Annotated in this window: 44 protein-coding genes, 1 tRNA gene and 1 riboswitch (1 of these 46 running past the window's edge); of the genes, 9 read left to right on the top strand and 36 right to left on the bottom strand. The window is 41.9% G+C overall.

All coding sequences use genetic code 11. From position 1 onward, the window contains the following. The 3 genes from ACXAFK_RS00225 to ACXAFK_RS00215 form a co-directional block, all read left to right on the top strand. Positions 1–36 (top strand) — tRNA-Leu (locus ACXAFK_RS00225); it begins 45 nt to the left of the window's first position. Between the two features lie 762 nt (positions 37–798). After that, positions 799–1,308: a BfmA/BtgA family mobilization protein gene (locus ACXAFK_RS00220; protein ID WP_225621112.1), complete on the top strand. Its 510-nt coding sequence runs from the start codon at positions 799–801 to the stop codon at positions 1,306–1,308. Then, positions 1,308–1,988, top strand: coding sequence for a hypothetical protein (locus ACXAFK_RS00215; protein ID WP_474956413.1), 681 nt, complete (start codon positions 1,308–1,310; stop codon positions 1,986–1,988). Before ACXAFK_RS00220 ends, ACXAFK_RS00215 begins: the two co-directional genes overlap by 1 nt. 24 nt (positions 1,989–2,012) lie before the next feature. On the opposite strand, the gene ACXAFK_RS00210 is transcribed toward ACXAFK_RS00215, so the two are convergent. From ACXAFK_RS00210 to ACXAFK_RS00120, 19 genes are all read right to left on the bottom strand, one after another. After that, positions 2,013–3,722: an efflux RND transporter periplasmic adaptor subunit gene (locus tag ACXAFK_RS00210; RefSeq protein WP_474956412.1), complete on the bottom strand. Its 1,710-nt coding sequence runs from the start codon at positions 3,720–3,722 to the stop codon at positions 2,013–2,015. 6 nt (positions 3,723–3,728) lie between these two features. Next, positions 3,729–4,208: a DUF305 domain-containing protein gene (locus ACXAFK_RS00205; protein ID WP_192461031.1), complete on the bottom strand. Its 480-nt coding sequence runs from the start codon at positions 4,206–4,208 to the stop codon at positions 3,729–3,731. A gap of 19 nt (positions 4,209–4,227) precedes the next feature. After that, the gene (locus ACXAFK_RS00200) at positions 4,228–4,935 is read right to left on the bottom strand and encodes a PepSY domain-containing protein (RefSeq protein ID WP_192461032.1); all 708 of its coding nucleotides are present in this window, start codon (positions 4,933–4,935) and stop codon (positions 4,228–4,230) included. A gap of 5 nt (positions 4,936–4,940) precedes the next feature. Beyond that, the gene (locus tag ACXAFK_RS00195) at positions 4,941–7,445 is read right to left on the bottom strand and encodes a heavy metal translocating P-type ATPase (RefSeq protein WP_192461033.1); all 2,505 of its coding nucleotides are present in this window, start codon (positions 7,443–7,445) and stop codon (positions 4,941–4,943) included. Between the two features lie 18 nt (positions 7,446–7,463). After that, positions 7,464–7,940 (bottom strand): nuclear transport factor 2 family protein, encoded by a 477-nt coding sequence (locus ACXAFK_RS00190; RefSeq protein WP_133642517.1) that lies wholly within the window; start codon positions 7,938–7,940, stop codon positions 7,464–7,466. 134 nt (positions 7,941–8,074) lie between these two features. Further along, complete coding sequence (locus tag ACXAFK_RS00185) at positions 8,075–8,530, bottom strand: heme-binding domain-containing protein (RefSeq protein ID WP_133642516.1); 456 nt, start codon at positions 8,528–8,530, stop codon at positions 8,075–8,077. After that, complete coding sequence (locus ACXAFK_RS00180; RefSeq protein ID WP_133642515.1) at positions 8,531–9,121, bottom strand: DUF3347 domain-containing protein; 591 nt, start codon at positions 9,119–9,121, stop codon at positions 8,531–8,533. It abuts the gene before it with no gap. A gap of 30 nt (positions 9,122–9,151) precedes the next feature. Then, complete coding sequence (locus ACXAFK_RS00175) at positions 9,152–11,581, bottom strand: multicopper oxidase domain-containing protein (protein WP_192461034.1); 2,430 nt, start codon at positions 11,579–11,581, stop codon at positions 9,152–9,154. Between the two features lie 70 nt (positions 11,582–11,651). Further along, positions 11,652–12,218: a helix-turn-helix domain-containing protein gene (locus ACXAFK_RS00170; RefSeq protein ID WP_013188089.1), complete on the bottom strand. Its 567-nt coding sequence runs from the start codon at positions 12,216–12,218 to the stop codon at positions 11,652–11,654. Between the two features lie 2 nt (positions 12,219–12,220). Beyond that, positions 12,221–13,438 carry a TolC family protein gene (locus tag ACXAFK_RS00165; RefSeq protein WP_474956411.1) on the bottom strand — a complete coding sequence of 406 codons (1,218 nt, stop codon included), beginning with the start codon at positions 13,436–13,438 and terminating at the stop codon, positions 12,221–12,223. Further along, positions 13,435–17,187 carry an efflux RND transporter permease subunit gene (locus ACXAFK_RS00160; RefSeq protein ID WP_474956410.1) on the bottom strand — a complete coding sequence of 1,251 codons (3,753 nt, stop codon included), beginning with the start codon at positions 17,185–17,187 and terminating at the stop codon, positions 13,435–13,437. Before ACXAFK_RS00160 ends, ACXAFK_RS00165 begins: the two co-directional genes overlap by 4 nt. 117 nt (positions 17,188–17,304) lie before the next feature. Then, entirely contained in the window at positions 17,305–17,724 is a 420-nt protein-coding gene (locus tag ACXAFK_RS00155) for an HYC_CC_PP family protein (protein ID WP_192461037.1), read from the bottom strand. Between the two features lie 58 nt (positions 17,725–17,782). Further along, positions 17,783–19,750, bottom strand: a complete 1,968-nt coding sequence (locus ACXAFK_RS00150; RefSeq protein WP_474956409.1) for a heavy metal translocating P-type ATPase — start codon at positions 19,748–19,750, stop codon at positions 17,783–17,785. Beyond that, positions 19,750–20,121, bottom strand: coding sequence for a DUF3703 domain-containing protein (locus ACXAFK_RS00145; RefSeq protein WP_474956408.1), 372 nt, complete (start codon positions 20,119–20,121; stop codon positions 19,750–19,752). Before ACXAFK_RS00145 ends, ACXAFK_RS00150 begins: the two co-directional genes overlap by 1 nt. A gap of 60 nt (positions 20,122–20,181) precedes the next feature. Further along, the gene (locus tag ACXAFK_RS00140) at positions 20,182–20,598 is read right to left on the bottom strand and encodes a Fur family transcriptional regulator (protein ID WP_474956407.1); all 417 of its coding nucleotides are present in this window, start codon (positions 20,596–20,598) and stop codon (positions 20,182–20,184) included. A 14-nt stretch (positions 20,599–20,612) separates the two neighbouring features. Further along, on the bottom strand, positions 20,613–21,812 hold the full coding sequence (locus ACXAFK_RS00135; protein ID WP_474956406.1) for an efflux RND transporter periplasmic adaptor subunit: 1,200 nt from the start codon (positions 21,810–21,812) through the stop codon (positions 20,613–20,615). Position 21,813: 1 nt separating this feature from the next. Beyond that, on the bottom strand, positions 21,814–26,157 hold the full coding sequence (locus ACXAFK_RS00130) for a CusA/CzcA family heavy metal efflux RND transporter (RefSeq protein ID WP_474956405.1): 4,344 nt from the start codon (positions 26,155–26,157) through the stop codon (positions 21,814–21,816). Positions 26,158–26,280: 123 nt separating this feature from the next. Next, complete coding sequence (locus tag ACXAFK_RS00125; protein WP_474956404.1) at positions 26,281–26,580, bottom strand: DUF6660 family protein; 300 nt, start codon at positions 26,578–26,580, stop codon at positions 26,281–26,283. Positions 26,581–26,647: 67 nt separating this feature from the next. Next, positions 26,648–27,862, bottom strand: coding sequence for a phage integrase SAM-like domain-containing protein (locus tag ACXAFK_RS00120; RefSeq protein ID WP_474956403.1), 1,215 nt, complete (start codon positions 27,860–27,862; stop codon positions 26,648–26,650). 753 nt (positions 27,863–28,615) lie between these two features. On the opposite strand from ACXAFK_RS00120, the gene ACXAFK_RS00115 reads away from it, so the two are divergent. Next, positions 28,616–30,793 carry a TonB-dependent receptor gene (locus ACXAFK_RS00115; protein WP_474956402.1) on the top strand — a complete coding sequence of 726 codons (2,178 nt, stop codon included), beginning with the start codon at positions 28,616–28,618 and terminating at the stop codon, positions 30,791–30,793. Positions 30,794–30,956: 163 nt separating this feature from the next. Here the strand turns inward: ACXAFK_RS00115 and ACXAFK_RS00110 are convergent, their stop codons facing one another. From ACXAFK_RS00110 to ACXAFK_RS00085, 6 genes are all read right to left on the bottom strand, one after another. Next, entirely contained in the window at positions 30,957–31,937 is a 981-nt protein-coding gene (locus ACXAFK_RS00110; RefSeq protein ID WP_474956401.1) for a transporter, read from the bottom strand. A 4-nt stretch (positions 31,938–31,941) separates the two neighbouring features. Further along, positions 31,942–32,988 carry a cytochrome-c peroxidase gene (locus ACXAFK_RS00105; RefSeq protein ID WP_474956400.1) on the bottom strand — a complete coding sequence of 349 codons (1,047 nt, stop codon included), beginning with the start codon at positions 32,986–32,988 and terminating at the stop codon, positions 31,942–31,944. 11 nt (positions 32,989–32,999) lie between these two features. Next, complete coding sequence (locus ACXAFK_RS00100; protein WP_474956399.1) at positions 33,000–33,797, bottom strand: MbnP family protein; 798 nt, start codon at positions 33,795–33,797, stop codon at positions 33,000–33,002. Positions 33,798–33,954: 157 nt separating this feature from the next. After that, positions 33,955–34,326, bottom strand: a complete 372-nt coding sequence (locus tag ACXAFK_RS00095) for a hypothetical protein (RefSeq protein WP_420485394.1) — start codon at positions 34,324–34,326, stop codon at positions 33,955–33,957. 67 nt (positions 34,327–34,393) lie between these two features. After that, entirely contained in the window at positions 34,394–34,885 is a 492-nt protein-coding gene (locus ACXAFK_RS00090; RefSeq protein WP_474956398.1) for a PAS domain-containing protein, read from the bottom strand. A gap of 19 nt (positions 34,886–34,904) precedes the next feature. Beyond that, the gene (locus ACXAFK_RS00085) at positions 34,905–35,288 is read right to left on the bottom strand and encodes an acyl-CoA thioesterase (RefSeq protein WP_369885342.1); all 384 of its coding nucleotides are present in this window, start codon (positions 35,286–35,288) and stop codon (positions 34,905–34,907) included. 161 nt (positions 35,289–35,449) lie between these two features. Continuing rightward, positions 35,450–35,653: riboswitch (cobalamin riboswitch) on the bottom strand. Between the two features lie 426 nt (positions 35,654–36,079). Here ACXAFK_RS00085 and ACXAFK_RS00080 point away from each other — a divergent pair. Beyond that, complete coding sequence (locus ACXAFK_RS00080; protein ID WP_224835676.1) at positions 36,080–37,354, top strand: ribonucleotide-diphosphate reductase subunit beta; 1,275 nt, start codon at positions 36,080–36,082, stop codon at positions 37,352–37,354. 3 nt (positions 37,355–37,357) lie between these two features. Further along, entirely contained in the window at positions 37,358–39,148 is a 1,791-nt protein-coding gene (locus ACXAFK_RS00075) for a ribonucleoside-diphosphate reductase subunit alpha (protein ID WP_474956397.1), read from the top strand. 167 nt (positions 39,149–39,315) lie between these two features. Here ACXAFK_RS00075 and ACXAFK_RS00070 read toward each other — a convergent pair whose 3' ends face one another. From ACXAFK_RS00070 to ACXAFK_RS00055, 4 genes are all read right to left on the bottom strand, one after another. After that, positions 39,316–39,795, bottom strand: a complete 480-nt coding sequence (locus ACXAFK_RS00070; RefSeq protein WP_224835674.1) for a DUF4625 domain-containing protein — start codon at positions 39,793–39,795, stop codon at positions 39,316–39,318. A 50-nt stretch (positions 39,796–39,845) separates the two neighbouring features. Beyond that, entirely contained in the window at positions 39,846–40,631 is a 786-nt protein-coding gene (locus ACXAFK_RS00065; RefSeq protein ID WP_474956396.1) for a DUF4625 domain-containing protein, read from the bottom strand. Positions 40,632–40,670: 39 nt separating this feature from the next. Beyond that, positions 40,671–43,040: a TonB-dependent receptor gene (locus tag ACXAFK_RS00060; RefSeq protein WP_474956395.1), complete on the bottom strand. Its 2,370-nt coding sequence runs from the start codon at positions 43,038–43,040 to the stop codon at positions 40,671–40,673. A 221-nt stretch (positions 43,041–43,261) separates the two neighbouring features. Further along, positions 43,262–43,567 (bottom strand): hypothetical protein, encoded by a 306-nt coding sequence (locus tag ACXAFK_RS00055; RefSeq protein WP_474956394.1) that lies wholly within the window; start codon positions 43,565–43,567, stop codon positions 43,262–43,264. Positions 43,568–43,835: 268 nt separating this feature from the next. Here ACXAFK_RS00055 and ACXAFK_RS00050 point away from each other — a divergent pair, with 268 nt between their 5' ends. The 3 genes from ACXAFK_RS00050 (at position 43,836) to ACXAFK_RS00040 (ending at position 49,573) form a co-directional block, all read left to right on the top strand. Continuing rightward, positions 43,836–47,981 (top strand): T9SS type B sorting domain-containing protein, encoded by a 4,146-nt coding sequence (locus ACXAFK_RS00050; RefSeq protein WP_474956393.1) that lies wholly within the window; start codon positions 43,836–43,838, stop codon positions 47,979–47,981. A 2-nt stretch (positions 47,982–47,983) separates the two neighbouring features. Continuing rightward, complete coding sequence (locus tag ACXAFK_RS00045; RefSeq protein ID WP_474956392.1) at positions 47,984–48,925, top strand: PorP/SprF family type IX secretion system membrane protein; 942 nt, start codon at positions 47,984–47,986, stop codon at positions 48,923–48,925. Between the two features lie 66 nt (positions 48,926–48,991). Continuing rightward, positions 48,992–49,573, top strand: a complete 582-nt coding sequence (locus tag ACXAFK_RS00040) for a precorrin-2 dehydrogenase/sirohydrochlorin ferrochelatase family protein (RefSeq protein ID WP_474956391.1) — start codon at positions 48,992–48,994, stop codon at positions 49,571–49,573. A gap of 6 nt (positions 49,574–49,579) precedes the next feature. Here the strand turns inward: ACXAFK_RS00040 and ACXAFK_RS00035 are convergent, their stop codons facing one another. The 7 genes from ACXAFK_RS00035 to ACXAFK_RS00005 form a co-directional block, all read right to left on the bottom strand. Continuing rightward, positions 49,580–50,332 (bottom strand): LytR/AlgR family response regulator transcription factor, encoded by a 753-nt coding sequence (locus ACXAFK_RS00035; RefSeq protein WP_224835667.1) that lies wholly within the window; start codon positions 50,330–50,332, stop codon positions 49,580–49,582. A gap of 10 nt (positions 50,333–50,342) precedes the next feature. Continuing rightward, on the bottom strand, positions 50,343–52,274 hold the full coding sequence (locus ACXAFK_RS00030; protein WP_474956390.1) for a histidine kinase: 1,932 nt from the start codon (positions 52,272–52,274) through the stop codon (positions 50,343–50,345). A gap of 697 nt (positions 52,275–52,971) precedes the next feature. Then, the gene (locus tag ACXAFK_RS00025) at positions 52,972–53,637 is read right to left on the bottom strand and encodes a hypothetical protein (RefSeq protein WP_293297265.1); all 666 of its coding nucleotides are present in this window, start codon (positions 53,635–53,637) and stop codon (positions 52,972–52,974) included. Between the two features lie 275 nt (positions 53,638–53,912). Continuing rightward, complete coding sequence (locus tag ACXAFK_RS00020; RefSeq protein ID WP_293297263.1) at positions 53,913–54,284, bottom strand: hypothetical protein; 372 nt, start codon at positions 54,282–54,284, stop codon at positions 53,913–53,915. Between the two features lie 214 nt (positions 54,285–54,498). After that, on the bottom strand, positions 54,499–55,500 hold the full coding sequence (locus tag ACXAFK_RS00015; RefSeq protein WP_474956389.1) for a dienelactone hydrolase family protein: 1,002 nt from the start codon (positions 55,498–55,500) through the stop codon (positions 54,499–54,501). Positions 55,501–55,524: 24 nt separating this feature from the next. Then, on the bottom strand, positions 55,525–56,472 hold the full coding sequence (locus ACXAFK_RS00010) for a PorP/SprF family type IX secretion system membrane protein (RefSeq protein WP_474956388.1): 948 nt from the start codon (positions 56,470–56,472) through the stop codon (positions 55,525–55,527). Between the two features lie 13 nt (positions 56,473–56,485). Further along, positions 56,486–57,671: T9SS type B sorting domain-containing protein (locus ACXAFK_RS00005; RefSeq protein WP_474956387.1), on the bottom strand; the 1,186-nt coding region annotated here is incomplete at its 5' end.

Here is a 57,671-nt window from a genome sequence, read left to right as displayed (position 1 = left end):
TCCTTTGGAGTGTGGGTTCGATTCCCACCCAAGGTACAGTTGGAAAGCCGAGATTTATGTCTCGGCTTTTTTCATGCTCGGGTACAACATAGGTACAACATTTAGCTATTTTTTGAGTACAAATAGTATTTGATTGCAAATGATAGCAATCGGTGGTATTAAGCCGCTCTGCACATTACCACTTCATTTCATTCCGGGAAAAGAGCTTCACTCAAAAAGTCTTGTGCCCAATTTCAAAGCTCGTATCCAGGTCACAAATAAGATTTAGTCGGATAAGAAAATTTCTCTATATGTGCTAAGCTTTGAAATGCGCACGCTTTGCCAAAACATCACTTCTACCTTTTCTTCAAAAAGGTTTAAAATTTAGCTTGAGACGGAATGCATAACCGCTCGTGCCGTCGCTTTTATAAGTCCTTACTCATTCTAAATTTTAGGTCGGGTTACCGAAAAGGTAACAGCGATAGGCTCTATGGGAAGTAAATGGATAATCAGAAGTAACAAAGTGTTCTTTTTTTAGCATTGATGAGTGTGCAATTATTCAAATTCCTACCATTTAATATAGAATGAAAAGGAAAACGCTCAGGATATAATAAGTAAAGGGATAAGTGCCATTCTGGCAATCAATTGACTGCAAATCGGAACAAATTATATGGCTTCAATTTTGATTTAAAAGTAAAGGGCTTCTCGAAGAAAGTATGGAAGACCCGAAATGAAATGGAGGGATGGAATAGCAAGAGGGTAACACGCTGACGCGATGTTACAAATTTAAGTTTTCGCCCATCCCCTGTAAATAAAGGTTTGTCAGGATATCTAAATTCTTCGATACAAGTATTGATCCCAGAATTTTCAGAAAATATCTGCAAAGCCCAAGAGAATAGACTTAAAATTTCAGAAAAAATGGATGAAGGATATGAAAACGAGCGATTTGAGAAACTTGGAATCAAAACTTCCGTAGCCAAAAGATTTAGAGAGTTCTGCAAGAAGATGTCTAAATCCCAATCAATGACACTGCTTTTGATGCTGGACTTTTTTGAGGAAAACGGAATATCACCAGTCGAACCTATGGGGCCTAGAATGGAGACACTTGAAACAAGAATTTCCACCCTAATTAAAAAGAGGATGAACGGAATAATTGCAATAATGAAGGATATTGAAAAATCCCAGACCAAGCCAACCGCTGCAATGCTGTATTCACTTTTTGAGCAAACAGAAAAGCCAAAAAAGAAACTGATGCTGGAGAAGAATGAATCAAGGCAAGGTAGGGAGGTTCGGTATATCGAGAGGAAAAATCACAATAAACCTGACTAATGAGCAAGGTAAATTACATCATACAACTCAACTCAGTATTTGAACTATTCAATGAAGATGCGCGTATTAAGCAAGGACATATCACGCTATACCTAGCATTCTTTCAAAAGTGGAATCGAGAATTCTTCGCAAAGTACATAACTGTTAACAGGCGCCTAATAATGGAAAGGGCAAAGATTAAATCGAAAACAACATATCATAACAGTCTCAAGGACCTCAATAATTGGGGTTACCTCATCTACTTTCCCTCATATCACCCTAATAAGGGTTCTAAAATAGAGATGACCATATTTGGTACAAGTAGTGGTGCAAGCTCTGGCCAAAAATTGGACAGCATCCTTTCAAAACCTAGCCAAAAATTGATACCTTCTTTAAACTATAAAATCAATGAAAACATAAATAAACTGGCCAGACCAAAAAATGAACAAGCTGTTTTGATGTATTTTGAGGACAACAATTGGCCCAAAATTGAGGGGACAAAATTCTTTATTTATGGAGAGTCGAAAAAATGGCATTTAAACGCATTTTCAAAAGCTAGGAATTGGAAAAATGCAGCCCAAATATTTGCGGAAAATGATTTTATGCTCAAACCGAGCCAAACTAGTCCAATTTCTGGCCACCTATCAAATAATACTGCTATACATTTTCAAGTAAAAAATGATTTTCCGTCGCATTCCTGACCATTCGTTTTTGGTATAATTAAACTACTGTACAGAATCAATCACACTTCCGCACGTTAACATTGCATCACCATAATAGGGATTACGGATTTCTTCTTCCATACTTAGCCATACTGCACCCTCATTATCATTGGCCATTGGACATTTTTGAACGTAAAGGGTATCATCCAAACCTTCGAGGTTCATTACTATTGCGACCAAGTTTTCATTGAGTACAACGAAATGACTGCGTTGGTTTTCCAAATCGGAATTATTTGCTATGGTATCTAGTGTTTCAATACTTTTGGATAAATGGGACCTAAGCATTTTGTCTAGATTTGTTTGAGTTATTGCCTTCAATTTTTCGGAAGCTGACTTTGCGAAAGTGGAAACTTTTTCAGCATCACTGGCTACCAATGCGTCTTTGAGTTCAAGGTATGAGGGCAACGCCTTGACAAACTGTTCTTGAAAAGAAGCTGAAAGCGATAGTTCCATCGCCATCATTTCTTTCTCTTCTTCAGTACTTTGATTCATCATTGATTTCTTGCCCTGTAATTGCGCAGCGGCATCAACCGTGAATGTTCCATTGGTTACGATTTCGTCACCGTTCTCTAAACCGGATGTAACCGTAAACATATCGCCATTGCGATTGCCAAGCGTTACTTCCCGCATTTCAAAAACAGGCTCATTGGGATTGGTCTTAATGTACACCAAAGACCGTTCACCCGTCCACATTACTGCACTTGCGGGTATGGTCAGGTTTGATTCTGTGTTTGCCGTTGTTCCTTCAACTTTACCAGTGACGAACATTCCGGGTTTTAGCAAACCATCACTGTTTTTGAGATTGGCCCGAACGGTCACGGTGCGGGTTTGGGTATTCAGAACAGGGTCGATAAACGATACCGTGGCATCAAATTCCTTGTTCGGATAGGCAATGGTCGTTACCTTTATTTTTTGACCCTTTTTAAATTCTGAAATCTGGTTCTCGTAAGCATCAAATTCCGCCCATACCGAATTAAGGTTACTCACCTTTACAATAGGCTGCCCCTGTTTTACATAGTCGCCTTCGGCAGCCATCTTATCTGAAACCGTGCCCGATACAGTTGCGTAAATCGGAAAGTTCTCTTTGACTTTTCCTGATTCCTCAATACTATTAATTTGGGCTTCCGAAAGTTTCCAAAGTTTCAGTTTGTTGCGTACGGCATTGTATAGCGAGGGTTGCGATTCTTTGAGCGATGCCGCTGTAATCAATTCTTGCTGTGCCGCGATAAGACTGGGCGCGTAGATGGTAGCGAGCAATTGTCCTTTCCGCACTTCCTGACCTTCAAAATTGACATTGAGCCGTTCAATCCTACCATCAAAATAACTGGCCTGCACCGCATTTTCTTCTTCATTCATCTTAATTTTCCCAGAAAGGGATATCATATCCTCATCATTTGTGGAAGCATTTCCCACGATGGATGTTTGGATGTCCGCCAATGCCATTGCATTCTTGGTCATCTTAATCTCGTTCATTGCCAGTCCCTCGGCACCCGATTCCGCAGGAATTAAATCCATCCCGCAAATAGGGCAGTCGCCCGGTTCGGGCTGCATAATCTGAGGGTGCATCGAGCAGGTCCATATCTGACCTTCCGCTTCTGTGGAATGGTCGTGCTTATCTGTCATAGATTCTTCTGAAGAGCCCCCGAAAATGAGCCAACCACCAAGCAGTCCGACAACGATTGCAATAGCGATATAAATGATATTCTTATTCATAAGTTGTTATTTTTCGTTCTGTAATCGTTCAATCATTTCTTTCATTTCGGCAATTTCCCTGCGCTGTGCCTTAATGATTTCTTCCGCCAGTTTCTTCACTTCTGGATCTTTGATATCCGCACGTTCACTGGTCAAGATGGCAATGGAATGGTGTGGTATCATCGCTTTCATCCATAGTACGTCGCCGACGGTGGATTTTTGGTCTCGAACCAAAAACAATGCCCCTAAAAACAGGACCAAACTACCTAACAAGATGGCCGTATTCTTTTTCTTGTCGGTGTACATTTTCCGCATAAAGAACCACATTATCACTGCCATTGTAGCTATGCCCAAGCATACCATATAAAAACGTGTTAAGCTGAATAAGACGTGGTCAAATTCATAGGTGTTGAGATACATTGTGATGTACATTGCCACAAATGAGCAAGCCAGCATCGTGAAAAATGTTCTGTATTTTCCTTTGTTTGCGTGATTTGAATGTTCCATTGTTTTTGAATTTTTGGTGTTATTTGTTTCTTTTTTTAATTTTTCTGATTGTGGGTGAGCTTATGTACCATAACAGGAATCCGCTCAACACGGTTATCAATCCAAGTAGGGAAAAGGCACGCAGTACTGTCGTATTGAAATCGTCGCGACCCTCATAATCCATTGTATGGGTCATCCATAGAAAGTCGAACCAACGCCAATCCCGATGACGTAGTGTTTGGAACGCACCATCTTTTTCGGAAACATAAGCCTTAATGTTCTCAGGGGTTTTATAACTGATGACATACGCGGGAAGCGGTCTGCCACGATACTCGCTATGGCTTTCCACTTGCTCGATGCGTTCTATGCCTTTCACTTGAAGTTCAGGTAGCATATTCCGTTCAGCGATTTTAAGGGCTTCACTTTCTGAAATTACTTTCTTTTCTTTGCCTGTCTTGGCATCAAAGAGCTTTTTGTTATTAATCCAGTAGAACGATTTACCGCTAATTTCCCGAAGTTCTACGGAAACTATCGCTTCTTCAAGATTCACTTCGGATGGACTTATCAAATCTGTAAAAGCAGATGCCTCGATCGGGTCTTGCCGAAAATGGTCGCCGTGTATTTCGTCAATATCCGTCCAACTGAAATACATACCGCTTATCGTCCACATCAAGAACTGGATGCCCAAAAAGATGCCCAGATAACGGTGTGCCTTTCTAATTTTTATTGCCGTTTTCCTTTTTACCATATAACTTAATCAATATTTGAACCTTTAAGCCTTAGCGAATTAGCTATTACTGAAACTGAACTGAAGCTCATCGCCAAAGCAGCTATCATTGGGGAAAGTAAAATCCCAAAAAATGGATAGAGCAATCCCGCAGCAATGGGTATCCCCAAGGTGTTGTAAATCATTGCGAAAAATAGGTTCTGCTTAATGTTGCGCATTACCACATCACTCAAGTTTCTTGCTTTTACGATTCCGTGTAAATCACCTTTTACCAAGGTTATGGCGGCACTTTCAATTGCTACATCAGTTCCTGTGCCCATCGCGATACCCACATCGCTTTTTGCCAAAGCAGGTGCATCATTGATACCGTCACCTGCCATCGCCACTACTTTTCCGTTTTCCTGAAGTTTTTCCACTTCCTGCAATTTGTTTTCGGGAAGCATTCCCGCCTGAAAGTCCGCAAGATAAAGTTCGCTCGCCACGGCCTGTGCCGTATCGTGATTGTCGCCCGTGAGCATTATCACATCAATTCCCTTTTCCTGTAATTCTTTGATAGCCTTGGCACTTGTTTCCTTGATTTTATCGCCGATGACCACGTAACCTACGGTTTTGCCATCAATAGCGAGGTAGGAAACCGTTTTGCCTCGCTTTTGGAAGGATTGGGCTTTTTTTTCCATAGTTTCCAACAACTCGGCATTGGCGTGTTCCATCATCTTGGCATTGCCCAGCGCCACGTCCTTGCCGTTGACCTTGCCTTCAACACCTTTGCCGGTTACGGCATTGAACCCGTCGGTTTTTAGAAATTCGACTTTTTGTTCTTTGCCGTATTTTACTGTGGCTTCCGCCAAAGGATGTTCACTTTGGTTGTTCAGGGAAACAATGTATTGCAGTACTTCGCTATCGCTGAAACCGTTATCAAAAGACCCCACTTTTTCCACCGTGGGTTTTCCTTCGGTAATCGTTCCCGTTTTATCCACGATAAGGGTATCTACCTTATCCATTTTCTCAAGGGCTTCAGCATTCTTGATAAGCACCCCATTTTGTGCGCCTTTACCAACACCGACCATTACGGACATAGGTGTCGCAAGCCCCAAAGCACAGGGACAGGCGATAATTAATACGGCAATCGCATTGACCAAAGCATAAACATAGGCTGGCTCTGGGCCCCAAATTGCCCAAACGGCAAATGTAACAACAGCGATTATAACAACGATTGGCACGAAATATCCCGAAACGGTATCGGCCAACTTTTGGATGGGTGCACGGCTTCGACTGGCATCATTGACCATCTGTATAATCTGTGATAACAAAGTGTCAGACCCAACCTTTTCAGCTTTCATCAAAAAGGACTGATTGCCATTGATAGTTCCGCTACTTACTTTATCATCTACTGATTTGTTTACAGGAATGGGTTCGCCCGTAATCATCGATTCATCTATAGAAGTTTCGCCTTCGGTAATAACGCCATCCACAGGAATCTTATCGCCCGGCTTTACACGCAGAATATCACCCAATTCAATTTCATCGATGGCCACTTCCTGTTCCTCGCCATCAACTACCTTTACAGCCTTGTTAGGTGCCAATTTTAAAAGTTCCTTGACTGCGGAATTGGTCTTGCTATGCGCACGAGCTTCCAGAACCTGCCCAAGCAATACCAAAGTTAGAATGACCGTTGCCGCTTCAAAATAGACGTGAACGGTACCCGCTTCGGTCTTGAACTGGTCGGGGAAAAAGTCCGGCACGAGCATCCCGAACACACTGAACAGCCAAGCCACACCCGCGCCAATACCAATAAGCGTGAACATATTGAGGTTCCAGGTTTTGATACTGCGGTAGGCACGTTCAAAGAACATCCAGGTGGCATAGAACACCACGGGTAGGGAAAGTGCAAACTGAATCCAGTTCCAGTATTTCAGTTCCAGAATGTCGTACAACGGATTGTCGGCAATCATTTCCGACATTGCAATGATAAAAATGGGCAATGTGAAAGCGACCGCTATCCAGAACTTTTTAAGCAGTTTTTTATAGGTCTTTTCTTCTGCGGATAAATCGGGTTCCATAGGAACTAAATCCATCCCACAAATTGGACAGCTTCCCGGTTCATCCTTAATAATTTCGGGATGCATCGGACAGGTATATTGGGTGTCGGAAGTAGCCGTTAGGTTCACTTCTTCAACCAAATCCATCCCGCAAACAGGACAATCGCCTGGTTTGTCGTAAGTCTTGTCGCCCTCGCAATGCATCGGGCAATAGAACGTTCCCGTTCCTTTGCCTTTGGGTTTATCTACTTTCTTCTTATCGTGGGTATGATGATGTTCCCCATTCTGATGGATGCTGTATTGCCCACCGTTCGTTTTCAGCGCCTCTTGAAATTTTTCGATGGGAATATGGGATTGCATTTCAATGGTCGCTTCGGCTTTTTCTAAATTGACAGTTGCATTGGTAACACCTTCAACTTTAGAGAGCGTTTCTTCTACGTGTGTTCTACAACCATTACAGGTCATTCCGTGTATGTGATAGGTGTGTGTCATTTTATGATTGGCTAAAAATTATTTAACATTTCTGGATGATGAATGTGTTTTAACTATCTGCCATTTATCATCTATCTTCTTAAGGATAGAAGTCGCCACCCCTTTTTTCTTTATAGTTCGGGTATTGCCATTATCATCGGGATTGAGAACTATGGTATAGACGTAAGTTTCGGTAGTAAATGCATAGGGCAAATCTACTTCTGCATCAATTTCATAATCTGAAAATTCAAACTTCTTGAAGTGTCCTAATTCTGGTCCCAAATGGTGTTCTATATAGTGCGCATAGGAACCCTCAACACCACCGGACTCAAAAACTTCCGAGTCGTTTGTGAACAACTCAAAGGTACCTTCAGTCGTTAGGTTTTGCAGCGCATCCTTATAGGTTTTCATTACTTTAAGTACGGCTTGCTTTTCTGTGTTTGTATCTTGTCCGAACACTTGGCTTGTTGCTATTATAATTAATGCGAATATTGTAGTTTTTCTAAGTGCATTCATCCTGTTTGTTTTTAAGGGTTTTTATTCAAATTCATTTATGTCATTATTCATTTTTCTAATATTTTTTATTGTGCCTGACAAGGGAAGGGCTACTAACTAACCAACCATCAACTTTCCCTTCCCATATCAGGACTTTATTCCAAACTGTCTTTTAACGCTGTCATATAATCTATTATCACCCTCTTATCTTCATCTGAAAGAATTGCATCCTTGTGAATGAGTGTATAAGAATCCAATGGCATTTTATCTTCTTCAATTTGGCTTATGATAGACCGAAGTTTACTGTTCTTTCGCCGGTCTGAATATTCTGCCCATTCATTAAAATTAAGTTCGTCCTTACCTTCTTGTATGTGGTCTTCCAGATACCAAGCCGCAGGCTGTATCTTACTATACCACGGATAATCTGTATTATTACTGTGGCAATCGTAGCAAGAAACCTGCAACCGATTTTTTATCGTTGCAGGCACTTGATTTTCGACCATAAAATCACTTTGCGGTACAGTATCGCTCTCGTTCAGGGTTATTGGAAAGAACTGAATCACTATCAATGCCACAAGGGCAAGCCACGCTATGATTTTTATAAACTTCAATTAGTTGATTTCACGCTGTACTTTACCGCATTTCAACATTTTGTCACCGAAATAGGGGTTTCTAATTTCTTCGTTCATACTAAGCCAAGCACCACCCTCATTATTCTTATACATAGGGCAGAATTGCTCGTATATCTTCATCTCAGTTCCGGTAATGGCAACCATATCGGTAACATCCTTGCTTAATATCTTAAAGTGCTCACGTTGGTGTGCCATATCACTTTCTGAAATGTGTTCTGCGTGTTCAATTGCGTCTTCCAAAATATCCTTGAGTTCTTGTTGCTCGTTATCTGAATAGCTCGATGCATCAAAACTGCCTAAAGTGCTTGCCAGCGTGGCACCCAATTGTTTTGCTTTGTCATTATTCGTCTCGACAAGTGCATCTTTTAGTTTAAAGTAGTCTTGTAGGACTGCTTTTGCATCTTGGTTGTCATTCATTGCCATATTGTCTTTGTCATCCATAGATTCTTGGTGCATCTCGTTGCTCATAGGTGCAGCAGGTTCATTTTTGTTTCCATCCTTGCAGGAAACCGTTAACACCATTATAGCAGCAAGTGCCATTGTACCTATTGTTCTTTTTACTGTTTTCATTTTTGTTATTTATTTAAGTTAATAATTGTTCTAAAATCTTAATGAGAGTCCACCACCAGCGCCAAAGCGGTTGTCATAGCTTCCCATTAATGAGAAGTCACGGCTCAATACGTATTCAAGTCCAACTTGCCACGTGGTTTCTTCTTCAAAGTCCTGACCTTCGGGTAATTTGCCGTCCCAGCCAAAGTCCATCTGGTATTCATACTCGCCATAAATTCCAAGGTGGGGAAAAATCATAAAGCCCGTACTAAAACTTATCTGTGGACGCAGTTTGCTGTCAATTCTGAAATCTGAATTAATGAGCAATGGCATTAACCATCGTACACCAGCAATGGCGGTTGTGTTTATTTCTTCAAGGCTGTCCTCACCTTCATTCTCTACATTTACACCACCAAAAACTCGGAAGTAATCATTGAGATAGCGCTCGTAGGTAAACTCGGCTTCCAGATTTTTGTTCCATCCATATTCGCCCCTTAGCGCAAATTGATTTCTGATATTTGTTGCAGTAGCGTAAAGCTCGGTCATATGACTTGCAGCCGTGATTTCGCCCCAAGTGAATATGTGGTCTGCTTCGTTGGTAAGGTTAGTAAGTGGGTAGCCTTCTAATCGTTCGTCACGAGGTGTATCGTAACTGAAAACCCTTGCCATACCGCTCATCATATGATAAAGGATGTGACAATGGAAAAACCAATCACCAGTTTCATCAGCGGCAAACTCAAATACGACTTTTTGCATTGGTGCCACGTTAACAGTATGCTTTAGTGGTGAATACTCACCGTTCTCGTTCAATACTCTAAAGAAGTGGCCGTGCAAGTGCATAGGGTGGTGCATCATCGTGAGATTGTTAAGTGTGATACGCACGACTTCGCCTTGCTCGATTTTTATCTTATCTGTTTCTGAAAGGGGCACACCGTTGATAGACCAGACGTAGCGGTTCATATTTCCTGTAAGGTTGAAAAGCATTTCCTTTACGGGCTTATCGTTTTCAAATTCGGTAGGTTCTTTAGCCCTTAAGTAGTTGTAATTGAACTCGGGATTACCACCCGTTTTCATATTATCGCCTACCACTTTATCTTTTGGCACCATATATCCCATTTTCATTTCGCCCATATCCATACCGCCATCCATTTTCATATTGGCCTTGCCTTTGTTCATCTTCATTTCTGACTTGGACATTTTCATTTTATCATCCTTCATATCCATTTTTGAATGGTCCATTTTATTGTGAGCCATCTTGGTAGAATCCATTTCCATTTCACCCTTTTTCATATTATCATCCATCATAGACATACTATTCATCTGCATTCCGCCCATATCCATTTTGTACTTTTCCATTACTTGAATGGAATCGTTTTTTGAAGGATTAAATTTTGAAGCAGGTGCGCCCATCTTCATACCCATAGACATCATTTGCTTCATATTCTTTATAAGATTAGGTTCTGGAACTACAGGTGCTTCCAGTACATTTCCAGTTCCTATAAATGCCGAAGCTTCGCCAGAACCATCCTGTGCCGTAGCTCTTACTTGAAGTTTTCCACTTTCTGGAATCGTCACTATAAAATCATAGGTTTCGGCAACGCCAATCAAAGTTTTGTTATGTTCTACTGGAACCACATCAAGTCCATCGGCAGATACGAGCATTGGGTCTTCGCCACCAAATGTGAGCCAGAAATAAGACGCTGCGGCTGCGTTTACAAATCGAAGCCTCACGCGCTCGCCGGGCTGAAAATCTGGATATTCCTGTGAAGTACCACCATTGATAAAAAACTTGTCAAAATAATTATCTGAAATAGCCATATCTGGCATACGTTGCCACGCCATCTTTAACTTGGCACCTACTGCGCCTTGGGCAATTAATTTATCCAGACTTTGAACCTGACCTTTTTTAATTAAATACCACTCATTGCCACGCTTCAAATTTTTAAGTTGAGATTGTGGATTTTCATCTACCCAATCCGAAAGCACTAAGACCAAATCTTTGTCATATTCTAAATCGGTTTCCTTTGGATTTATCTGTAATGAACCATACACCCCACGTTGTTCCTGTAACCCAGTATGGGAATGATACCAATAGGTTCCAGATTGTTTCAATGCAAACTTGTATTGAAAGGTTTCCCCTGGACGGATAGGTGGTGTGGTCAAATACGGTACGCCATCGTGGAAATTAGGTAATATCATCCCGTGCCAATGGACAGATGTTTCCACATCCATTTTATTGGTAACGTTGATAATGGCAAACTCGCCTTCGTTGAACTCGAGATTGGGACCAGGTATGCCACCATTAATGGTCATTGCCTGTACATCCTTGCCCGTAAAGTTTACGGTTTTATAATCTATAGTAAGGTCATAAATCCGTTCTGGCCAGTTGTCAACATTTTCTTCAGTTTCATTCGCTACCAATTGGGCTTTTGCACCAAAAGTGATAAGCATTGTTAGAAGTAATGTGATTTTATATTTCATAGTTCTTAATTTTATTTGGATAAAATTACTGCTGTAAATCAACAGCTTGTGTCATAATTATGGTTGTTATCTATACAATTTTGTCCAATGAATTCCTAAAGTTTTTCTGTTGTGATTTATACTCGGTCAGGCTCATACCCGTTTCGCTTTTAAACTGGCCACTCAAATGGTTGATATGGCTATAATCCAGCAGCTGTGCCATTTCTGTAAAGTTGAGTTCCTTGGCCTGTACCAGTTCCTTTACCTTTTCTATTTTCAATTTGATGAAGTACTTCTCAATGGTAATGCCTTCGGTAATTGAAAAGACCTTACTGATTTTAGAATACTCGTGACCCAATGCATCGGCTAAGTGAGCGGATAATTTCTTATCGAGTTCCAAAGGCAATTTTTGTAATGCTTTAATCAGTTCTACCTTAACCTGCTCTGTGAGTTTTTCTTCGGTACTGCCAATTAGGGAAAATCCATTACTTTCAAGTAAAGTTTTCAATTTTTCGATTTCATCATCGCTCTCGATGTTTAGGCGCAAACGACCCAATTCGATTTGTAACAATTCGATAGTTTGTTTATCCAGTACATCCCTTAAAACCTTGATGCATCTATCACATACCATATTCTTTATGTAAAAATCCTTGACCATAATTAGTTGATTAAATAGTTAATAATGGCCGATTGTACATAGTACATTTGCACCGAATCGATTTGATTCATTTGAAACTTCAACTGCAACTCTTGAATATCCAACACATCGTTAAAATCGATAGTGCCAGTTTCATAGTTCTTAACCAGAATTTCTTCGGCATCTTGCGCTTGCTTCAGGTTGCGGTCTTGGGTGCTATAAGCGATGCGTGCTTGGTTGCGTTGTGATTGTGCTTTCGCGAAAGCGGATTCCAGCACATTCAATCGCTGTTCCCGTTGGGTTTCTATTTCTTGCTGTCGCAGTTCGTTTTGCTTTGAAATGGATTTGTAACGGTTGTTGAAAATGGGGATTGATAATGAGACCATTGGCATCACGATATCCTTGCCGTTATCGCTAAAGGTCATATCGGGACGTTCGGAAACGGGTACATAATCCAATCCAAAACCGATGTTCGGCGCACTTTCCTTTTGGTTCAGCAGTTCCGATTGCTCGATGGACTCGTATAGTCTATCGTATTTGAGCAGTTCCGGATTGAGTGCCAAGCCTTCTTGTCTATATATCGGGTCTTCCGTCGGGATGGTCATTTCTTGAACAACTTCCACGGCGATACTTTCCTTTCGGTTCAAAAGATTGTTGAAGCTGGCCTGTTCCGCCAAATACTCTTCCTGCAGGACCTCTTTTTGTTGTTGCAGTTCGTTCTGCCGAATCTGCAATCGTAGAACATCGACCGCAGAGGCCTTCCCAACTTCAACCGATGTCAATGCCAACCGTTCGTAGGTTTGTAGCAGTTGGATGTTTTCGTTCAATATATCCTGTTTCGCCTTGATGGAATACAGTTGATAGTAGGATTGGGCGATCGAAAGTGCCAATTTTCGTTTGGCAATGGCGATTTCTACAAACTCGGTTTCTGCCATTGAACTCGCATAGTTTTCCCTTGCCGTTATCGTTCCGAACCAAGGCAACATCTGCGAAATTGAAAATCGTGCACGTTGCGCACCCGTTCGGGTTTCGGGCTCGCTTACAAAGTATCCTGCGCTTACCACAGTATTAGGTAGCGTATTGACTTCGTTGACCTTTTCCTGTGCGATGTTGTATCGAAGTTCGTATGCTTGGATAACGGGATTGTTCGCTTCCGCTTCCTGAATGTAGGATTGCAGTTCCTGTGCTTTTGCGAAAGCGGAAACAAGCAATAATCCGATGATGATTTTTACATTTTTCATTTGCTCGCTCGTTTAAGTTGGTATTCTTCCCGCCAGCTGTACAATACGGGCAACAGGAAATATGAGGTTACATCAATAAGCATCCCGCCCACAATGGGGATGGCCATAGGAATCATTATGTCGCTTCCTTTTCCTGTGGATGTGAGTACGGGCAACAAGGCAAGAACAGTCGTTACGGTCGTCATCAAACAGGGACGGATACGCTTGCCGGCCGCTTCAAGGGTAGCTTGACGAATGCCTGGTTTGTCATTCGGTTTTTCCTTCTCAAAACTCTGGTCGAGATAGGTCGCCATCACCACACCGTCATCCGTAGCGATTCCGAAAAGGGCAATAAACCCGACCCAAACCGCAATGCTCAGGTTGATGGTCTTGATATTAAACAGTTCACGTAGGTTTTCACCGAACAAACTGAAATTGAGAAACCAGTCCTGACCGTACAGCCAAATCATCACAAAGCCACCTGCAAAGGCTATGGCGATGCCCGTAAATACCATTAATGAGGTGGTGACCGATTTGAACTGAAAGTATAAAATGAGGAATATGATAATCAAGCACAACGGAACCACGATAGACAGGGTTTTCTCGGCTCGCAGCTGGTTTTCATAGGTTCCGGTGAACTTATAGCTAATGCCTTTGGGAACGGTCAGTTCACCATTTTCTATTTTGTCCTGAATCAAGGCCTGTGCGTTTTCCACCACATCCACTTCGGCAAAGCCGTCGAGCTTGTCAAACAGCACGTAGCCAATTAGAAAAGTGTCTTCGCTCTTAATAACTTGTGGACCTTGTTCGTAGCGTATATCTACCAATTCGCCCAGCGGTACAGGACTTCCTTTTTCAACGGGAACATAGATATTACGCAAGTCGTCTGGATTTGCCCGTAATTCTCTTGGATAGCGGACACGCACGGCGTAGCGTTCACGGCCTTCCACGGTTTGCGTTAGTGGCATACCGCCCACGGCCACTTGAAGGATTTCCTGCACGTCCATAATGGATATGCCATATCGAGCCAATTGGTCTCGCTTAATATCGATGAGCAAGTAGGGTTTGCCCACGATACGGTCTGCAAAGACAGCTTGTTCTTTAACGCCTTCGGCTTGTTTCAAGATGTCTTCCAGTTGCAGTCCAAAATTTTCTATGGACTTTAAATCCGGACCTTTTACCTTGATGCCCATAGGCGCACGCATTCCCGTTTGTAGCATTACCAAACGTGTTTCGATGGGTTGCAACTTGGGTGCAGATGTCACGCCTGGTAGTTTGGTTACTCGAACTATCTCGTTCCAAATATCATCTGGACTCTCGATGTCTGGTCGCCAATTTCGGTAGTACTCGCCATCTTCATCTTCAATCAAGTCTTCGCGTGTGGCAGTAGTTTTTAGCGATATTTCGTCATAGTTGGCATCTTCATCTATCTCGTTGTTCGGATTGATAATGAATTTGTCGTTCTTCAGTACAAACAGTCCGTCATCATTTACCCGATAGCGTTGCCGTTCCCCTGATGCGTTGCGCATATATTCGGACTTGTACTGAATCACGTTTTCGTACATCGAGAGTGGTGCCGGGTCGAGGGCGGATTCGGTGCGACCCGCCTTTCCGACCACAGTTTCGATTTCAGGGATAGTGGCCACGGCCATATCCAATTGTTGTAAAACCCTTTTGTTTTCCTCTACGCCAGAGTGCGGTAGCGAGGTAGGCATCAACAGGAACGAACCCTCGTTGAGCGCGGGCATAAATTCCTTGCCCGTGTTGCGCATAATGAAGAAACCGAGAACGAGCAATGTTGTGGGAATTATCAAGAACAGCAATCTGTTTTGCAAAGCCCATTTCAAGATGCTATCGTAGTACTTTCTGAGTAGCGAAAAGATGCCCAGGACGCCAAAACAGCTTACTGCTACAAAAATCAGGTTCATAATTAGCCTGCGGTCGAAGCCAAGCGGTCGCCAGTACTCGGCCAATAGGAAAACAACTGCGATGGTGGCAATAGTGGTATTTATAAGATTTTTTTGCTTCCGCGAAAGCGAAACACGTATCGATAAAATGGCCACCGCGCCAAAAGCAACGAGTACTAATCCTATCCAATACCCAAAAATCATGGCGGTAATTCCCAATAAAATTAAAAGCCCATTGATGGCATATTTGAGCCGTTCTCGCATTTCGGTTTTTCTAAAGAAAGTGGCTGCGAATGGCGGGATAAGAAATAGCGCAATAACCAGTGCTGCGGCCAGTGCCATTGTTTTGGTAAACGCCAACGGTCGGAAGAGTTTCCCTTCTGCACCTATCATCGTAAACACGGGCAGGAAACTGATAATCGTAGTCATTACCGCAGTAACGATAGCACCGGAAACTTCGGCAGTGGCATTGTACACGACTTCGTTTGTCGTATAAGGTTGACCGTTTTCGTTTACCCGTAAGTCTTCGTCTTCCAGATGTCGAATCATATTTTCGGCAAGGATGACCCCGACATCCACCATCGTACCAATGGCAATGGCGATACCCGAGAGTGCCACGATGTTCGCATCCACGTTAAAGAGCTTCATCGTAATGAAAACCATCAGGACGGCCACGGGCAATAACCCTGAAATTAATATGGATGCCCTTAAATTGAATACCATTATAATGATGACCAAAATGGTAATCAGGATTTCCAAGGTCAGGGCCTCGTTAAGCGTACCCAAGGTTTCCTGAATGAGTTCGGTCCGGTCATAAAAGGGAACGATGGTTACTTGCGAAGTTCGACCGTCTGCCAATTCCTTTGTGGGAAGTCCCGAGCTTACCTCGTCGATTTGGTCTTTGACGTTATTGATGACTTCCAGCGGATTGGCACCGTAGCGGGCTACCACCACACCGCCCACGACTTCGGCACCTTCCTTGTCCAAAATGCCTCGACGTGTCGCAGGCCCTAGGTGGACTTTACCAATGTCCTTAATTCTGATAGACGTGAAATTCTCGGAATTGACGACGGCATTTTCTATATCGGCAATGGATTTTACATAACCCAGACCGCGTACCAGGTATTCGGCCTTGTTCATTTCCAAGGTCTGCGCACCGATGTCTTGATTACTTTCCTTTACGGCTTTTACGATATCTGCTAGACCGATGTTGTACTGCCGCATCTTTTCAGGGTCAACGTCCACTTGGTATTCCTGTACATAGCCACCTATGGAAGCCACTTCGCTCACACCACTTGCAGAAGAGAGCGCATATTTTACGTAGTAATCCTGTATGCTGCGAAGTTCCTGCAAGTCCCAACCGCCCGTAACGTTCCCATCCTTGTCACGCCCTTCCAAGGTGTACCAGAAAATCTGTCCCAATCCCGTGGCATCCGGGCCCAAGGCGGGATTAACACCTTCAGGTAACAGACCGCTGGGTAACGAATTGAGCTTTTCGAGGATGCGGCTACGCGACCAGTAGAATTCGATTTCCTCTTCAAAAATGATGTAGATGCTCGAAAACCCGAACATCGAGGAACTACGTATGGTCTTGACGCCAGGTATTCCAAGAAGGGAAGTGGTAAGCGGGTAGGTAATCTGGTCCTCGATATCCTGCGGTGAACGCCCTTGCCATTTGGTGAAAACAATTTGTTGGTTTTCGCCTATGTCCGGTATGGCATCCACGGCCACAGGGTCATTGGGCAATATTCCGGTGTCCCAATTAAAGGGTGCGTTCACGATACCCCAACCCACAAAAAGGGCGAGCATCAGTACCGCAACGAGCTTATTTTCTATAAGGAATTTTATGCCTTTGTTCAGCATATAAAATGATAATTAGACAGTTATACAATGGTGGTTTGTTGCAATTCTGAAAATCGAATACAACAAAATGTGCCCTAAACGGAATTACCGCAGGGCTGGAAGGTTACTGTCTAAAAATCAAATTAAATAGGTCTCGTAAAGTATCTGAACGTCCCGTTCAATAAAGGGGGGCGAGTAATCCTTGAAGGGAACGATGTTTTCATCAAGTCCTTCAAAGAGATTGATATAGGTGTAGAAAAATGTGGCAACGAAAGTCTGTTGCTCGAATGTCAGTTTGTTGAATGAAGTTTTTAGGTCGTCTTGTCCTTCCTTGACAATCTGTTGGTCGGTACAACAAGATTTTTCGGTCATCGAAGGATTTTCACAGCTTTTGGCCGGCTGTGCTTTTTCCATCCCACAACCTTCGGCTTTTGTAAAAAGACTAAAATCGACCAGAGAGTCCCCACAATAGTGCATATCCACCGTATACGACATCGTAGTTAACATCACTACAAAAGCCATCAAAACGGATAATATTTTATGGAAAACCTTTTTCATCGATGCAAAATTACAAAATTTTAACAGTTTTTGTTGGGTTTAACGGAATTTTAATCAACTAGCCCCAACTCTTTTTCTGCAACCGCACCGCATTAAAAATTGCCAATAATGCTACCCCAACATCGGCAAAGACCGCTTCCCACATTGTGGCAAGTCCACCTGCGCCCAGAATAAGCACGATAATTTTTACCCCGAATGCCAAACCGATATTCTGCCAAACAATTTTTCGGGTAGAACGACCGATTTTAACCGCCGTGGCAATCTTGCTTGGTTGGTCGGTCTGTATGATGACATCTGCGGTTTCGATGGCCACATCGCTTCCCAAACCGCCCATTGCGATACCCACATTGCTTGCAGCGAGTACGGGCGCATCATTGATGCCATCACCCATAAAGGCAACTGTGGTGTCAGGTTTTTTTTTCAGTTCTTCAACCTCGGTCAGTTTATCTTCCGGTAGTAGACCTCCTTTTGCCCAATCGATATTCAATTCTTTGGAAACCTTTTGGGTAATGGAATCCTTGTCGCCCGAGAGCATTATGATTTTAGAGATACCCGCCTCTCGTATCTGTTTGATGGCTTGGTGGGCATCTTCCTTCAGTTCATCGGCAATCGTCACATATCCGGCAAATTTTTTATCGATGGCTACCATTACTATGGATTCGACTATGGTATCGGTTTCAGAGGGAACTTCGATGCCGTTGGAAACCATCAAAGCCTTATTGCCGACCAATACTTGCTTTCCGTTGACCGTACCTTTCAGTCCTTTTCCTGCCACTTCGGAAACTTCGGTCGCTTCAAAATCGGCACCATCGGCCTTATATTCCAGAATTGCCTTTGCAATGGGATGGGTGGATTGTTCTTCCATCGCCATCAGATATTGCATAAATTCCGCTTCTGCAAAAGCGGATTTGTTGACCACTTCCTTAATCTTGAAAACCCCTTTTGTGACGGTACCCGTCTTGTCCATTACCACGGTATTCACCTTGGTCATCGCATCGAGAAAGGATGCACCCTTGAACAAAATCCCGTTGCGAGAAGCCGCACCAAGGCCACCGAAATAGCCCAAGGGAATGGATATGACCAAGGCACAGGGACAGGAAATCACCAAGAATATCAGGGCACGATAAACCCAATCGCGAAATACGTAATCATCCACGAAGAAATAGGGCAAAAATGTCAGTCCGATGGCAAGGAAAACCACAATGGGCGTATAAATCCTGGCAAATTTTCTGATAAACAGTTCCGTCTTTGATTTTCGGGCGGTGGCATTCTGCACCATATCCAGAATCCGGGCGATGGAACTGTCCTTAAATTCCTTGGTAGTTTTTACTTCAATGACCCCATCCAAATTGATGCTTCCCGCATAGACTTTTTCGCTCTTGGCGATGGTATCGGGTTTGCTTTCACCGGTAATGGCAGCCGTGTTCAGCGATGCTTTTTCTGAAAGTAAAATGCCGTCCAAAGGAATTTTTTCGCCTACGCGAACCTGAATTCTTTCACCAATCTCAACTGTTTCGGGATTGACCGAAACGAAATCCCCATTTCGGAAAACCAAAGCCTCATCAGGTCGAGCATCCAAAAGTGCCTTTATATTTCCCTTCGCCCGATTTACCGCTGCGTTCTGGAACAGTTCGCCCACGGCATAAAATAGCATTACGGCCACACCTTCGGGATATTCGCCTATGGCAAATGCCACCAAGGTAGCAATGGACATCAGAAAAAATTCCGTAAAAAAATCACCGTTCCTGATACTGTTCCAGCCCTCTTTAATGACCGGAAACCCTACGGGAATGTAAGCTACGGTATACCAAATAATCCGAAGCCATCCCTTGAAGAATGGAAACGTATCAAAATAATCAACGGCAATACCAATAATCAGCATAACAAAGCTGAAAATAGCGGGTAGGTAGGTCTTAAAATTGGATGCTTCTTCGTGACTACTATGGTTGTGTCCATCATTGTGACTGTGCTCACCTTGATGTTCTTTCGGGTCTAAATCCCGTAAGTTTACTTTTTTCTTTTTCATTACATTTTTCGGTATTTCTTTAAAATTTTGGCTAAGTCTTCGGGCATTTCCATTCTTTTCAAAGGCGGTACGTTACTACCACCCGTATTGCCAATAGGTACGTGGTCAATAAATGATTTCCAGCCACCAACCAAAAGACGCAACACCTGACCCAGAACTTCTTTTGTGTTTCGCTGGCGGAACCCGAATTTTAACATTAGCCAATGGGTATAGGTATGCTCTAACGGGTAAGATTGGCCGAGAATATGGGAACGTTCAAGATGGTGCCAAGCTTGGGGCAGATTCCCACTTTGCAAAGAAGAACGATATAGGCTCACTTCATCTAAATAAAGTGCTCTAAGGCCTATTGGTATGGTGGTATTAAATTTCATAATTTATAATTCATTTTTAAAGTGCAAGGTATGTATCTGACCTATGCAACGGAAGTGCATTTATTGTCCGCTGCATTTGTCGCAAATGCCCTTCAGCACTAAATTGGCATCCTCTGCCACAAAGCCTTCCGGCAGGTTGATATGCGGAATCTTATGTTCGGTCAGGCAAACGGTCTCATCGCAATTGTTACAATGGAAATGCAGGTGCAAATCTTGTTCAAGTTCACAATTGCAGCCCGGTTCGCATAGCGCATATTTTTGTACGCCCGCGCCGTCATCAATCTGGTGTACCACGCCTTGTTTTTCAAAGGTTTTTAGGGTTCTGAAAAGGGTAGTTCGGTCCGCTTTCGCGAAAGCCATCTCAATATCGGTGAGCGAGGTTGCCACGTCCTTTTCCGCAAGGTATTTGTAGATAAGTATTCTCATCGCCGTGGGGCGAACGCCATTGTCATTCAGTTTTTTTTCTATTTCTTTCATTGTACTTGTAGTATTTAATGACTGTGTTCGGCTTCGCCCTTTTTTAGTTCCGCCATTAGATAATAAGCGTTGTTTATGGCGTACTGCGTATTTGGTTCTTGTTCGCCCAAAAAATCAATGGCAATCCAATCGCCATCGTGGGTGCCTTTGGTGACTTCAATGGGTTTGAATGACCAATCATCACCTTCTTTTTCTGCTGAGAACACAAAAAACCGTTCGCTATCCGCGGCTATGGCAGCTTCGGGCATCGCCTTAGTTTGTGTATTTTCCGTTTGGATGCACCCCTGAATGTACATCCCGGGAATCAGGTTGCCTTCCTTGTTCTCAATTTCGGCGTGTACGTGAATCGCCTTCGGGTTTTGTTCAAAGGTCTTTCCTACGGAATAGATTTCGGCAGTCAGTTCCTTTTCGGGAATTGACTGTACATTGAAAACCACTTTTTGGCCTTCCTTAACCTTATGGACATCCTTTTCAAAAACCATCAGGTCTGCGTGTACGTGATGGGTGTCCACAATTTCCATTAGGTCGGTCTGCGGATCCACGTACTGGCCGGTTTTTATGGCTACTTTTTCCACAAACCCTTCGATGGGACTTCTAAGTGCCACCCGCTGATATATAGTACCGTTCCGCACACCGGATGCACTAATGCTCAATTGTTGCAGTTGTGCTTCAAGGCCATTGACCTTACTTCGGGATGCCTGATATTCGGCTTCCGCTTTTTGAAAGTTGGCACCGCTGCCCACGCCTTCATCATACAATGTTTTTTGCCGTTCATATTCTTTCTTGAGAAACTGGCTATTGCTGAACGCATCGAGATAATCGGTCTGTTTTTCGATGATATTGGGGTGTGACAAATAGGCGACGGTCTGCCCCTTGCTGACCTTATCGCCCTCAATGACCTCGATGGAAACCACGTTGGCACCCACTACTGTTGTGACAGTAGCCTCGTTCTGTGGCGGGACTTCCAACTGCCCGTTGGCTTCTACGTACCCGCTCATATTCCGCATTTTCAGGGTATCTATTTCCATTTGCAGGGCATCGAACTGTTTGGCCGTAAGCATTACTTCCTCGGCTTCGCCCTCGGAATGTTCGTTTTCCGTTTCCACATTGGCTTTGTTGTTCTCTGCGGATTCTTTTTTGGATTCGCCACAAGCGGTCAACGCCAAAAGCATCGCCAACAAACCAATAACTGTGTATTTTGATAAATTCTTCATTTTATTGCTTGAAATATTGTAGTTCGAAAACTGATTTAAGATAATTGTCGAGTGTTTCCAGCGCATCCATTTCCGTCTGTATTGCATCTCTTATAATTTGGGTGAATGCGGCATAATCCACGGCACCTTCCTTATACGCTAACAATGCGCCCTGTCGCTGTTCCTCGGCAAGTGGTAAGGCCTTGTCCTTATAGAATTGCCACGATGCTTCCCATTTTAGATAGGCTTGCAACGCTTGTTGGTATTCTGATTGCAATTGCCGTTTTACAAAGGCTGCATTGGTCTCGGCAATTTCGCTTTGGATTTTGGCTGCCTTGGCCTGACTGCGTTCCGTACCGGTAAATAATGGAAGGGATATTCCTGCCTGGTAGGTATAGAACCCGCTACTGCCGTTCACCCGTTGCAGTCCGCCTTGAAGGTTGAGATTGGGCAACAAATCGGAACGTTCAGCTTGGTAGCTGGCTTGGGCTTCCTCAATCCGCTTTTGCGAAAGTTCCAGTTCTGGATGGGTTTCTATTCTTTCAGGTAAGCCCAATATGGCTACTTCGCTTTCATCCAACCTATCGGGAACGGTATAGAACGTGTCGGAAACCAACCAAAGATTGAGCTTCTGAAGGGCAATGGCGTAATCACTTTCGGCCTGTTGCAGTTTATTGGTGATTTGCAACGCCTGATTGGTTGCCGATGAATATTCCAAACGTGAAATAGCTTCAACTTTATAGTTTAGTTCAATGGCTTTTTCAAATTGAGAATAGATGGAATCCAGTTCACGGTAGAGTTCAAATTTCTGCCGTTGCTGATAGGCCTCTGACCACGCCTTTTTCACTTCCTGTTCCACTTGAAGTGCGGATAGGTCAAATGCAGTTTCCGCCAAGGCGATACGCTGTTTTTGCAACCGCTTCTTTGCACCGATACCGAATAGATTGATGTTCTGTTGGCCTACGCCTACTATGGTATAGATGCCCTGGCCATCCGAAACTTCCTCACCGCCCGTGAACACTTGGGTATTCCCTAAATCATAGGCCGTGCCCTTTAAAGCGTTTTGCTTTTGGATTTCCAACTGTTTGGTTTTCAAGAGTGGATAGTTTTCCTTGGAAATTTCAACCGCCTGTTCCAACGTAACAACGGGTAGCATATCGTTATTTTGAACTTGCTGCGCTTCTACTTCTGCGAAAGCAAAAAAGAAACAAACCACCGCAGAAGCGGTTACGATTTTTGAATTGACCTTTACCTTACGTCCCGAACGTTTTTCTACCCATTGATAGAAAATGGGAAGAATAAAAAGGGTCAGCAATGTGGATGTAATCAATCCACCAATAACGACTGTCGCCAATGGTCGCTGAACTTCCGCCCCCGCGGATGCGGAAATCGCCATTGGTAGAAACCCAAGGATATCGGTAAAAGCCGTGAGCATTATGGGGCGCACCCGTCGTTTAGTGCCCTCGATGATACGTTCTTTCAAATCGGTGACACCTTCCTCTTTCAGTTCGTTGAGCCCACTTATCATTACCAATCCGTTCAGTACGGCAACCCCAAAAAGCACAATGAAACCGACCCCTGCGGAAATACTAAACGGCATATCCCTGAGCCAGAGAGCGAACACACCGCCTATGGTGGCCATAGGGATGGCCAGATAAATCATCAGGGTCTGCGGAAAGGACTTAAGTGCGAAATAAATCAGGATGAAAATGAGCAACAAGGCTATGGGGACAACGGTCTGTAACCTATTGCTGGCCCGTTCCAGATTTTCAAAGGCACCACCGTAGCGTATGTAGTAGCCTGCGGGCAACTCAAACTGCGCATCCAGTCTTGCCTGAATGTCCTCGACAACCGACTTTACGTCCCTGTCACGGATGTTGATGCCCACATACGTTCTACGGTTGGTGTTGTCCCGGCTTATCTGCATCGGTCCGGGTTCATAGCTTACTTCGGCGATTTCCCGTAAGGGTATCTGGGAACCGTTGGGCAGATTGATGAAGAGGTTTTGAACATCCTCGATATCCTGGCGGTTTTCCTTTTGCAATCTAACTACCAAATCGAATCGCTTTTCGCCCTCGAAAATCACACCTGCCTTACCGCCCGCAAATGCGGCCTGCACCACATTGTTAAGTTGGTCGATTTCCAGGCCGTACTGTGCCACTTTGTTTCGGTTGTAATCAATGGTAATTTGCGGCAGTCCATCGGTGGCCTCGACTTTCATATCGGCAACACCGGGAACCATCGCAATGATTTTGCCCATTTCTTCGGCCTTACTTGCCAGCACATCCAAATCCTCACCGAACAGCTTGATAGCAACGTCTTCACGAACGCCTGTAAGTAGTTCATTAAAGCGCATTTCGATGGGTTGGGTAAACTCAAAATTGACACCGGGAACGATGCTAATGGCATCTTTCATCTTTTTGACCAGTTCATCTTTACTTTCCGCAGAGACCCATTCATCGGTTGGCTTTAGGATGACAAAAACATCGGCAATATCCATCGGCATAGGGTCGGTCGGAACATCGGCCACACCGATACGGCTAAGGACGGTTTCCACCTCGGGAAATTCCGCCTTGACGATGCGTTCTATCTTGGTGGTGGTCTCAATGGTTTCCGAGAGTGAACTTCCGGGTTTCAAAATGGCGTGAAAGGCGATGTCGCCCTCGTCCAATTGTGGAATGAACTCACCGCCCATTCTGGTAAAGACAAATATGGTCACCGCAAAAAGGGCAAGTGCAATACCCACGACTATTTTTCCCTTTGAAAGTGCCTTCGTAAGCAAGGGTTCGTATTTTCTTTCTATCCAATGCACGAACCTATCGCCATAAGACTTCTTCTCGGTTTTCGGTGATCGTAGGAACAGGGCGGATACCATCGGCACATAGGTCAGGCAGAGCAGCATCGCACCAATCATTGCAAAGATGAACGTGTGTGCCATTGGCTGGAACATCTTGCCCTCGACGCCTTCCAACGCCAATATGGGAAGGAATACTATAAGGATGATAAGTTGACCGAAAAATGCTGCATTCATCATTTTTTTGGAAGCCTTGGCAGCAATATCATCCCGTTTTTCCGAACTGACCGTATTCTTTTTAGCCACGTAAGAATACATTAGGAACACCGTGGCTTCCACAATGATTACCGCACCGTCCACGATGATACCGAAATCGATGGCCCCCAAGCTCATCAGGTTGGCCCAGACATCAAATACGTTCATCAATATAAAGGCAAACAGCAGCGATAAGGGAATGGTCGAGGCCACAATCAGTCCACCACGCCAGTTCCCTAAAAGCAGTACCAGCACGAAGATGACGATAAGGCCGCCTTCCAATAGGTTTGTGGTCACCGTTCCCGTGGTTTCGGCAATCAGTTCGCTGCGGTCGAGGAACGGTTTGATGACCACGCCTTTAGGCAATGATTGCTGAATCTGTTCCATTCGCTGGGTCACGTTTTCGATGACCTCGTTGGAATTTGCCCCTTTCAGCATCAGAATCATCCCACCAACGGCCTCGCCCTTACCATCTTTGGTCAATGCACCATAGCGCACCGCACTTCCGATACGTACAGTTCCCACATCCTTGATTTTAATGGGAATACCCTCAACGGTCTTGACGACCATATTTTCAATATCCGAAACACTTCTGGCGAGACCCTCGCCACGGATAAAATTGGCCTGATGGTTACGCTCGATATAGGCACCACCCGTATTCTGGTTGTTGCTTTCAAGGGTCTGGAAGACGTCTGAAATGGTAATGCCAATGGCGCGCAACTCGTCTGGGTCGACGGCCACTTCGTATTGTTTTTTGTTCCCACCAAATGCATTCACTTCCACAACACCGGGAACCATCGCCATTTGCCTGCGGACAATCCAATCCTGAATTGTTCGCAGTTCGGTAGCCGAGTAGTCGTCTTGGTATCCTTCTTCAACTTCAAGCGTGTACTGGTAGATTTCGCCCAACCCCGTTGAGATTGGCCCGATGGACGGTTGGCCAAAACCTTCGGGAATCTGTTCGCGTACTTCGGTCAGTTTTTCGGAAACGAGCTGTCGAGGTAGGTAGGTTCCCATATCATCATCGAAAACAACCGTTACCACGGAAAGTCCGAAACGAGATACCGAGCGGATTTCCTTAACGTCCGGTAAGTTGCTCATCGCCACTTCCACGGGATAGGTCACGAACTGCTCTATATCCTCTGTACCCAAATTGGGCGATTGCGTGATGACCTGTACCTGATTATTCGTAATATCCGGCACAGCATCAATGGGAACCTGGGTCATACTGTAGATACCGGCACCGATAAGTGTCAAGGTGAGCAGACCGATAATAAATTTGTTATTGATTGAAAAATCAATGATTCTGTTAATCATAAAAGAATGGTATTAATTCAGTTGAAATATTGAGGTGCATTCACGAGCAAGCGCAAACATACCTTTGAAGTTTTCAAAAGTTGAAAACTTCAAAACCGGATATAGCTATCCTGTAAAACTGAATTAAACCTGTGGGGGCTGAAAGAGAGAGAAAGTAATATCCTTACCTATACTGTCGAAGTGGGCAAAGTTATCCTGAGGAATGGTCGCTTGAAGCGGTTCGAAGTTAGCAATACCAAAGTGTATGGTGTGAACGTGACAGCAATGGCACTGGCAGAACGGTGAGCAAAGTTCACAATCATCCCCGTGGTCACCGTCAAAATCAACTACCGAGACGGTTTGGGAATCGTCGGCAACATTCTCTGAATCGCTACAAGGCACTAAATTGAGCGCCAAGAAGTAAATCGATAGTATGATTGCCATAACTTTCACGATGCAAAGATAACAGAATTTCGGTGCAACGGGGTTGCAAAATAAAATAGACACCCGTTTAAAAATTCACGACACTTTCAAGTGCATTATCCGCATCTTTATGAATAAAGTTGGATTGATACTTGATTGTTGTAGTTATGGAAGAATGCCTATAAAGTTTCTGAAGCATTTTTATGGGAATCCTATCCTCTGAGATATGCCCAAAGCTATGCCTTGCTATGTGCATAGTCACTTTTTTGTTTATCCCGGCTTTTAAGGCAGCATCCTTTAGATATTTATTGAATTTCTTATTAGCTGTCTTGACTTTGGCATATACATCTTTCGGGTCTTTAAGGTTGGCTTTTTTCATTTCAGGGAACACAAAATCATCATCACTATTTCTTCCATTACGATAATGTTCTAAAATGTCGTTCGCCTTTTCAGGTATTCTAAGGGATAATAATTTGGAATTTTTATCCATTCGATAATGAAGCCGTCCATCATAAATATCATTCCAACGAATTTTAAGGACATCGGCTGTTCTTATCCCGGCAAAGTAAAAACTGAAAAGCCAGACATTTCTAGCGTGCTTCTCATTCTCACTAAGATTTTCAACACTTTCTAATGATACAATTTCTTCTTTCTTAAGGCCTACTTTCTCAGTTTCAGGAAATTTTATACGTATTTTATCAGAGCCAAAAGGATAGAGTTTTTTATCAACAATCCCCATCTTGATTGCTCTATTATAAATGGTTCTAATAACTACAAGGTTGTTCACGATTGACCTTTCGGAAATCTTTCTGGTTGCCATTAAATAACCTTTGAATTTTCTTAGAAATTGTTCATCAATTTCTTGAAAGGTCAGCTGCCTTGATTTCACAAAACTCAAAACCTGGTTTACACGAGCTTTATCCGCAGAATGGCGTGCTAGTTTTTTGTTGGTTTCCAGTTCATTTAAAAATTCATTAGCCACCTCAAAAAAGCTGGTAGATTTGGACGAGCTATATAGCTTATTTTTAATCTGATTGGCAGTAATGTCTTTTTTTTCGGATTGTAGTTCCAATAACTTTTTACTGGCTTCGCTGAGCTTTGTGCTCAGTAAATTATTAAGCCTTGCAGCGTTTGGATGTGATTTCTTAACACGAATATTTTTTTCATCCCAATCTTTTATGTCAATATAGTGGCCGATGTAGTGATAATTGGAACTACGATTTTTTGTGATTCGAATAGCCAAAGGATAAAGACCTTCCTTATTTGGTTTTTTTCTTAGAACGATTTTTACATTTGAAGCCATATCCAGTGATTAATTTAGAATATAAAAATAATCAATTTTGGTACAACATAGGTACAACAAATTTTGATTTTAAAGCATATCAGATGATTTCAGAAAATATTAAAATACTTATAAACAGTTGATTATAAGATAAATTATTAAGAATTGACTAAAAATACACTGGATTCAAAATCCAGTGTCTTCGGACGTGTGGGTTCGATTCCCACCCAAGGTACAATTATAGACCCCGACAATCATAAATTGTCGGGGTCTTGTTGTTTTATTGCCTGCTTTAATTTGTCACTACATTCAAATGTTATGCAGTCAATAGCTATTTTTCATACTTTTGGATTATGAAAGTCTTGGCGGTCATCTTGTCCTTATTGATTGTGGTCCTGTCATCATTTCCATGTTGCCAGGACGATGATTTGTGCCCCGACTCCACATCTTTGGCCCACACGAAAGAGCATTGTGCGCACGATGATGTTCCACACGATGATGATTCTCATAAAAATCAATCACCTTGTTCCCCATTTTATAATTGTGGTCGATGTTCAGCATTTACTATAAGTTTAAGTTCAATTGATTTTTTGGCATACGAGCCGGAACCTGAGATTTTGCCAGTTCCGTATACTGAATCGTTTTCTAAAGAATTTTACTTTCTAGACTTTAAACCTCCCCGGATTTTTTGAAATATCAATAATTGTTAGTTCACAACTTTCTTGGTAATTCCTGTTAGACCAAGAACACAATCATTTCAAAAAATCAAATTAAATGAGATTTAAAATATTAATGGTACTGTCCCTGTTCGGGATGGTGTCCGCGTTTGCACAAAACATATTGGATGTGTCAGTTAAAGATTCCCATAGCAATGAACCCCTGATCGGTGTTACGGCCATTCTGGAATCCCTGGAAATAGGAGCAATTTCCGATGAGAATGGGAACATTCAAATAGAAAATATTCCTAATGGCACCTTTATATTACAGTTAAGCTATATAGGATATGCACCTATTAAAAAATCATTGACATTCCCATTGGATCCAGAATCACAGGGACAAATATTTGCCATGGTGCCACAAACGGAAGAAATGGAAGAGGTTACCCTGGTATCCACTAGGAGCACCCGAACCATTGAGGATATCCCGACGAGGGTGGAAGTAATTGCAGGGGAGGAGCTCTCCGAAAAAGGAAATATGAAACCGGGGGATATCCGTATGCTTTTAAATGAAAGTACCGGAATACGTACACAACAGACCTCGGCAACAAGTTATAATTCCAGTATCCGAATCCAGGGTTTGGATGGCAAGTACACGCAACTGCTACGGGATGGATTTCCATTGTACTCTGGATTTGCCAGTGGCCTAAGCCTAATGCAAATTGCTCCCTTGGATCTTAAACAAGTGGAGGTAATTAAGGGGTCCAGCTCCACTTTGTACGGTGGAGGCGCTATTGCTGGCTTGGTCAACCTTATTTCCAAAACCCCCGAAGACGCTCCTGAGCTTAGTTTTATGGCCAATGCTACTTCGGCACTCGGTTTGGATCTGAGCGGTTTTTATTCCCAAAAGTTTGATAAGGTCGGCACCACCGTGTTCGCTTCCTATAATTTAGGAACACCCTATGATCCAGCAGATATTGGATTAACAGCCATTCCAGAGTTTGATAGGGTCACCCTAAACCCAAAATTATATTGGTATTTGGATGAGAAGACCGAATTGATGTTGGGTGTGAATGCCATTTGGGAAGATCGTCTTGGCGGTAATATGGATTATGTCAAGGGTGACGAAGTGGTCGATCCTTATTTTGAATCGAACGAAACCGAAAGGCTCTCCACCCAGCTGGGGTTCAAACATTCTTTTAATGAACAAAACCGTTTAGAGCTCAAAAACAGTTTTAGTTTTTATGATAGAGCCATCCAGGTGCCGGATTTTACTTTTTCTGGTTATCAACGCTCATCTTTTAGTGAACTTAACTATGCCAACAATTCAGAAAGTGGATTGGAATGGGTGTTTGGGGCAAATCTTTGGACGGAATATTTTAATGATACCCGTGGCGATGAGTCCCAAGCTTTGGATCAATCCTACCAGATACTTGGATTGTTTGCCCAAAATGTATGGCCCATTGATGAAACTTTGTCCTTGGAAACCGGTTTTCGCGCGGATTTCCATTCTGATTATGGCGCAATGGCCCTGCCCAGATTATCCGTACTCTTTGAACCCAGCCAATCCCTCACCTTTAGATTGGGGGGCGGAATGGGCTACAAAACGCCCACTGTGTTTACCGAAGATGCCGAACGGGTACAGTTTAGGAATGTATTGCCCATTGATGTGGACCAGACCGATCTTGAAAGGTCCATCGGGGGTAATTTTGATGTAAACTATAAATGGACACCTTTTCCCGGTGTGGTTATGACCCTGAACACTTTGCTTTTTTATACCAAAATTTATGACCCTATGGTATTGGAATTAACCGATAGTGGATACTATACTTTTTTACAACCAGATGGCTATGTGGATACCCGTGGGGCAGAGGTGAACTTGAAAGTGAAGCATGGGGATTTTAAATTGTTCACCGGATATACCCATGCCAATGTAAAACAACATCAAAATGGTACTGTAACCGATTTTCCATTGGTGGCCAAACATCGTCTAAACAATGTATTGATGTATGAAAAAGAAGAGAAATTTTGGGTGGGATTGGAAGCCTATTATTATAGCCCCCAAAAGTTGAGCACAGGAGAAACGGGGCAATCCTATTGGATAATGGGACTCATGAGTGAAAAGAAGTTTGGTGATAAATTTTCAATCTTTCTGAATTTTGAGAACTTTTTGGATACTCGCCAAACACGATTTGACCAAATATATACGGGAAGCCTCAATGACCCACAGTTTACTGATATTTATGCGCCAGTAGATGGGTTTGTAGTAAATGGTGGAGTGAAAATCAAGCTTTAGCCAAAACCCGATTTAATGGAATGAAGCTGCCTAAAAAGTCGATTTACGCCAAACTGAACTTGATTGAGTGTCTCATCATAATTTGCGAATCAGCATAATGGGACATCGAATTGAATTTAGAATGATGTATTTCCGAACATTTTAGTCAGCTTCATTTTTTGTGTCAAATATTGATATTAAGGTACACGGAAAACCTGTTTTTAACCTCTACCTTTCCATTGTTCAGGTCCTGTGCAATGGGCAACATGGTATAAACGCCCAGTGCGTATTGTTTAAAATTCACTTCGACGCCCAATTTGCCAAAAAAAGCATTTCCCCCCGTATCTGCTACCTCTAAACCATATGCTTCGTTTTTATCAAAATATTCGCCGCCAACACCAAGCTGGGGGGTTAACGCAAAATTAGTCCCAAAATAATAGGTTTTGTAGGTGTTGAGAGCGTAATTAAACTGATTTCCAAAACGATATTCTTTATCGTTTTTCGACTTAATGGTGTAATTGGCCATCACGGACAAGCCCCAATTTCTATGGGAGATACCATAATTGGCGGCCAACAAATAATCCCAGCTGCCAGTTCCCAATTGAAAACTGGGGTTGACACTGCCTTCAAGGTTTGCTTCATCAAACTTGCCTGTGGGCATTTTAACACCACCTCCCAATTGCAAAGTATGTCGGGGTTTGATTGAGATAATGCTATCCGGGGTTTGTTTCAGTATTTGATAGAACCCAAGAATGGTAGCATCGCCAATTCCGTTGATGCTTTGTTCCGTATAATCTGCAAATTCCCTGGAATGGAACTGATAGGGGAGTACGGCATTGATGATAAAACGCTCTCCAAGTGGAATCTGTGTCCATAATTGTAGGGTATTGAAGTGCTCATCAATCCACGGCGAATTGGCAAAAATACCATCACGGGACTGATAACGCTGGGCTATATACCTGAGCCCTATGAAATTGTTGTTCAATCCGGTGCCAAAACCCATGCTTCCGCCATTTCCGCTACAGCCGCAAGTATCGCAAAATTCATCGAACATCATTAGGGTTGCCGATGTGGTTTTGGTACATGGATTTACGAGTGTTTTATTGGATGTCCCGGTATGGATTCCTAAAATCAATAAAAAAAGTAGTGTTATGTAAATTTTCATAAGGTTAGTATTCGGCGAATCTTTCGTCATTAATAAATTCTTGATCGGTAAGGGTATTTAAAAAGGCGATCAGGGCTAGTTTTTCTGTTTCGACCAGAGAAATTCCCAGACCTTCATCTGTTTTTAACAAGGGGTCCAGCGTGGGTGAGTCCTGTACCCCATTTTGATAGAAGTTCAGTACGGACTCCAAGCTTCCAAATCTACCATCGTGCATGTATGGGGCGGTCAGGGCCACATTCCTTAAACTGGGCACCTTGAACTTGTAATTGTCATCCGAACTGCCACTTACCAAAGCCCTTCCCAAATCATTGATATTTGGATTAGGGGGCAAGCCATTGTTCCTAAAACTTCCATCGGAAAACAGGTCGGAGGTGTGGCAGCTAGCGCATTTTTCTTTGAAAATAGACATACCGTGAAGTTCTTGGTCGGTCAAAGTAACCCCATCTTCGTTCCGTACATATTTGTCGTATTTGGAGTTATAAGAAACCATCATCACCATAAACTGTGCAATGGCTTTCAAAAAGTTCTCGTGGCTTACACCGCCTTCTTCAAAAGCGGCATTGAATGCATTTTGGTAATCGCCATCTTTCTGTAATTTTTGAAGAATTCCTGTCATGGTTTCTCCCATTTCCACCTCGTTTGTAATCGGGATTATGGGAAAAAGATCCAAGTGATTGGTGGCTCCGTCCCAAGCGAATTCCGAAAAGAAAGCCATGTTGGCAATCGAGGGAGTGTTTCGGGTTCCTTCTAAATCGTTTATGCCATGGCTAAATTGATGACCATGGTGCGTGAACGAAAATTTTTGTTCATGACAAAAACCACAGGATATAAAACCGTTTGCTGATAATTTGCCATCATAAAACAGTTTTTTTCCCAATTCAAAACCGAATTTGGTAGGAGGATTGGCTTCTGCATTATAGATCATTGGCGGAAAGTTTGAAGGTATGGTAACGGACAAGAGTTCGTTGTCACCAATACTCTGGTACTCCTCATCGTTTTGGCTGCAGGCAGATAACATCATTAGCAGGATTGCCCATATTAGATGTTTCATAGGTATAAAATCTAGTGTGAGCTTCCGTCTCCGTTGTGTACGTGATCCACAGTGAACATATTTGATGTGTTTGTGGCGATTAGGGGTGATTTTTCCTCGCTGACCATAATTACCGCTTGTTCGGTAAGCGATATTTTATGTTGTCCATCCAGTATATTGCCGGCATTGGCCACAATATGGATTATCGGGGTCATATCATCACTGACCAAGGCATCTGTTCCAAGGCTTAGCGTGGTTTCTTTGTAATTGTCCAAGCTGGAACCGTGACTTCCCATATGAATCTTAAAATTGGTGTCATCGGTAACCGTGGCCGAGGTAAACGTTCCCTCAAAATTCAGGAACTTGTAGCCAGCTTGCCAGGACCACATCATGTTATTGTTTTCAGCTTCGGTAAGGAGGTCTCCCTGTCCTTCGGCTCCCAAGAGATACTTTTCCTGGTCCACACCAATTCCAAACGTTATTGAAGTGTACTTGCCGGCAGGAACATCGTAAAGAACTACTTCTGTTTTTCCGGTTTCTTCGCTTGTTATAAAAAAGCCCGTATCCTTAGGATAGGTGAATATATTGCCATCTTCATCGGTCAGCCTAAAATTCCCGACAATGTAGTTCAGGCGTTCTATGGTCAAGGTCTCATTCTGGGAATTGGTGTAGGAAGACCCTAAAATAAGGTCGTCCGCGGATACGCTGTTGTCAAATTCAATTTTTACCATTCCGGTGCCGCTCAGTTGTGTGGAATCGTCATCGCTGCTACATGATGCCAATAAAATGGATAAAAATAATACGGTTGATAATTTATAAATTGATTTCATCTGTAATTCAAATAGTTATGAGTTGGGAATCCTCTGCTTAAAAGCCTCCCGGATTAAAAATGTTACATACATGTGCCAAGGGCACAATACTTAAAAGTATAGGCACAGTTGCTTTTTTCCCTTTAGGGAAATAGCACAACTATAAAAAAGGTCGGTGTTAACAAATGATGGGCGGGCGAAAAACCGAAGCTGTAAATTGGCGCGGTTTGCTCGAGGTAAATTCCGGTAACTGGTCGTTTTCCAAAGTTTGCGGAGTAAAATCGCAAAAAAGAATATCCACAAAGCCAATGGGATACTCTTTCATGTTAATAGAGGGTAGATTTTGCTTTTTTTCGTCTTGTTCTTCTTGCAACATTTTGGACAGATAGCACTTACCGTTACAGTTGAGCATTGGTTTGTCCTTGTTCACGCACAAATACTCGGCAATGTAGTCTTGGTTGACCACATACTCAAAAACAGGAAGTACGGGCCTTAACATGGCCATTACATACAAAAGTGTGAACAATATGGGAAGACTCCGCTGTTTCAAGAAAGATTTTTTGAACCTGTACAAATATAATCCACTTAATTGATAGATGTAAAAAAAGCTGCCTGTTTTAAGCAGCTTTTAGTTCTTTTTCCAAAGCTATGAAACAGGATAGTTTTTTTTGGGGGCTATAATGTGGCAATATTTTGATGTGACATAGATAAGGTTCGCCATTTTTGCGATAATTGATCACCGCGCCATCAAAACTGTGATGCGCGTTTAACTGTTCCCTAATTTCTTTTTTGATGGTTTTTGATGTTTCTTTTCCTTGTAAAAAGCTCGGTTTTTTTTGTAGCGCGTAATTTTTTTGATACCCTGTCATTTCTATAAAACCATCATTCACCCAAAGAATGGAATGGTCCGGGTCGGTAACGACCAGGGCGTCGTAGTTTTCCTTTATTATAAGACTCTGATTCTCTTGCGATATTTCCTCACCAAGCAGGTAGGTGATTTTCTTTAGGTCTGCTTCTTTTTTTAGGTTGCCCAATAACCTGTGATAGCTTTCCAAATAAAAATCAAAGCTTAGTAATGGGGATGCCTGGAGTTTGTTGTCTTTCGTCATTGTTTTGTTCTACGTTAAATTAAACCACTGGAATTGGTGTTTTGTCCTGGTTCAAGGCAACAAAGGTGAACTGGCCGCAGATGGCCTTTTCCCTTTGGCTGGAATACATTTCTTCCAAATAAATGTCCACTTGCACTTTTAAACTTTTGTTGCCCACCTTTATTACTTCGCCTATCAGTTCAATAATGGTACCTGCAGGAATTGGGTGGTCAAAATCTATACGATCTGTACTTACGGTCACCATTCGTTTTCTGCTGAACCGTGTTGCAGTAATAAAGGCAACCTCGTCCATTAGGCTAAGTGCGGTTCCGCCAAACAAGGTGTCGTAGTGGTTTACGGTATTGGGGAATACCGCTTTAAAAATGTTTGTTTTTGATCGCTGTATGCGTTCGCTGATTTCCATGGCAAAAGCTTTTATAAAATTGAACAATTAGATAAAAGCTCCTTAGCTCAACTTCGCAATGCCTTAAACAAGTGGAACGTGTGTGGAGTTTTGCCGGATAAGCCGGTGAAAGTTCAAACGTTCGACTTGCCCTTTACGCGAAGGCATCGTCAAAATCCTACAGAGTAGGAACGAAATGGGCAGGTATCCTGGCTTGTTCGATTTTTGCCACCTTCTCATCTTTTTTTGGGAAAGACAATGGTTTTTTGCAAAAACATACTATTCCAAAAACGGAATCGAACTTACAGTTGCGCGTCAGCTCGTGATTTACACACGATTCCCTTTTAATTCCGATATGTGTCGGAAACCCTATCGTTATGATAAAGAAATTAAGTAAAGAACTTATTTGGTGGTAAATGTATCGAAATTTGAATTTACCTTGAAATTATTTCTATCTGATTTTTATGCGGTAAAATTTAATGAACAGATCTTTTGGGGTTGGTGCTTGGGCGGAATTGGACAAATGATCTTTTTTTTGATTGAAATCTGCTTAAAGCCTTATGTAATAAGGGTGTTTGGGATTATATGTTTGCAATTGTTAAAAAACTGTGAAAAAGTATTTCTTGGCAGTCGGTTCCAATGTGGATTTTTCTCAGCCCTTATCCTACGTTTGTTCCCATGGATTTTGAACGTCAAAAATTTCGAATGTTGATAACAGTGTTAAGAACCTGATCGACGAAACTTCAAATCGAAGTGAAGAAAATATGAATTTTACAGTCAAGCTATTTTTTCAACTCCAAACCGTTTTCTTCATGCAGATAACTCATATAACTAAGAGGGATTTTAGTACGCAAGAATTTGATTTACACAAGATTACGAATGCAATCTTGAAAGCCATGACAGCTGTGGAGCATGGCCAGATCACCGATGCGCAGACCATAGCCAGCAACGTAAATAAAGAGTTGTTGGAACGAAAGAGCCAAGACCAACATTATGTGCCCACTGTTGAAGAAGTGCAAGATGTTGTAGAGAACCAACTTATGGACAGTGAGTTCCACGATGTGGCAAAGGCGTACATTATTTATAGGAACAAAAGGGCCCAAATGCGGGAGTCCGATATTTTTGAAAAACGAATAAACCTTAAACCTTACGAATACCCACAATTATACGAATACGTTCCCGCGATCAGACACTCGTATTGGATACATACCGAGTTTAACTTTACCAGCGATATCCAAGATTTTAAATCCGGATTGACCGAAGTGGAACGAAGTGCCATTAAAAATACCATGTTGGCCATTTCCCAGATCGAGGTGGCCGTAAAAACATTTTGGGGCGACATATACCATCGTATGCCAAAACCAGAAATAGGTTCGGTGGGAGCCACATTTGCGGAGAGCGAGGTGCGCCACCACGATGCTTACTCGCACCTACTGGAAATTTTGGGACTGAACCAAGAGTTTGAAAACCTGAAGAAGAAACCGGTGATCATGAAAAGAGTGCAGTATTTGGAGACAGCACTTAAAAATGCAAAAAGCGAAAACAATAAGGAGTATGCCGAGTCCATCTTGCTATTTTCCCTTTTTATCGAACATGTTTCCCTTTTCTCCCAGTTCCTGATCATTATGGCGTTCAACAAACATAAAAATGTACTGAAGGGAATTTCGAACGTTGTGGAGGCCACATCCAAGGAAGAGCAGATCCATGGTGATTTTGGTATCGATGTAATCAATATCATCAAAAAAGAACACCCGGAATGGTTCGATGATGCATACAAGGAAATGATCCAAGATATCTGTGAGAAGGCATTTGAATCGGAAAGTAAAATAGTGGATTGGATATTTGAAGCTGGTGAATTGGATTTCTTGCCCAAAAACTTGGTAAACGAGTTTATCAAGAACAGATTCAACAACTCATTGGAGAGTATCGGGATTTCTAAAATATTTGATGTCGATCAAAAATTATTGGAGCAGACCGAATGGTTCGATGACGAGATCATTGGAACAAAACACGGAGACTTTTTTGTAAAAAGATCCATTAACTATAGCAAAAGAACACAAAGTATAACAAGCGACGACCTTTTTTAAATTATGGAGAAGAGAACACAACTAACCCCGACCACAGACCAAAAACAAGACAATAAAACACAAGAACTTGTAAACGCAAGAAAGGATACCTTGTCCAAACTTAAAACCGAGGAAGACAAGGGGTTCGAATGGTTGAACGAGTATAGCCGAAAGTTTTTGGCATCTGGGTACCTAACCGAGGGCGTAACCCCTGAAGGGCGTATCCGCGAGATTGCCGATAGGGCCGAGGAGATATTGCAAATTCCTGGGTATTCGGATAAATTTTATGGATATATGTCCGAAGGATTTTTCTCCTTGGCATCTCCGGTTTGGTCCAATTTTGGTAAAAAACGTGGTTTGCCCATTAGTTGCTTTGGCTCACATATCGACGATGATATGGGGAATATCCTTTATACACAGTCCGAGGTAGGAATGATGTCCAAACTAGGTGGTGGGACATCGGGATATTTTGGAAATATTAGGCACAGGGGTGCTCCTGTAAAAAATAATGGTCAAGCCTCGGGAGCAGTTCATATTATGCAGTTGTTCGAATCCATGGTGGATGTGGTTAGCCAAGGTTCGGTTCGTCGCGGTCGTTTTTCTCCATATTTACCGATCGATCATAAGGATATCATGGAATTTTTAGAGATCGGTACCGAGGGTAACCCGATCCAACAATTAACACATGGTGTAACGGTGACCAACCAGTGGATGCAGGAAATGATCGAGGGAGACGTAGAAAAAAGAACCATATGGGCCAAAGTGTTGCAACGTAGGGGTGAAATGGGATATCCGTATGTGTTCTTTACCGATAATGCCAATGACGGTGCAGCGGATGTATACAAGGACAAGAACCACCGTATTCATGCCAGTAACCTGTGTACAGAGATTATGTTGCCATCTAATGATAATTGGTCTTTTGTTTGTGTGCTCTCCAGCGTAAACTTGATGCATTACGATAAATGGAAAAAAACCGATGCGGTAGAGACCATGGTCCATTTCTTGGATGCAGTAATTACAGAGTTCATCGAAAAATTGGAGGCTTACAGAGATTCTTCGGACAGAGAGGACAGACAGACTTTCCTATTTATGGAAAGAGCTTACAACTTTGCAAAGCAAAACCGTTCCTTGGGTCTTGGGGTCTTGGGCTGGCATTCTTTATTGCAGTCCAAAAGAGTGGCCTTTAACAGTCAGGAAGCGTATAACTTGAACAGCGAAATTTTTAGGGAAATCAAAGAACGTTCCTACAAAGCTTCAGAACAATTGGCCGAACGATTTGGTGAGCCGGAGGTGTTGAAAGGTTACGGAAGGCGTAACGCAACATTGAACGCGATTGCGCCTACTACCTCATCTGCCTTTATTTTAGGTCAAGTGTCCCAAGGAATAGAACCCATTTGGTCCAACTGTTATGTAAAGGATATTGCCAAGATCAAAACAACCATCAAAAACCCATTTTTAATAGATTTGTTGGAGGAAAAAGGACAAAATACGCCTGAAGTTTGGAAAAGTATCCGTGATATGGATGGTTCTGTACAACATTTGGACTTTTTGACCGAAGAAGAAAAGGCGGTCTTTAAAACCTATTCAGAAATAGATCAACTTGATATAATTTATCAAGCTGCCAATAGGCAGAACCATATAGATCAAGGGCAATCGGTGAACATTATTGTGCACCCGGACATGCCTACCAAGGATATCAACAAAATCCACGTTACCGCTTGGAAATTGGGACTTAAATCCCTGTACTACCAGCATAGCATGAATGCTGCACAAAAATTCAAGCAAAAGAAGGATTGTGTGAGCTGTGAGGCATAGAAAATCCAAATTTGATATTAAAAAATGAGGTCCCGACAACGGGACCTCATTTTTTTGTTCTGTTGAAGAAGACTTTACTTAAATACGGGATCAACCATATTTTTGCGTCCGTGGTTTTAGTTTTTATTGCTGTGGGCAAATTAATAAAACGAAGGACAGTCTCCGTTTTATTCCACAATCTTAATGTCCACAGATGTTCTACCTTGCCATCCAGTGGCATCCGTTACGGAGTAGGCACAATGGTAGTCGCCGGTATCTATATCTTCCGGTATGGTAATGCTAATATTGATCTCATGTGAAGTTCCACCTTCTGCAATAGTAAAGTTTTGCATGTAAATCAATGGATTTTCTGCACTTTTAACAGCTTCTAGATCACATTGAGCACCCTGGTCATCGTGGGTGTGGTGGTCAAAATTGTGATGTATGTCCAAACTATAGGAGGCCAAGGATACATTATCCGTTGCTTGGGCCTTAAATGTGTAGGTCTGACCCCTTTGCAGTACTTCGCAGGCTTGGGGAAAGCCACCCGAGAAGTTTATGCTGATCGCAGGCTTTTCTTCATCAATAGTAGAGTCGTCACTACTTGAGCAGCTCGACAAAAATATAATTGAAGTGGCGATAAAGATGTGTTTAAATTTTAGTTTCATAGTTTTTTTTTTAAACCGTGGAGCCCTGAGGGCCCCCACGGATATTCATATTAAACTGTAGGTACTGTAATATCGATATGGTCTTCGAATTCGTGGATGTTTCCATCCTCGTCCTCGATAGTAAAGATAATGTGATACTCCCCTGCTGGAGCAGTAGCAGGTACTTCTATGTGCTCATGGAACTCTGCCTCGGTCAATTCGTGGTAATCCTCGGAAAAGTCGCCTTCGTAATCCCATTCCACTTCTCCTTCGCCTGCTTCAAGGTCGTGGGCATGAACATCCACCAATACCTCGTGTATACCATTTACCGCTTCGATCATAAATTCTATATGGAAATCGCTTCCTCGCTCTACGGTTTCATCCATTTCAAAATCGCTTACGGTAATAGGATCAAGAATTTGGATGTGACCTTCGATTTCCGTTGTATTTCCAAGGGCATCGGTCACTACCAGTTCAATGTGGTATTCTCCCGCGGGAATGTTGGTCGGAATATCGATGTGTTCATGGAATGTAGGGTTGATCACCAAGTAATCGGCATCGGTCCAAGTTTGTTCGTAATCCCAATCTACTTCACCTTCTCCGGCCTCTACCTCGTCTGAATGAATGTCGATAGAGATACTTTGTACAACTCCTTCGGCAGTAATTTCCGCTTCTAAATGAAGGTCCGATCCTTTATAGGCAACTTGATCGGTAGAATGGGCACTGCCCTCTCCAAATTCAAAATTGGCGATAACCGGGGCTGCTACTGCGTCGGTTCCATCATCATCGCTACTACAAGATTGAAGGGCTACGCCTAAAAATGCGATAATTGCAAGTGGTTTTAACATTGATTTCATTTTTCTTCTGTTTTTGATATTAGACTTAATTTGATTTATTTAAAATGGTATGGTCATCGAAATGGATAAGTTCCTGCCAGGTTCCGGAACGTCGATAAGCCGATAAAAACTGGTGTGATCGTAGTATTCTGTATTGAATACATTATTTAGTTTTATGCGTAATTGCATAGGTTGTGCCGTTTTGAACATTGTTATCCCTGCCATGGCGGATATATGGAGTACTTGAAAACCTTCTGTTTTTTCCTCTGGAGGTACAATATCGTTTTGGGCAGCGGTTATCCTATATTCCGCGGTGATACTCGGTGCTTTTAAAAAGGATACATTCTTAAATTGATAGTTGGCAGAGAGCAAAGTGGATAGGGGTGGATTAAAGGGTAGCGTGAAATCCTTTTTGGGTCCACTGGTCTGTCTGGAATACACATATTCCAAAGAAGCGTCCAAACGTAGATCATTGACGACGGTTGCACCTACCCGTGCCTCGCCACCAAAACGGACTACCTCGCTTTGGGTATATTCGTACACTTGTAAGGTCTCATAGTAATTGGAGGTAGGGTTGAGATAAATGTAATTTTCAAAATAGTTGAAAAAAGGGCTGATACCAAAATCAAAATAGTTGTTGGAATGATCGATATCCAAATCTATTTGATAGGATTGTTCTGGGTCTAGATCTATTCTTCCCCTTTCGTAACGGTACATATGATAGTTTACCCCATCTGAAGCCAACTCATTGGCCAAAGGCATTCTAAAACTCTTTCCAACGTTTACTTTATATGTAGTAGTATTATTGAGGTAGCTCAAACCCAAAGAGCCGCTTAGGTTGCCAAATTCCAAATCCTCGTCTCGTGCACGTTGCAAAAATACATTGGAGGTGGTGCCATCGGGATTGTTTACAACAGATCGGAACCAGTCTGTGTAGGATGTTGTCCGCATAAGGCCAGCATCGTATCGCAAACCTCCCTGTAAGTGTAAATTTTCACTGATTTTATAATGGTCAAATACAAACACTCCCGCGGTATACCGGTCATAAGCAGGAATCAGAAAGCCCCATCCACCTATATTATTGTTCTGGTATTCCGTATTTATTCCAATAACAATGTCATGTCTATCATTGGGCTTAAAGGTGTCTTTTAAGTTCAGCGAATAGGTGTTTTTTGTAAATACCCTTTCCCTGCTGTTGGGGGGTGTGGGCATATAACCATGGGGAACAGGTTCGGAGTGCTCCTCTCTTTGGTTGTTTTGGTAACCAAGGTCCAATTGAATGGTGTGCGCTCCTTTATAAAAAGTGGTGTTATTGGTTATTTTAAAGTGGTTTACCTTGTGGTAGGGTAAATCGATATCCCGATCGGAACTATCATAATCGATAGAGGAGTTCCTAACCTCGAGACCATGGGCATTGGCAAAGAATCCATTTTTGGCGTTTACATTGCTAAAAAAAGTTTCTGATTTAATGTTTTCCGTTACAAAACCAATGCTAGCACTGGCATTGGCTTCCATGCCCGCTGTATTTCTGAGATGATTTTCGTACAGGTCAAAAACGTAGCCCTCGTAATAAATTTTATCGGTGGGCACTTTGTAATCGCCATAATCCCGGTAGGTCAATCGCCCACGATAGAACCATTGTTCTTTTCTTCCTTGGATTCCAGTGGAAATACCTAAAAGATCATTATTGGTCTCACCAAGTAGGTTTACTTCACCATTAAAGGAGTTCGGCATGGGTATTTTTGAGGGCTGGATGTCCACTACACCGGCTATGGCATCGGAGCCATATAATAAAGATGCGGGACCTTTAATGATCTGTATGTTCTCTATTCCGTATTGGTCTATTTCGAGCCCATGATCATTCCCCCATTGTTGGGCTTCGTGCTTAATGCCGTTTTGGACCACACTTACCCGATTAAAGCCGAGCCCCCTGATTACGGGTTTTGATTGCCCTGAGCCAATGGTTATGGTGCTTACACCAGGAATTTTTTTAAGGGTTTGCATTAAGCTATTCTCGCGGTTGGTTTCCAAAAATTCCTTGTCCACTCCAACTGAAATTGTTGAGAGTTCTTGAGCCTGTCTTTTGTCACTTTTTCCAAGCAGCTCGATCTCATCTAAATTGGTCACCTTCTCCGTTAATTTTATTGTGTATTCGCTAAGGTTTCGATCCACTTCTATAACCAATTTGATAGGAGCGTAGGCAATATGGGATATTTCAAATGTATGAGCTCCTTTAGGTATATTCTCAATAATAAATTCACCGTTTAGCGAGGAGACGGCATGTTTTGTACTACCAACAATATTGGCGCCTGAAATAGGGGCCAAAGTGCTCGAATCAATAACCGAACCTTTAATAGTGTAGGTTTCCTGAGCCCAAATCAAAGTGTTGAAACCAATAAACAAACAAGCAAGAAGTGTGTATTTTATCATTATAAGAACTAGATTTTGTAACTAGCTTCTCTTTTGGGGGAAGCATTTATGGAGGTTCCATCAAGTGTGTTTCTAGTATAGGGGGTCGACTTAATGCTTAAAACAAGTATTTGTCAAAAACTGATGTATGGCATACACCAAAAACAAGTTTTGGATTTTAAGCAAAATCAAGTCATAGTAAATGGTAAAAATCTAAATACCAAAAACGAGGATGGAGGATGTTATGCGGTAGGGGGAGGCCTCGAAAACAGATGGCTTATGGTAAGCGTTCCGGAAACCTCAAAAAAATAGGAATTGGTAACTTTTGGATAGTAAACCACAGTGTTCTCAATGGTAGGCTCAACAATATCGTTTACTATTCCAGGGGATTGACTATCGTGTGCTATATTCAAGCATATCTCACAATGGTCCAGATAATCGTCTGTATCGTTATGATGGGTAAGCGCATGTAAGCCTACGAGCTTGGTTGCCAAAAAGAGGACAAACAAACCGCAAGCGATACTATTGCTAAGACGATTCTTTTTCATGGAAAAGCAAATTTATAAAAAAACCAGCGAAATGTGCTAATGGTTAAGGATGTTTGAATTAAGATGAATTAAATATTGGGTTTAGTATCGTTTTATATCTACAATAAGAAAGAAAAGCTTAGGAAAAGGTAGGTTGTTTCTTTCATCAAATTTATACTATTTCACAACAAAAGCCCCTTTGCATACAACATAACTTATCTATTCTAGCCTGTTCTTGATAAGTTTGGAGAAGCCTTACTTCGTAAGGATAAACCTCAGCAGCTAGACTATGAACAAACCGCTAACCCTCCTGCGTTGCAGGCATTCTTTATTGATGGTACTTTTTGTCTTGGCATCAATTAAAGCTGGATATTCGCAGGATTGTTCGGTCAATGCAGGTTCGGACCAAAATTTTGACCGTACGACGACGGTGTTTTTGGGGGCCGATGTGCCTCCGGTCGGTTCCGGTGTTTGGACACAACTATCGGGCCCAACCCTAGTGACTTTTGATGATGCCACCGATACAAGCACCCAAGTCTTCAATACTGCTTTGGGAACCTATATTTTTGAATGGACCGTTTCGGATGTTACCTGCAATACTGCTTCGGACACAGTGGGGATTACCATCGAAGGAGTAGATCTGGAATTGGAAATAGTAGTTAACGATCCACTGCCGAATATTGGTGATGTAGTGACTTTTACAATTAATTTGAGCAATTTTGGAGATGTTGACGCCACGGGTGTCGCCATTGAAAACCTTGTTCCATCTGGTTTCAACAATGTAACCGCAATAAACAATAGCGGAACTTTTAGTTTTATTACGGATAAAGTTAGTTGGACAGGGATAAACGTTCCTGTAGGTACAAATACGGCCTCACTGAGCTTTGATGCTACCGTACTGACCCCAACGGCAACGATGGGAGAGTTTACACACGTTGCAGAAATTATTTTTGCCGATCAATTGGATGTGGATAGTACACCGAACAACGATGACGGAGATCAAAGTGAAGATGATGAGGACAATATTACTCCAGCACCACAACAAGCCGATTTATCACTGACCAAAACAGTGGTAGGAGGGGATTTATCTCCCTTTGTGACCGAACAGATCGGTTTTGAAATAACCATTGCCAACAATGGACCGCACGACGCCACCAATGTACGGGTCGTAGATCAAATACTTTCGGGCTTCAACTATATTTCCTATTCAGCAACAACAGGCACGTACGATCCCATTAGCGGCTTTTGGGAAGTGGGGACATTGGCCAATGGCAGTATTCAAACACTTACCATAAACGTAGAGGTCAATGCGACAGGAAACCATACCAATACCGCACAAATTATAGCTTCGGACGCTTTTGATATAGATTCGACTCCGGCAAATGGTGTTTCCTCAGAAGATGACCAAGGGGATGTAGTAATATCGCCCCAGGAGTTGATCGATCTATCCTTGACCAAAAGCATTGATAAATCCCCACCATTGGTGAGCGATAATGTCCGTTTTACAATTGTAGTAACCAATGATGGACCAAGTGATGCCACCTCGGTGGAAGTTACCGACCTGTTGCCATCGGGATACACCTACATTTCGGACAATAGTGGAGGAACTTATAACCAGATAACAGGAATCTGGAACGTTGGTACATTGTCCAGTGGCAATTCAACGAGCCTTTCGATTTTGTGCAATGTAAATGCCTCCGGTATTTACGAAAATACAGCAGAAATTACAGGACATGACCAAACAGATGTGGATTCCGCACCAAATAACGGTCTTGCGGGAGAGGATGACCAAGATAGTATTTCGGTGGTCCCCGAACCGTTGGTAGATATTGAAATAACCAAAACTGTTGACGAACTTGTCCCAGAAGTGGGAGAAGAAATACGCTTTACGGTAACTGTACAAAACAATGGCCCCAGTGATGCCACCAATGTTGTGGTAACGGATGTACTGTCAACAGGATATCAGTTGGTGGCAGCAAACCCATCTGTGGGAACGTACAATGCCACCAATGGTTCTTGGGTAGTGGGCAATTTGGCGAACGGGATTTCGGAGACTTTGGAAATATCCGTAGATGTGCTGCCAACTGGAAACTACAGCAACACGGCCGAGTTGACCAATGTGGCCGAAAGGGATATGGATTCAAGCCCCAATAACAACAACGAGACCGAAGATGATCAACAGACCATAGAACCAATTGTAGTTCCGGTGGCCGATCTCCTGTTGCGCAAATCCGTAAACGAATTGAGCCCGTACGTGGGACAAAATGTGATCTTTACCCTAAACATTACCAATTTAGGCCCTAGTGAAGCCTCAGGGGTTCAAATTATGGATCTATTACCGGACGGTTATACCTATGTTTCCCATGGCGCAACTGCGGGAATTTATATCCCCACAACGGGTATGTGGACCTTAAACGCAGATATCGGCGATGGAAACACAGAAACACTTTCTATAGTGGCAACAGTGAACGATCAAGGGGATTACTTTAATGTAACCGAAGTATTTGCCGCAGATCAATTGGACCCCAACTCCATTCCCAATAACAATAATGTTTTTGAAAACGATCAAGATAGTGCTGGTACTACACCCGTGCCATCTGCAGATTTAAATTTGAACTTGGCCGTGGACAACGAGTTTCCCGATGTAGGAACACAGGTAACCTTTACCGTAACATTGGCCAACGAAGGTCCCAGTGATGCCATTGGAGTGGCCGTTGAAAATTTACTGTCGGATGGATTTACATATATTTCCGATAATTCTAATGGGTCGTTTGATCCATCTACAGGACTTTGGAATGTTGGGAATCTTGCCTTGGCAACCCAGATGGAGCTGAGCATCGTAGCTGAAGTGAACCCGACAGGAGATTACGGTATAAACTCCGAAGTGGTAAGTGCTACTTTTTTTGATGTAGATTCCACACCGAACAACAAGATCCCAACAGAGGATGATCAAGATCATAAAACAATATCTCCACGGCAAGTGGCGGATATTTCAATAAGTCAAACTGTAAGCAGCATGGATCCTGAAGTTGGTGATGAAGTGGTCTTTACCATTCTAATTGCCAACAATGGCCCCAACCATGCGACCGGGCTGATTATCGAAGATGAACTGGAGAATGGTTATCAATTTGTGTCCGCCATGCCTTCTGCCGGTGTTTATGATGAAATATCAGGGTCTTGGGATCTGCCTTCCCTTGCCAATGCAACAACCCAAACTTTGGAAATAAGAGTAATCGTACTTCCAAATGGAGAGTATAAGAATACTGCCGAACTTATAGCTTCGGACATTTATGACCCCGATTCCACCCCAAACAACAACTTGGGCTCTGAGGATGATCAATCAACGATAATTCCAGTTCCGGGCGGACTTAACGATCTTTCTTTATCCAAAACGGTGGATAACGCCAACCCGAATGTGGGAGATCTAGTTCGCTTTGTGGTGAGCATTACCAATAATGGGCCGTCCGATGCAAGAAATGTTTCGGTTACCGATATATTGCCTATCGGTTATACTTACGAATCCCATAGTGCTACCGCAGGTGTTTACCAAGCAAATGCTGGACTATGGAACATCAATAGGGAAATTTTGAATCAGGATACGGAAAGCTTGGAGATTTTGGCGGTGGTCAATCCGCCCACAGGGACCGAGAACGAATATTTGAACGAAGCATATATATCGTCAAGTTTATATCCAGATCCTGACAGTGACCCATCAACAGGTACCAATGCAGATGATCTTTCCGATGGCATTGTGGATGACGATGAGGCCGCTGCTTTTGTAGTGCCACAAACAACCGATCTGGTCATCACAAAACATGTGGACAATGCCTCGCCCAATATCGGGGATGAGGTAATTTTTGAGATTACCGTTGTCAATCAAGGTTTAGATGACGCCACCCATATCGGAATTCAGGAAGAGTTGCCATTGGGATATACATATGTAAGCCACGAAACAACCAATGGAACGTACGATGCATCGGCCTCTTTTTGGGAAATTGAATCTTTGCCAACAACAGAATCGGCCACACTATTGCTTACGGTTGAGGTTGCGGATGTTGACGATTACATCAACCGAGTGAGTTTGGTATTTGTAGATCAATGGGATATAGATGAAAGCAATAACTCCGCTGAGGCTTTTGTGGAACCTGGTTGTTTGGTGGTGTATAACGAGTTTTCGCCCAATGGGGACGGGGTAAACGACTATTTTAAAATCGATTGTATTGCGCAATATCCGAACAATTCGCTACAAGTGTACAACCGATGGGGAAATATTGTTTACCAGACAAGATCGTATAAAAATGATTGGGACGGTACCACTAATGGCCGTGCCGTAGTTCAACCAGAGGATCAATTGCCCGTGGGAACATATTATTATGTGTTGGATTTGGGCGATGGTTCGGAACCACGAACCGATTGGTTGTATATAAACAGATAAGTATGGGGATGGTTTGGTTTAAACATAAAGTAAAAGGGGCAAGGCAAATCTGTTTTCTGCTCATGGTTCTGTTTGTCTATTCCGGTTATGCTCAACAGGACCCCCAGTTTACCCAGTACATGTACAATACCATGAGTGTTAACCCTGCATTTGCCGGTAACCATGGCCATTTAACTGCTCTATTGTTGCATCGTTCGCAATGGGTAGGTATAAATGGAGCTCCGAATACCCAAGTATTGGCCGTGGATATGCCATTGGAAAATAAAATCGGGGCAGGGGGGATTATTTCCCGAGATGCCCTTGGTCCAGCTTCCGAAATTTCTGTGGATGGCAATGTTTCGTATACCATACAATTGGACAGTGCCAATAGTAAACTTTCTTTTGGCATGAAATTGGGCGGACGCATTTTTGATGTTGATTTTTCCAAGGGCCTAACAGAGGACGCCGATGTGGCATTTCAGAATAATATAAAGAGCAAGTTTTTCCCTACCATTGGCGCAGGGTTGTTCTATGATACCAAAAAAGGATATTTGGGGTTTGCTATTCCCAATTTCTTTTCACAAAAACACTATGACGGGGAAGAGCAGGAGATAGCTGCCGAACGGCTACATTATTATTTTATAGGGGGCAAAGTAGTGGATTTGACCCCAGATGTAAAGTTAAAACCTGCCTTTTTTGTAAAATGGGTGCCCGGTGCGCCGATTATCGCCGATGTATCGGTAAACGCAATGCTACGGGAAACCTTTACCTTTGGATTGGCCTACCGCTGGGACGATTCCTTTTCTACTTTATTGGGCATGCAGATCAACCCCAACTTTAGTGCTGGGTATGCCTATGACCTTACCACCTCCAATTTGGCTAGCTATACAGGTGGATCACACGAGTTATTTGTTAGGTACGAGTTTAAATCCTCCAAAAAGCAGAAAGACCCTCCTACATTCTAACGATCCGTATTCCCCGGCCGGAATTAGTCAGTATCTTTGTAAAGTTTTAGTTGTAAAAAAAACGCTATGGAGAGGAATGAGTTGTATCCCATTTTTTTAAAGGTTTCCCATTTAAAGGTACTCATTGTTGGGGGAGGTAACGTAGGCTTGGAAAAGTTGACTTTTTTGCTGAAATCCAGTCCACGGGCACAGGTTCAAATGGTAGCGCCCGAATTTTTATCAGATACTTTGGAATTGGCCAAAAAGCACAATGTTGAGATCACAAAGGATGTTTATGCAGATCATTTTCTAAAAGGGAAACACATTGTGATCGCCTGTACGGACAAGCCCAAGGTCAACGAGCAAGTGTACCATGATTGTAGGGAGCTGGGTAAATTGGTAAATGTGGCGGATAATCCTCCATTTTGCGATTTTTATATGGGCGGTATAGTGACCAAGGGAAATGTGAAAGTTGCCATATCCACCAATGGGAAATCGCCAACAACGGCCAAGCGCCTTCGTCAATTTTTTGAAGATGTACTGCCGGACAACATTGATGATCTCGTAAACAATCTGAACAAATATCGGAAGACCTTAAAGGGGGACTTTGAACAAAAGGTCGAAGCACTGAACGAATTCACCAAAGGATTGGTAAACAATAAGGATTAAGTCCTTCTACAAACGTTTCATGGCCTCTATTAGGTCGTCTTTTTTTCTTGGGGAAATATTTACCTGCAAATCGTTGTTCATAATTACATATCCCCCATCTGACTTCACATACTTTTTTACCTTTTTTAGATTGATGAGAAAACTGTTGTGAACCCTCATAAACTGGTGTTCGGATAACAGGTTTTCATATTCTTTTAAATGTTTGCTCACCAGTAGGGTGTTCTCGTCCTCGAGCATAAAGATGGTATAGGAGCCATCTGCTTTACAAGCGATAATTTCGTCTATCCCAATAAATTCCATTCCTGCCGTGGTGGCCAAACAGATTTTTTCCGGTCTAACCTTACCGCGGGAGATGCTTTGCATTAAAGTATCCAATTGCTCCCGGTACACATTGGTGTCCATACGGGTTCTGGCTTTCTCTACGGCTTGTTGTAGCTCGTCCAGATCTATGGGTTTAAGTAGATAGTCCAAGGAACTGAACTTTATGGCCTTTATCGCATACTTTTCGAATGCGGTGGTAAAAATCACTTCAAAATTTGGATCTTTGATCTGTTCAAGAACATCGAAACCTACTCCCGATTGTAGCTCTATGTCCAGAAAAACAATGTCGGGGCTGTAAATGGATAATACTTTTACGGCTTCTTGAACAGAGCCGGCCGTTGCAATTACTTGAACGTCTTTGCAAAATTCTTCCAACATAGACTTTAGGGTTTCCCTGCTATGTTTTTCATCTTCGATAATTACTGCTTTTAAAATCATTGGGTTGGTATTAGGGGTTATGTATTTTTAGTATCACTTTGGTTCCAGAAGGCTGTCCATGATCATCATATTTATCAATGATCTCTATTGAGCTTTTGTTATGTGCGCTATGATTTAACATTTGTAATCTTTTTTGGGTTATCTCCATCCCACGGGATTTTTGATTGTAATTTTTGTTTTTAATACTTAGTCTGCCAATACCATTGTCTTCAACTTCTATCACACAATGTTCACCTTCATTATAGAATCGAATATGAAGTTTCTTTTCCCCATTTTTTTTACCAATCAACCCATGGATCAATGCATTTTCCACAAATGGTTGCACAAGCATTAAAGGTATGTTGACATTTTCAACATCAAGATTTTCTGCCACGTCTATTGTATATTGGAAAGAATTGTCAAAGCGCAAGGATTCCAACTCAAGATACGATTTTATTACATCGATTTCTTCATCAAGTGTTACCGTGGTCAAATGTGAGCTTTCAAGCACATTTCTGGTAAGTTTAGAAAATTTCGAAAGATAATTGAGAGCGGACATTTTATCGTTTTGAATGATCAGATGTTGAATCGAACTTAATGAGTTAAAAATAAAATGTGGGTTTATTTGTGAACGAAGAGCGATGATTTCCTTAAGGCTTAATTGAGCTTGTAGGTTCAATTTGGATTCGTATTCTTTTTTGATTTTGTAGGCCAATCCAAGGGAGAACAATAAAATTTCTATGGACGCGCCAATGGTCATGTAATATCGGCTATGAAAAAACAAAAGGCCAAGAGCTCCGAGCATATAACAAAATGAACCGACAACGATGAAATGAGTAAGGTAATCTTTGGCTTTTAAAAGGAGATATATCATCGAGAATACTCCGACCATCGTCATTAAAAGCCTCTGGAAGGTCAGTATCCAATGTTTGATCATATAATCTTCATTTATAAAGGCAATCGAATCTGCCGCGATAATGGCAATAAGTATCGGTACCACACTTATGAGCAATACATGGAGCTTTGGGTAATTTACTTTGGTATTAAGAAAATATATGGCGAACAATACATAAAATAAATTAATGAACACCTGCGATATCAATATGGTCCAAAACCCGAACATTGTATCCGTAAATGTAATGGAAATGTATGCGCCACCCAGATATATACCAAGAAACATGACGTAAAGTGAATAGAATAAAAATTCCATTTTTTGCACTTTAAAAAATATAATGAGAAACGTAAAAAAAAACGTAACACAAGCTCCTAGAAAAACTTGGTGAAAAGAAATTTCCTTGAGATCCTCGTGAGTATAGTAATTGGTAAAAAATCTATTCGATTTATTTGACAAATACTCAAATGTCATCTCTCTTGTAAATAGGAAAGAGTTTACCTTGACAAAAAGATATCTATTGTCTATTAAATTATCGATGCTAAAATTGACGCCGTTATTATACCTAAAGGATGTTCGTGGTTTGGGACTGTTAAATTTACCGAAGGGTTTGTCCAAGATAGCCCCGTTTTTATTATAGAATAATTGGGCTTCACTGTAATAAGCTGTTCTTAATGTCCAGTTGAATTCTTTTTTTAGCGTGTCCAATGCATCGATAAAATCCAGTCGAATCCAGTATGTGGCATTCAAATCATCAATTGGTATTTCCGATAAAGGCGTAAAGCTGGATGGGTCTTCCAATATATCATCAATAGTTAATTCATTGGTTTCATCTTTAAAGAAATCGGCAGGTATTTGCTTTGTTTTACGATCAACTATAGTGTTTTGGGCAGAGAGATAATATATTTGGATTGAACATATATAAAGTACAATTGCCCAAAAACGAAAGGAACAATAGGGTATATGTGGTTGTTTGGTGATGCGGTGAATCGACTTTAACGGGAAAGCGAGAGGCACACCAGTACGAGTTATTTTAACTATGCGATATTCTTTATTTGTCCAGTAGAGCATTTACAGGGTTAATATTGGAAAAAGCAGATGTTGCGGTCTATTTAAAAAGATTTTTCTTTCATTTATTGGGGAATTTGATTATTATTTATATATTTGAGTTCTTGTCTACGGCACATCTTTGTGTTATTTGGTCCTATAAAAAGAGGGATATTCTTCATATTCAACATATTGTAGTTGCTGCTCAAACTTTAATGTTTGTTTATAGTAATAAGTGAAAAAATGATTTCACTATCTTAATTTAAGCATTTTTTGGGGGAAGAGGGTAAAACGCACTTAAATCCTAATTTAATTACCATTTTTGGAGTTAGGATATTGGCGGATAAAAATGAACTCACCACTTTCTTTTCTTGTTTAACTGTTGCGCAGCATAACCCCATACTTGCTTTCAGCTGAAGAAATTACTAATGGTGAGTTTTTCAAATAATCTGTTAAATAGTTTTGGACTGCACTGTCTTCATCGCCAGAACCGAAGACAAGAACAATACTGTCATCTGTGCAGCCCAATTAGTTGTTTTTTTCAATGGTTAAATCTACGTAGCCTCGGGTAAAAAATATATGCCTATTTGATGTATGCGGTGTTTGGATTTATGAATGACCTTTTTGAGTTTATAGGTGTCTGAATAATTGGAATTTTAATTTGGATTATTACCCCAATTTGAACCAAAGGGGAATACTAATTTGGTAGTTCCTTGCCATCTTAAGCAGAATGACAAAGTTCATTATGCCCATTTTCAATCAATTTTGAACCAAACTTGAATTTTTTATCAGGCATTTTGGCTATAAAATGTCCTTTAAAATCAATGGTAGTTATATTGCTGAAATAGCCCAGTACATCTTCATAATCGTTGATATTGATACCTGAATTTTTCAAGTTTTTGTGGATTGACGATCTTTTAGAACCAGCTTCCCAATCACCATAAACTCTTTTATCCTTTGATTTAATGATTAAAACTTTCAACTTTTTTAAGTGCCAAGTGGGAACGTAAAAATTGGATACCCCATCTTTTATTGATTTGAAAGTGACATAAACCTTGCCCACATTCTTATATACATTTACCTTATATCCCATTGCAGCATTGTTCAAGGGGAGTTTTAGACAAGAGTCTTCCGATTCCAGATAGAATAATATAGGATTGTTCCGCAATATGGTTTCGGTTATCTGGGGTACGTCCAAAGTAAAAGACCATCCCGGTAACTGTTCTCTAATATCAAAAGATAATAGTTCCACAGTGTTCGGCGTCGAAGGGCGATAAAGTTTATGATGGCTCTTGATCATTGTGTTGGATTTATTGATTAGGTAAATGGGATACCCAATGATTACCGCAGCGCAAAGAAGTGTCCAAATAATGGTTAATATATGCATGTCAAATGTTTTATTTTAAAACTTGGGATTTTTTTCATCCCTAAATAACAAATTAATAATGAGTCTTTTGTGTGTCAATTTACGTATGGGTGTTTCCAATTGACGTATGGGAATTACTCGGTATAATGGTGTATTTTATAGACGAAATACAACAATTGCTTGCACCCCAGTCGAGACCAGGTCGATAAAAGCATGCCACCAATAATATCTATGAACTCGTATAACCATGTTTACAGGATTTATCCTTCTATAGGTTCTCTGCGCATTTATGTAATTTATTTTTTGTCGGTCTTTTCAATTTGGCCGATTACACCCATTACATCATAATTGGCTATTTTTCGTGTACTATAGTTTCTTTTTATATGGTTGATATAAGTGTGGATTTCTAAGGTGTAATAGTTTTCAAGCTCAAAAACAGGGTCCTTGGCAATTTCAAGACTGCTGTTCACTTTCATTTTTCCGTAGGACCTGGCATGGTAAACTATTTTGTGGTTGTTGTTCTCATTGTCCATCCACTCAATGGTCACTTCGATGAAGTCATCCATTCGCTCCTTCAGTTTATAAGAAGCGTGTTTTGGTATTTTTCCAAATTCGTATTCTGATTTTACCAGGTCTAAAATCCATTTTTCCAAAAATTTCCCTTTCATCGTAGATTAAGTTTTAGGTGTTCTGATTTGGTCCCACTTCTGGGTTTATTGGTACAATTAATAATGTTTGAGGTTTAGGCAGCGTTTCTAGATTCTGTTCGAACAAACACGAAAATTTGATAGGTGTTGATTAGTGGCAACCGAAACGCTAGGGGAGGTTAGTAAGTAATATCGATAGTGTTGATTAGGTTTAACATTTCTCATTTAAATACAATTAATCCATATCAAAGATTTTTTTATACCAAGTTATGGCATTGGTTCTTGCAATTATTCTTTTGTTATTGTCTTCAAAATCGAATCCATGGCCCACACCCGTATAAATCTTAAATTCTACGGGCAAGTCCTTTTCTTGTAAAAGATCTATCTGACAAAGCGTATTTTCGCTCAGATATCCTTCTGACGGAATTTGATAGAGCATAGGGGCATATGGTTGAAATATATTCCCTTCCAAGGCGTCTTCACTACAGGGGCTTTTACCATAGTAGTTGAATGCCCCAGAACCACCGTAGTAGAAAACACCACCGGCAAAACCTTCAACAGGCATAGGTTCGGGAGGAATTACACCAGAGTTGGTGTCATAGGACTGGCCATCAAAGGTTTGTTTCCACTCCCACCCTTCTGGAGTAATAGCTGTATCGTACAAGGTGGATGCCACGGCACTTGCGCCATCAGAAAAACCCAGCAACGCGATTTGTTTTTTGCGAAATGTGTATCGCCCATCACTGAACTTAACTTCCTGTACTAATTTAAGGGCCGCATTCGCATCCCTTGGTCTAATAAATTGGGAGCTGATCTTAAAGTTGTCCGGAGCGGTGGTCCATTTTCCAGTCCTTGTTTTTACGCCACGCCCGGAATAACTATCTACAAAAACAGCTGCAATACAATTGCTGTTAAGTAGGTTTTTCCATTCCGTAAATTGCCCTGACATTTGGCCTTTGCTAGCATCATGGTCCAACCACATACCATCAGAACCATGGAGTACCATGACCGCGGGATAATCTTCCATATCACAACCTTTGGGTATTGAAATGTAAACAGGTATGGAAGCATCCCCAACTTTAGTATACACTAGAGTATCTTTTGATTCGCTTTTTAGTACTAAGGGTTCATTGTTCGAAGGTTGCCCAAAAGGATTTCCATCTTCACTACAAGAGAAAAATACTAAGATGGTTGTAGCCGAAAGGACAATCTTGAAATTTTTAATAATCTTTTTCATTTACTAAAGTCTTTAAGTGTTCGTTCAATAGGTACAGGAGCAATTTGAAATTCCTTGAAATAAATCTACCCCTAAGGTGATTACATGGGTTCCCTGTGAATACCCTAAAATTTCATTGGCTATGATTTGGTAGCTATACCCAAAGTAGAAATCACCTTTTTTGAGGCCTATCATTGGAGCCAAATAAAGGGGACTGCCCAGTTGATCGTTCAAAAAGCGATAGGTAAAGCCGGCATAATAGTAGTCCAAGAAGTCATACCATTTAAATTTGGTATTTACGTCGGTGATCGATCTGCCATCACTTTCAAAATATTGAAAGAGTACAGAAGGTTCAATTTCAAAATCTGCCCTTCTGTTTTTCCTAAAACTATACCCAGAATAGAGGTAATAGTTTCTCAACGTATTTGGCTCAAGAATAGGGTTGAACTTATTAAAGTCCTTATTGAAAATGTTGGACACATTCAGGCTCAAATAAAATTCCCCCCGCCGGTATAATGCTCCAAGATCAAAATTGGGGTTGCTGGAAGCTCGGTCGTCAGTTACCGCAAAATCAAGGTCTCCGTCTTCAAAATTCTCAATATCAATACGAAATTGGTTCAGGTTAAAGGACAGGGCTAGCGAAAGATAATTTCCTTCATATTTATCCAAGGTCAAATGGTGTGCAAAGGCAATTTTTGCACCACGTTGCTTGGTTTCCCCGTTGGAATCGTTGTACATCAACAATCCAATCCCCGACCTGTTGCCCAACCGTACATCTGCAGATAGCGACTGGGTATCAGGAGCATCCCTTATTCCAACCCATTGTGTGAATCCGTTCATCCTAACCTTTACAAAGTTTCCGATGCCCGCATAGGTGGGAGACATTATAAAAGGATTGTCCGCTAGGTATTGGGACAACTGTGGGATGGTCAGCTCCTGTCCGTAAGTGTATATAGTGCTCATCAACATTGCATAGATTAGAGTTTTTCTCATTGTATTATCATGTTTAACGGTATAGGGTAAAATTCCCTACGTATTCTCGTCCGGTACCATCGTTCAGTTTAACAATGTACCAGTAATCTCCAGATGGAATAGGTCTGGATTCGTAGGTGCCGTCCCAACCTTGGTCCAGAGGCCCTATAACCCATATTTTCCTTCCATATCTATCAAAAATGTATGTTTCAATATCGGGGAACCCTGCTGTATTCCTAGGTTTCCAAAAATCATTTTGCCCATCATTGTTCGGAGTGAAAAAATTCGGGATGGTTATTTCCATCAAATTCATTGTTGTACTTTCAAAAACCTCACAGCCATTGCTGTCAACAACCCTGACGGTAAAGGTTCCGCTTCGGGTAATGGTATAAGTGTTGGAATCAGTTTCGCTATTATCATCAAAATAATAGGTATAAGGCGCGGTACCTCCAGTAACATTTGCAGTAATCTGATTCACATATTCACTGGTCAATGTTAGCTCCAATGGTTCAAAGTTTTCAACTTCAAATGGAATCTCACCCATACAACCATTGTTGTCCAATATGAATAAACTATGATCGCCTGGACTTATATTTCCAAAATCAGGACTTAGAGTGAAATCATTCGGTTCAGTTGAATCCAGAGCATAGAGCACATCGTTACTGACTGATGGGTCGAACAAGGTAACTGCAATGGTGTTTGATGGAAGGTTCGCATCGCACGAATACAATACATCAACCGAACCACCAAGATTAGCTCCGCCAGGTTGAATGCTGAAACCTGTATTGGTTTCACAACCCGTGTCATCAATTACGCTCATTTCATAATTTCCGGGAGACAGATTGTCTATGGAGAAAGAATTTGAATTGAAAACCATTGGCTCCATATTGTTAAGTTGAACAGTAACAGGTAAATCTGCGTTTCCAATGGTTACAGAAACGGAGCCGTTATCACTTTCCCAACAGGTTTCATCCTCAACATTAATGGAAACACTAAATCCAGTTATGGTTACCTCAAAACTCTGCTCTGCATCCGGACAATTCCCTTGCCCAGAACTAAACACAAAAATGGTCTGAGATGTGTTTATTACATCCCCTTCAAACAATGGTATTCCTGTACCACCACTTCCAGTAAAGTAGTTTCCATTCGTTAATTCGGGCAATGTATAGGAATCACATACTTCTACATCTACTGGAGCATCTGCCACGGGCTGCTCGTCT

It is taken from the genome of Flagellimonas sp. ABD4_174 (genome assembly GCF_056160185.1).
This window is presented reverse-complemented; position numbering and strand designations above follow the sequence as displayed.

What these genes read in the sequence shown, in the direction of transcription:
- ACXAFK_RS00215 (WP_474956413.1), top strand. Translation starts at nt 1,308, where the DNA reads ATGAGCAAGGTAAATTACATCATACAACTCAACTCAGTATTTGAACTA.
- ACXAFK_RS00210 (WP_474956412.1), bottom strand. Translation starts at nt 3,722, where the DNA reads ATGAATAAGAATATCATTTATATCGCTATTGCAATCGTTGTCGGACTG.
- ACXAFK_RS00205 (WP_192461031.1), bottom strand. Translation starts at nt 4,208, where the DNA reads ATGGAACATTCAAATCACGCAAACAAAGGAAAATACAGAACATTTTTC.
- ACXAFK_RS00200 (WP_192461032.1), bottom strand. Translation starts at nt 4,935, where the DNA reads ATGGTAAAAAGGAAAACGGCAATAAAAATTAGAAAGGCACACCGTTAT.
- ACXAFK_RS00195 (WP_192461033.1), bottom strand. Translation starts at nt 7,445, where the DNA reads ATGACACACACCTATCACATACACGGAATGACCTGTAATGGTTGTAGA.
- ACXAFK_RS00190 (WP_133642517.1), bottom strand. Translation starts at nt 7,940, where the DNA reads ATGAATGCACTTAGAAAAACTACAATATTCGCATTAATTATAATAGCA.
- ACXAFK_RS00180 (WP_133642515.1), bottom strand. Translation starts at nt 9,121, where the DNA reads ATGAAAACAGTAAAAAGAACAATAGGTACAATGGCACTTGCTGCTATA.
- ACXAFK_RS00175 (WP_192461034.1), bottom strand. Translation starts at nt 11,581, where the DNA reads ATGAAATATAAAATCACATTACTTCTAACAATGCTTATCACTTTTGGT.
- ACXAFK_RS00170 (WP_013188089.1), bottom strand. Translation starts at nt 12,218, where the DNA reads ATGGTCAAGGATTTTTACATAAAGAATATGGTATGTGATAGATGCATC.
- ACXAFK_RS00165 (WP_474956411.1), bottom strand. Translation starts at nt 13,438, where the DNA reads ATGAAAAATGTAAAAATCATCATCGGATTATTGCTTGTTTCCGCTTTC.
- ACXAFK_RS00160 (WP_474956410.1), bottom strand. Translation starts at nt 17,187, where the DNA reads ATGCTGAACAAAGGCATAAAATTCCTTATAGAAAATAAGCTCGTTGCG.
- ACXAFK_RS00155 (WP_192461037.1), bottom strand. Translation starts at nt 17,724, where the DNA reads ATGAAAAAGGTTTTCCATAAAATATTATCCGTTTTGATGGCTTTTGTA.
- ACXAFK_RS00150 (WP_474956409.1), bottom strand. Translation starts at nt 19,750, where the DNA reads ATGAAAAAGAAAAAAGTAAACTTACGGGATTTAGACCCGAAAGAACAT.
- ACXAFK_RS00145 (WP_474956408.1), bottom strand. Translation starts at nt 20,121, where the DNA reads ATGAAATTTAATACCACCATACCAATAGGCCTTAGAGCACTTTATTTA.
- ACXAFK_RS00140 (WP_474956407.1), bottom strand. Translation starts at nt 20,598, where the DNA reads ATGAAAGAAATAGAAAAAAAACTGAATGACAATGGCGTTCGCCCCACG.
- ACXAFK_RS00135 (WP_474956406.1), bottom strand. Translation starts at nt 21,812, where the DNA reads ATGAAGAATTTATCAAAATACACAGTTATTGGTTTGTTGGCGATGCTT.
- ACXAFK_RS00130 (WP_474956405.1), bottom strand. Translation starts at nt 26,157, where the DNA reads ATGATTAACAGAATCATTGATTTTTCAATCAATAACAAATTTATTATC.
- ACXAFK_RS00125 (WP_474956404.1), bottom strand. Translation starts at nt 26,580, where the DNA reads ATGGCAATCATACTATCGATTTACTTCTTGGCGCTCAATTTAGTGCCT.
- ACXAFK_RS00120 (WP_474956403.1), bottom strand. Translation starts at nt 27,862, where the DNA reads ATGGCTTCAAATGTAAAAATCGTTCTAAGAAAAAAACCAAATAAGGAA.
- ACXAFK_RS00115 (WP_474956402.1), top strand. Translation starts at nt 28,616, where the DNA reads ATGAGATTTAAAATATTAATGGTACTGTCCCTGTTCGGGATGGTGTCC.
- ACXAFK_RS00110 (WP_474956401.1), bottom strand. Translation starts at nt 31,937, where the DNA reads ATGAAAATTTACATAACACTACTTTTTTTATTGATTTTAGGAATCCAT.
- ACXAFK_RS00105 (WP_474956400.1), bottom strand. Translation starts at nt 32,988, where the DNA reads ATGAAACATCTAATATGGGCAATCCTGCTAATGATGTTATCTGCCTGC.
- ACXAFK_RS00100 (WP_474956399.1), bottom strand. Translation starts at nt 33,797, where the DNA reads ATGAAATCAATTTATAAATTATCAACCGTATTATTTTTATCCATTTTA.
- ACXAFK_RS00090 (WP_474956398.1), bottom strand. Translation starts at nt 34,885, where the DNA reads ATGACGAAAGACAACAAACTCCAGGCATCCCCATTACTAAGCTTTGAT.
- ACXAFK_RS00085 (WP_369885342.1), bottom strand. Translation starts at nt 35,288, where the DNA reads ATGGAAATCAGCGAACGCATACAGCGATCAAAAACAAACATTTTTAAA.
- ACXAFK_RS00080 (WP_224835676.1), top strand. Translation starts at nt 36,080, where the DNA reads ATGCAGATAACTCATATAACTAAGAGGGATTTTAGTACGCAAGAATTT.
- ACXAFK_RS00075 (WP_474956397.1), top strand. Translation starts at nt 37,358, where the DNA reads ATGGAGAAGAGAACACAACTAACCCCGACCACAGACCAAAAACAAGAC.
- ACXAFK_RS00070 (WP_224835674.1), bottom strand. Translation starts at nt 39,795, where the DNA reads ATGAAACTAAAATTTAAACACATCTTTATCGCCACTTCAATTATATTT.
- ACXAFK_RS00065 (WP_474956396.1), bottom strand. Translation starts at nt 40,631, where the DNA reads ATGAAATCAATGTTAAAACCACTTGCAATTATCGCATTTTTAGGCGTA.
- ACXAFK_RS00060 (WP_474956395.1), bottom strand. Translation starts at nt 43,040, where the DNA reads ATGATAAAATACACACTTCTTGCTTGTTTGTTTATTGGTTTCAACACT.
- ACXAFK_RS00055 (WP_474956394.1), bottom strand. Translation starts at nt 43,567, where the DNA reads ATGAAAAAGAATCGTCTTAGCAATAGTATCGCTTGCGGTTTGTTTGTC.
- ACXAFK_RS00050 (WP_474956393.1), top strand. Translation starts at nt 43,836, where the DNA reads ATGAACAAACCGCTAACCCTCCTGCGTTGCAGGCATTCTTTATTGATG.
- ACXAFK_RS00045 (WP_474956392.1), top strand. Translation starts at nt 47,984, where the DNA reads ATGGGGATGGTTTGGTTTAAACATAAAGTAAAAGGGGCAAGGCAAATC.
- ACXAFK_RS00040 (WP_474956391.1), top strand. Translation starts at nt 48,992, where the DNA reads ATGGAGAGGAATGAGTTGTATCCCATTTTTTTAAAGGTTTCCCATTTA.
- ACXAFK_RS00035 (WP_224835667.1), bottom strand. Translation starts at nt 50,332, where the DNA reads ATGATTTTAAAAGCAGTAATTATCGAAGATGAAAAACATAGCAGGGAA.
- ACXAFK_RS00030 (WP_474956390.1), bottom strand. Translation starts at nt 52,274, where the DNA reads ATGCTCTACTGGACAAATAAAGAATATCGCATAGTTAAAATAACTCGT.
- ACXAFK_RS00025 (WP_293297265.1), bottom strand. Translation starts at nt 53,637, where the DNA reads ATGCATATATTAACCATTATTTGGACACTTCTTTGCGCTGCGGTAATC.
- ACXAFK_RS00020 (WP_293297263.1), bottom strand. Translation starts at nt 54,284, where the DNA reads ATGAAAGGGAAATTTTTGGAAAAATGGATTTTAGACCTGGTAAAATCA.
- ACXAFK_RS00015 (WP_474956389.1), bottom strand. Translation starts at nt 55,500, where the DNA reads ATGAAAAAGATTATTAAAAATTTCAAGATTGTCCTTTCGGCTACAACC.
- ACXAFK_RS00010 (WP_474956388.1), bottom strand. Translation starts at nt 56,472, where the DNA reads ATGAGAAAAACTCTAATCTATGCAATGTTGATGAGCACTATATACACT.